The sequence below is a fragment of the Ruminococcus sp. OA3 genome (genome assembly GCF_022440845.1).
Classification (GTDB): Bacteria; Bacillota; Clostridia; order Lachnospirales; family Lachnospiraceae; genus Ruminococcus_G.
This window is the reverse complement of record NZ_JAKNTO010000001.1, coordinates 1,036,476-1,094,146: the sequence shown is the minus strand read 5'-3', so window position 1 is coordinate 1,094,146 and position 57,671 is coordinate 1,036,476. Positions and strand designations below refer to the sequence as shown.

Here is a 57,671-nt window from a genome sequence, read left to right as displayed (position 1 = left end):
TTTCTGCCCGCCGGCGCAGTCTGTTTTGTAATACTCACCATCCTATATTTTGGTTCCCGGCTTTCTATCGTGGAGTGGAACAAGTCGGATATTCAGACCTATGATACCGGCTGGTCCATGGAAAACGGCAGCAGGCTTACTCTTCCTGCCAAAGCCAGCTCGCATTCCGGCAGTGAAGTCACCATCGTAAATACGCTGCCGCAGGTCTCTGACGACACCTGGCTGGTTTTTGAAAATTCCTATCAGGCGGTGGAGGTTTTCATTGACGGAACACGTGTGTTTGAATACGGCATGGAACAGGCACCCCTTTTTGGCCATCTTCTTGGGAATTGTCCGTGCAGAGTCGCATTACATTCATCTGACACCGAAAAAACGATTAAAATACATTTCATCAACATTTACGGAAATTCCGGCATCAACATCAGTACAATGCGTCTGGGAACCGATGAAGCACTTATCGTCTCCACACTTCGTCAAAACCTGGGATTGATCATATGTCTGGGCATTCTTGTTGTCATGGCCGCTGTCCTGTTCTTAAGCAGCATGATCTCCCGCTTTAGAGAACGCAATCCTTACTATACGCTGTTTCTTTATCTGGGCCTGTTTACATCCTCCTGTGCGGTATGGCTCCTGACAGATTCATCACTGCCGGAACTCTTTGCCGGTAACGTGGTGTTTATCTGCCTGCTGTCATTCTACAGTTTCATGCTGATTCCTGTATTCATGCTGCTTTTTATCTCCGAGCTCTGCCATAACAGGGACTCAAGCGGAAAGATACTGTGCTGCCTTATGCTGCTCAATATGATCGTTCAGTCCGTCTTTTATGTCTGCGACATCGCTGATTTCCCTCAGATGCTGATCGTCACCCATCTGTTTTTGGGTATCTCCTGTATCTGGCTGCTGTGTTTCCTGATCCGGGATTTGAAAAATAATCACTCTTATTATGCGAAGATTATTCTCTGTGCCATCACTGTCCTGATCGCCGCAGCTCTGATCGAAGTGCTGAGTTTCTATTTTAATTATTTTAAGAACAGCCGCAGATTCTTCCGCGGGGGGCTGTTAATCTTTATTGGTACCCTGATCTTTCTCTCCTGGAAGAAATACATGGAGCTTCTGCAGGAAAACATGAAAGTACAGACTTATCAAAAGCTTGCCATGACCGATTCACTTACAAATATCGGAAGCCACGCTGCTTACCTTGATAAGCTGGAACTGCTGAAGCAGAGTCCCCAACATACGGGCAAGGTTTTACTGATCATGATGGATGTGAATTTCCTGAAGGAGACAAATGATCAGCACGGACACAATGCGGGGGACCTCCTGCTGAAAGGCGCCGCCAAATGCATCCGGCAGGCTTTCGCAGACAGCGGCAGCTGCTTCAGAGTGGGCGGCGATGAGTTTATCGTGATCCTGGAAGAGCCTGGCTGCAGTCCTGAAAACTACAGCAGAAAACTTGACATTGCGCTCGAAGAACACAATGCGGGCAATCCGTTTCCGGTATCTCTGGCACGGGGATATGCCTATATCGACAGGAGTCAGGGGGATATCACACAGAACATTCAGGATGCTGTCCGCAGAGCCGACCTGGATATGTACGAGAATAAACGAAAGTACCACAGAACCTGACGCCAGGGAATGTCGGCGTTTTTATGCAAAGCAGGAACACCGGTCCGAAATATTTTTGAAACCGGTGTTCCTGTTTTGATCTTAGATTATTTTATCTTCACAGATTTCTCTGCCGAGTATCCCCCGAATACCTGTTTGCCGTTTACTTTCCTGTACGCGCGCATCCGGTAGTATACGGTCTGGCCTTTCTTCAGCCCTTTGTCCGTGTAGGATGTCGTGCTGCCGTTTCCAATATGTGCAGCATACTGCCACGCACCGTTCTTGGATGTCTTATAGTACAGGCTGTAGCCGGTGGCTCCCGGTATCTTGTCCCAGGTCACCTTTGCCTGTCCGGTTCCGGCAGTCACTTTAGAGATCTTCACGATCCACGGTACCGGCCGCACACTCCTGACCTCAGAATCAGCGCCAAAGTATTTCGTGCCATTGACCGTCCTGTATGCCCGCACCACATAGTAGTAATCCCTTCCGGATGTCAGCCCCGACTGTACATAGGACGTGGTATTTCCATTTTTGATCTCTGTGACATATTTCCATGTCCCTTTTGCAGTTATCTTATAATACAGACGGTATCCTGTGGCTCCGCTTACCTTGTCCCAGGTGATCTTTGCCTTGTTGTACCCCCAGGACTGTGCATTTGTGATCTTTGCCCTCGCCGGCAGAACTTTCCCTGTCACGTTCGTGACATAATCACTGTAAACCGTACTTCCCCATTTTCCGCTGACCGCCTTTACCGCATAATAATATGTGTTTCCGGTCACCGCCGTCTTATCCGTATAGGTCAGTCCTTTCACCGTGGCTATCTTCTGGAATGTCTTTCCTGCCGCCTTGCGGTAAACCTCATAACTATCGGCATTTTCATATGAGTTCCAGCTGACTTTGAGGTTGTTGATTCCGAGGGACTGTGTCTTTACGGACGGCTTTCCAGATACAAATGCATTCTGCTCCGCTTTCAAAGACTGAACCGCCGCCTCCGCATCTGTCAGTACCCCGTAATTGTCTACCAGTTCCTTTGCCTGCGGAGATAACCGTTCGTAAGCATCGCGTGCTTTTAGCACCGCCGCCTCATCCTTTAACGTCACCGTGCCGAGGGATGCGATCATATCTTTTACTGCCTTTGCCTCTTGTTCCAGCTTCTCCTGCTGCTCTTTCTGAAGATCCGCCAGCGCTTTTTCCGCGTCTGCCAACGTCTGGCTATTTGTCACCAGCGCCTGCTCTTCTTCCGTGAGTGCATCATACGCCTCACGCGCCTCTTTGATTGCCGCCTCACTCTCAAGAGTCACGGTGCCGATCGCATCGATCTTTTGGATAACCTCAGCTGCCCTGTCATTCTCATCCGGGATGGCATCCATCAGTTCCCAGTAGTTCGTGATATAGTTGCGCAGTGTCGGATCCTCAAAGCCTGCCACCGCATCGTCATATGTCTGCTTTGCCGCCGCAAGGGCTTCGTAGTAGCCGTCCTCGCCTTCTTTTTCCAGTGCAGCATCGATGGTGTCTTTGACAGACTGAATCTGTGCTTTCTGCTCATCGGTAAATTCCGGACGCATGTCGTAGAGGCTGCGCATGCCGTTGAAGTAGCGCCATGCGGCTACCATACCATAGTTCCCCTGGTCAGTCGCCATGTAATTCCAGCCGCCCCCCAGCATGTGCTCGTATCCGCCGCCTGAAAGACTGAAGCTCTGGATACCATCGATGAGTGTGTTGCCATTTTTTATGAAGCGTTCGTCGGTCAGAGGATCGATGCCCAGCGACGTGATTGCCACCAGTACCTGTACCGTAGACTCTACATTGCGATCCCCGTAACAGATGTAATCGCCATACTCCGTCTGGAGCTCTCCCAGGGCATCCAACGCCTCATCCACAACCTGACGCACCGTCACAGTCCGGGACTCACCGGTTTTCACATTGTCATAGGTGTATTCGGTATCATCCCAGTAATAAGGGGACAGTGCCTGGATGATCATCCCCGTCATATCTGGGTCTGACGTCGTCGCCGTCGGTCTGACATCCCATCCCACGTATCTTCCATCCACGCGGAGCTGTTTGCTCAAAATGGAGGTAATCAGATATTCATCGGAATACTGTACACTGTCAGGAATCTCATAGTCCAGCGTATTTTTGGCGAGCAGCGCAAATGCCTCTCCATTGACTCCCTGTTTTCCGGGTTCGATCTTACAGTTGTATGTCCCGTCTGCTACCAGATCGATCGGTTCCCCGTTATAAGTGCCAAAATTTGTCGGATCGCCCCCGAGCGCCGCAATTGCAAGAATCGCCCGCTGCCATTCTGTTGCCTTATCCTTCGACAGGACGCCGTCATTTTCCGCGTACATCTTTTCCATATACGCTTTCATTGCCTCAAGGAAAGCCTCTCTTCCTTCCTCATCCTCATACAGCATCTGCACACTTCCGTCCGGCTGCACATAACCGTACCTTCCCATGCCGAATGCCACCCAGTCCGTGTTGGTAGAACTTACCTGGGAGAGATTTTTTCCAAGAATATTCCCGGACGAATCTTTGTTGGAAGCGATCCCCTGTGTAATCTGAGACGGCATCGCCTCCGTGATCGCGTCGCGAAGCTTGACAACCGTCACCTTGTAGCTTCTTGATACTTTGCCGTTTTTTGAAGTTACCGTATAGATCACAGGATCGGTAAAATCCTGCTCTCGCCCGCTGTCCGGAACTACGGCTGCTCCGTCGGATATTTTAATGTCGGGCGTTACTTTCGTCAGATCTGCTTCATCACCGAGACGCACCAGAATCTCGTTTTCCTCGATGCTGCCCTTTGCATCTCCCACAGAAAACTCATTGATCTGTGCCGTGTTCGTTTTAAACGGCTGTTTCTCGAAATTGCCGAAGAGTTTTACGTCTTCCCGGAATTCCCCATTTAAAAATTCCACATACCCGTATGCGTAGCCCTCTTCATTCGGAACGTCGCTGCCAGTGATATGGATCTTCACAGTGCCTGAAAAATAGTCTGTGCTTTCCAATACCGTGTCTTTTGTATAATTGATCCCATTGATGGTGATACCCGCGAATTTATAATAGAACTCCGGCTGGTTATAATATGTCATCCCCCAGGTAAGGTTTTCTACCGGTTCAACCGGCGCCCGGTTTTCATTCTTCAATTTCCGCAGCACCTGATTGTCCTGTGGCAGCAGGAAAAGCTCAGAACGCGCCCTCCATTTCTCATTAGTCTGATCAACTGTGAATTTGTAATAGCGTTTCCACTGAGCGGTAAAAACCACATCCTCCGGACCCATGGTATAGGTATCGCCCGGCTGGTAGGTATGTTCTCCGTCTGACCAGCCCGCAAAATCATAACCAAGTTCCCCGGAATGTTTGAATGTGTTCTCGGGCAATGCAAACGTATCGCCTTCCGGTCTGGCATCGATCCCCAGTGACTGGGGAGCTGTATCCTCCTCCGCCTTGAACCACACATCCCGCAATGCACTGCTTCTCCACTGTGCTGTGAACACCACACTCTTGTGAGGCATGGTATAGCTGTCCCCCGGCTGATAGATGTTGTCCCCATCTGACCAGCCTAAGAAATCATGGCCTTCAAATGTATAGGGGTTATCCGGAAGTGAGAAGGTATCTCCTTTCACCTGCTGCAGCGCAGGCGGATTCTCTCCGCTTCCCTCTTCCGTCTGAAATGTCACGGAAAACGAAGTATCCTGGATCTCTTCAAACTCCGGGACAACCTGAACAACCGGTTTCCTCCAGTTATGCTCCGAACGCAGTAACCGAGGCAGCACGAATCCATTTTCGGCTTCCGTCACCGCCTGATCCAGTTCACTCGCCAGATCCATATTCCACGACCTGCTTCCAATCGATTTCCACTGTACAAACCGATAGCCTTCGTCGGCAACCGCCCGGATAGACACATGCTCTCCTGTAATCGGGTATTCATTGTCAATCTCGATGCTGCCGCCCGTCACCTGACTCCCCAGCTGGATCTCCGAATCGAAATAGGCAACTACCTTGAATTCCACGTCATTTTCCGGCATCTCGAAAGTAAATCTGCCGCCGTGCAGCGCCACATCGAGCAGCTCAGCTTTTTGCTCTTCAGTCACATCTAACCCATCAGCACGGACTTCAATCACTCTGGCTCGGAGAAGATCTTCTACTCCTTCGTTCAACCGCAACGAATGCATTGCACCCGGCGTCCCCGCGTCTACCCCCTCCTCCATACAAGCCCAAGCGCCTATCGTGCTGGAGCCATAAGATAAGCTGTCGCCTATATCATCCGCCGTGTAACTTACATAAGGCTGACAGTCTATACGATAAGTCTGTAGTTCTTCCTCCGCTGTCATTACTTCCATCTCCGGAAGTTCCGCTGCCCATGCCGGCACCGCCGTTACCAGCATACAGGCCGCCAGCAGCAGGGCTGTGAATCGTTGCTTTCCTCTTCTTTTCTTCACATTAGCTCTCCTTTTAACGCCCAAAAGGGCTGCCGCACAGCCGGATATCCCGGCTGTGCGCAGCCTTTTATGACTATTTTTCTACAATGCTTAGCCCCAAACGGTACTGTAATCTACAATATATTTCCAGTCGATGATCGCATTGTCATTTAATACATAATTTCCTGCGCCGACCATCGGAAGTTCGCCATTTGCCCAGTACATCCAGCCGCTCATGGAACCACAGGTAAACTCGCCTAACGGATAGAGAATGCTGTCTTTTGTTACCTCCATACGGGAGATGTAATTATTTGCCGCCCCGATCGGATTGATCGCCGCATAATATGCTCCAAATGCATTGTCTGTGTCTTGTGTCACGAACTCCAGTGCATCCATGACTGTAGAGCCTGCAGGCATTGAAAATTCCAGATATCCAGTAGCGTCATTCTGCGGAACGCGGATATTCTGTGCAGCCAGTTTGATCGAAGCATCATTGTTTGCCGTTCCGTATGCTTCCGCCTGATCTGTGCGGACAGCAAATTTTACATTTACGTTGCCTGTGATAACGGCACACACACGGTATTCTCTGGTAACATTGCCAACCGTGACCGTCAGAGTCTTGCCCTGGTTCAGATCGACGCCTGTGAATATCCCTGAATCACCAGATTTCGTCTCGCCATTAAAGGTGATTGTGCCGGCGCTGTTTAATTCCACCTCCACATCCACACTGTCCAGATTGGAGGTCGTCGGCAGGATCGCATCGAAGTAATACTTCGTATCCTCCGGATAACCCGACCCTTCCTCCGGTGTCACCGTGTTGAACGAATAGCTCGCCGGTGTGTCAACGTCCACATAAACTGAACTCACCAGGCTGTCCGCCGCGTCCGTAGTGGATGCAAACGCCGTCACCGACGAAAGCATCATGGTCAGTCCCATGACCAGTGTGAGCATCACTGCCCAAAGTTTTTTGCTTTTTCTTTCTCTTTGCATAATTTTGTCCTCCTTTATGCATTGGTTTATTTAGCCTTAACCGCCTTTTCCGCGGAGTATGCTCCATATACTTTGGCGCCGTTCACCGTGCGGTATGCCCGCACCTTATAGTAATACGTCTTGCCGCTTGTCAGTCCTTTGTGTGTGTAGGAAGTCGCGGTGCCCTTACCGGTCTGTGCCACGTAATGCCACGGGCCGTTTTTCGAAAACTTGCGGTACACCTGATAGCCACTGGCACCGTTTACCTGGCTCCAGTTCAGCTTCACCTGCCTGCTTCCCCCTGTTCCATTCATGTTCTTCACCGGTGCCGGAACCGGTTTGGCGCTGATCACCTGCTTCGACATTCCGCCAAAGACGTTTTTCCCATTCACGGTGCGGTATGCACGCACTTTATAGTAGTATGTTGTACCAGACGTCAGCCGGGTGTCCATATAGGAGGTCGTGGATCCGTTTCCGATATGTGCGACATATTTGTAGGCGCCGTTTTGTGACGTGGCGCGGTAGATACAGTATCCGTTTACGTTGTACCCTTTCTCCCAGCTGACCTTCAAAGTCTGGGATCCCCACGGCGTCACCCTGCTCAGCACCGAATAATCCGGCATCGAGCCTTTAACCGTCACCTTACAGGTCGCCTTCTTCTTCCCATCCACAGAGGTGGCCGTTATGGTCGCCGTGCCGTCGTTGACCGCCATCACTTCGCCATCCGTCGCCACACGTGCAACCTTCGCATTGCTGGTGGTCCATATGACCTGCTGATTATCCGCATCCGCCGGCGTCAGGCTGGCAGTCAGGCGCTTCTTATCCCATTTCGTGCTGAAGCTCAGCGACGTTTTATCCAGAGAGATCCCTTCTACCTTCGTGACTTCTTTCGTCAGCGTCACTTCCTGCGGGCTGCCCGCATAGTCCGGCAGTACACCGTCCTGTTCCTGCTCCGAGAACACCAGCACCCTGTATCCGTTTTCTTCAAAGCCTTCCGGCAGCGCGATGGTTCCGCTTCCGGCTGCATGTTCTGACGTATCCGCCACCTTCTCATAGCTTATAATCTCTGCCCCTTCGCTGTCCGTGATAACGGCGGATACCTGCTGGCCTTCACCGACGGTAGCGCCCTCGAAGCTGATGGACGCCGTATTATTTTTGAACGAGGCAGAGAGGATCTCCACCTGCTGACTGTCATCTTTAAATGTCAGCTCCCATGCGCCCTCTTCCTGCGCCGGCTCCGAGAACAGAATCTTCTCTATCTCCAGCTGCACCGCCGGCATAGCACCCCCGTATATCCCGCTTCCCACTCCTATATTTCCATCTGCATAAAGCGACCAATAATGAGCCCTTGTTCCTCGCGAGGACCGCAGGGTTGCCTTTCCAAACCCATCTATAATACTTACCCCCAGATACGCCGCATAGTCTGTTGGCAGCACCCTTCTCGAATCCGAAGGTCTAGTCGATGTCTCAAAGCCGTACGGGGTATTCGCCAGATCGCTGCCGGAAGGCGCAAATACTTTCACCCCGCCGACATCCGGCACCAGCTCATATGTCAAGCCCGCCTGATATCCCGCGCCTGACGTGTCAGCCAGCATGCTCAACTCCCGTTCTGTGAACGCGGCGTCGGCAAAGGTGGTGTTCAGCCATTCCTTTAAGTAACTCTCCTCCCAGGTTGCGACCTGGGGCTTTTCCAGATAATAATCGCACATATCCAGGATCTGATCGGACAGCAGATACATGGCATCGCCCTTTTCCTCCGCGTCCAGATTGGCGGAGCTGCCGGTATCCAGCACCTTCCATTTAATCGGCTCCGTCAGGAACTCCCCCGTGTCTTCATCCAGCGTCTGCTGGTACTGCCCCAGGTAAACATAATCACCGTCCCAGGCGGCGGCACCCTCTTCCCCGGGCGTCGGGTTTGCAATCCCGTCCACACCGAACTGCAGGGCACACGCGGATTCCTGTTCATCCGCCAGCACCGGAATTGCCGGGGCTGCGGCTCCGCCCACCATAACGGCGGTCAAAACTCCCGTCATCGTCCGGTAGAAGGCCCTCGGGCTCCTCCGCCCGTATTGTTCTGTCGTCTGCTGTAAGTTCTTTTTCATGTCGTCCTCCTTCTCTTTCATCCTCCGTCTATCGAGAATGTTTTATATATCTATTATATCGGAGCAGTGCCCCGCTATAGCCGATATCCGTCAAAGCCCTGCCAACAAAAAAGGAGCCCGGCACAGGCTCCAGTTAAAAAGTGCAGTTTCAGACCCAAATATCAACTTATGTTTATGTAAACCATACGCCATTTATTGATCTTGACATTCTGCCGTGTATTGTTGATATGCGGGGAGGGAAACTTCCCCTTAAGAAACAACAAATCTCCCCTTCCGGGGAGATGGCCTGCACTTCTTTATACTCTATTCGCCATGCTTACGAATATCTTTTTCACAGATCGCGTTGTTGTATACTGACTCAGGTTCGTCCTACTAAGGCGCCTTCCCGGAGTTTTCACTCCAGTGGCAGATTTGCCCGTTCGTCCCCCACACAGTAGAGATAGGCTGTTCCGGATTCTCACCGGATTCCAGTTAAACAGGCGCAAGCACCTGACCGTGATCTTTATATATTTTTATGTTCTTAAAGCTAACATTTTTACGAGATGTCTGTTTCATTGATCTACCAGAACTATATCACACAGAAACTCTCATTGTACATAACATAATTCTCATTTATGTTTTTAGTTTTGGTAAATTTTTCCAATCTTTCGCTTGAACTAACCATACCACTATCCGTTACAAAATTCAATCAAAAACTTTGCATATAACAAACCGGAATACTTTATATTCCGGTCATTTCAAATTATTGTCGCAGTCTATACAAAAATTATCCTCCTACTTGATATCTGTGTTTAAATCCTGTATGATGGTTCAAAAAACAGGCAAGGATACAGGTGTATGGAAATAAATGATAAGGGTGTTATGGAGCCTTCCTATATGGACTTTACGATTCCATCCGATTTTGCGCGCAGTGCATTGTACTGTATTTCGCAATTCGGGCATTTTTACTGTACGCCGGAATATTCGGTGCAGCGGGAAAGCCTCGATCTGTATCTTCTGGTGTATGTGGTAAACGGCTCCATGAGCATTGAGACACGCGGCCGCAAATATGCTGCATTTCAGGATCAGATCGTGCTCCTGGACTGCCATGTTCCGCATAAGTACTGCTGCAGGAATTCCCTTGATTTTCTATGGTTCCATTTTCATGGAAACAGCAGCCGTCAATATACAGAGTACCTAAGCAGCCAGTACGGAATCATCTTTACAGGCGAACATATCCCTTATCTGAAACAAGAATTTGAAACCCTGTTATCCGGCGCTCAGTCTGCCATTGCCGACGAGCACCTGATCTCACTCCATGTCACCCGGATCTTAAGCAGGCTTGCGGTACCGGAGACTCCTGCAATGCGTGCAAATCATCCGCTCAGCCCCGCCCTTCAATATATCAGCAGCCATTTTCATGAGGAAGTGGACCTGAACCGCATGGCGGATCTGTGCAGCTTCAGCGCCTCTCACCTGATACGTATTTTTAAAAAATACACCGGCTCCACTCCCCACGAATATCTGCTCTCTTACCGCCTGCGCCAGTCCAAGCAGCTTTTGCTCACCTCTCCCCGGTCTGTGGAACAGATCGCCGAGGTATGCGGCTTTAACAGCGCTTCCCATTTTGCAAGGGCTTTTAAGAAGCAGGAGGGAATGACGCCTTCAGATTTTAGAAAGGTGCAGTTTTAAAAAACAGCAGCCCCGAAAGTCTTAATCGCCTTCCGGGGCCGCCATTCAGTACCCCAGCCCTCTGTCTATCACACTGCCATCGACCGCATTCAATGTAAGAAAGGACCGGGTGGCAGCCGGATGATCTTCGGTAATTCCAGTATCCTTACTCTCTCCATGATATCCGATAAAATCCCATACCGGCAGATAATAATACAGATTATCCGAGCCTGTATTGGCAACCCGCATCATGGAAAGCGTCACTTCACATATTGTAACTTCCCTGTGTTTCTCATCAACAGGAGCCTCTGCTTCTGCCTGCGGCGGTAAGATCATACGCGCAATCTCGATGATCTCCTCATAAGTTTTGACCGCCACGTCATCATTGACCGTCTCAAGCATCTCAGGCGGACATTCCCATTTAAAACCAACCACTCCTTTATCGTTGACCATCACCTGGATCTTTTCCTGTCTCCAGGGTTCTTGATCCTCCCCGCTGTCACCCCCAAATGCCTTCGTTCCCACAAAGTCGCCGACGGGAACGCACGGCACGCCGCCAATCAGCCGGCTCAGTGTAAATACATAGGTCTCCTGCCCATCTGCCGTTGTACTCCCGGCCGCCACAATTTCACATTCCGATATGCCGCAGTCTGAAGCAGTCTGAAGCGCCGCGCGTTCCGCCTCTTCCCTCGGCATGGCAATGTCCAGTTGTTCTGTATCCTGCAGCGGCCGGGTAAAGGAAAAGTCATGCCCCGCCACATCGTATTCCATTGCGGCACCAATAACATTCTCACGATTCTCACCATCATTGTAAGCATAGAATTCCATCGGAGGGGTCTGGCCATCTCTGATACTGACCGATTCACCGCCCGAGCCATTACCCTTCATCTCAATTTCCGTGATCACGGATTCGCCCTCTGACACGATCTCGTAATCTGCCTCCAGCTGCGCGATCATATCCTCGAGCCAGATGATTTCCTCCTCAGGATCTTCCACCGGTGCAGGCTGCGGGCCCTCCCCTCCGTTTTCCTGGGGATACCCGCCATTTTCTTTCAGATATTCAAGATTTTCTTTCTGTTTTGAAATTTCAGATTCCAGCCAGTCTTTGTCGCTCAATGAGTTGTCATAAAGTTTGGCATCCCCGTAAAACAGGCCGACCGCATGTTTCACCTCATCCGAAGTAAAATAATGCGGCACACACGACACCACCGATAATTGCTGCTGATCCGGCAGATTGATCTCGGCATCCACATGAATGCGGACCGCCCCGTCTTTTGTCTCCAATTCTTCCTGCCATCTCCTGTCGGCAGGCTTTGATTCCCCGGGAGTATTTACTTTCACAAGTTCCTTCTCCAACGCTTTGTTGCCTGTATTAGCGACTGTCTCCTTCACCGACACAGGCTGACACGCATAGAGAGACAGGACGGTGACAAGTGATAATACACCTGAAATGATTCGTTTCATAAAACCGGCTCCTTTCCAACTGTTTTATTTACCGTTAACCGTTATCAGTAACACCAGTCTTATTGTAATCTCTCCCTGGTTTTCATGTATTCAGCAGCATATGATCAAAATGTTATTTATGAAAAATGATTCTGACGGCAGTGCCCGCACCCTCGCAGCTTTCTATCATCAGGCGCGCCTCATGCTTCTCAAGTATCAGCTCACACAGCGCAAGCCCAAGACCACTTCCGCCAACCGATTGGCTGTATGATTGATCTACCATGTAAAAGGGCTGTGTAACTTTTTTGATTTCCGCTTTCGGAATCCCTTTCCCGTCGTCCTGAACCAGAATACCAGCCGAATCGGCTTTGATGGAAATATGTCCGGCACCCGCTTTGCAGGCGTTGTCAAACAGATTAATAAGCACACTTGCTATCATATCAAGATCCATAGGAAAGAATACCTTTTCTTCCTCCGCGAACGTCAGCATGATGTCCGCCTTTTGTGCCGCCGCCGTCAATGTTTCTCTTACGGCGTCGTAAAGTTTTGACACGGGCTGTCTTTCAATCGCAGGGGGTTCACCATCCTGCAGTGTGATGAGCCGCATCATCTTCTGCGACAGACGCTCGATGCGGCGGCACTCACGGTTGATATAGGCGACAGCATCCCTCATTTGTCCGGGGGATAGGCTTACCTTCATCAGGGTTTCAGAATAACCGATGACAGCGGTCATCGGTGTCTTCAACTCGTGCGTCAACGCCGCCAGCAGCAGTTTTCGCTGCTCTGCCGTGCCCTCCAGTGAATTAATATGAAGTGATATCGCATCCGCCATCTTATTGAAGCTGTTCCCAAGCTCAGCGATCTCATCTTTCCCCCGAATTTGAATTCGGTTATCATACTGACCGTCTGCGAGCGCGGTGGCATTCTTTTCAAGAGCGCCAAGCGGGCGCATGGTACATCGAACCAGGACAGCTATTGTCAGTCCGCATATGAGTATCGTGCCCGCCGCTATCAACACAAACCAGCCCCCCAGCCTGACGATCCCATCGTATACATCAGTAATATCTCTCACGAGATAAATCTCATGTTCGTAGCTGAGACTGTTTCCCAGTGTGCCGCTGTAATGCCCCACCGTGAGATACCGGCGTCCGTCAAATTTTGCAATTGCACTGGGCCAGAGATACGATGCATCCGGTGAGGCGGGGTTGTCATATCCTTCCTCAAAGCTCTTTTTTAAGTCAGGCAGAGAAGGTCTGGGATCGATCGGACAATCGTTGTACATAACCGCCTCCCCATTGCTCAGAATATAGTGTGCACCGCTGACCGAAACACTTGTGTATTTCCGGAACACATAGAGAGCCAGGCTGTTCTTTGCTGTTTCTGACATGTTGTCATCGCTGACTGCGACATCCATTTCCGCATAAAAGGAATTGGACAGCATCTTCAGTTCGGCAATCCCGCTGTTTACGGCGCCATTGATATGATTTCCCGCTGTTGTGATAAGCAGGATAATACAGCAGAGAACGATGCCGATGGCGGTTATAACGATCGAGAACAGAGTCAGTTTATTTGTAATTTTCATCGGCGTTCTTCCAACCGGTAGCCAACCTTCGGCACGCTCTGAATATTAAGCCCTGTTTTCCTGCGGAGCTGAGCAATATGTACATCCACGGTGCGCGTCTCCCCCATGAAATCCATCCCCCACACTTCTGCGAGTATCCTCTCACGGGACAGCGCCACATTTTTATTTTTTGCGAGCAGGACCAGAAAATCAAATTCGCGCGGTTTCAGATTAATCGTGCGGCCATTTTGTTTCACCATATGTTCATCGGTCAAAATCTCCAGATCATCCACAGTGATTGTTGTATCCACATTTCCGCAGCGTTTCAATACCTTTTCTATACGCACGAGGAGTTCCAGGACTTCAAACGGCTTGACGATGTAGTCTTCCGCACCGCCCTTCAATCCCCGGACCTTGGATTCAATATCATTTTTGGCAGTGAGGTATATGACAGGAATATTTCTGCTGTCCAGCGGTCGCATAAGTTCGAAACCGTCAATCCCAGGGAGCATGATATCAACGAGGGCAAGGTCGAAATGCTCTCCGCTCTCAATTATCTCAAGCGCAGCATTTCCCTCAAAGACTGGCTTTGTCTCATATCCCACCACGGAAAGGTTTATACATATCAGATTTGAAATGGATTCACTGTCTTCTATTACAAGTATCTTCGCCATATCTATATACCTCCGGTGCTTTGTCTGCAGTTATATTCCATTATACCGCATCTGATATTACCAATGCTACATTGATATGTAAGTAACATGTAAACACTCCGGTGACTTTCCCACTTATCAATGCTATCATGCAATAAATGATGATGATTCCGCGGAGATGCCGGGATGGTCAATCCATATTTCTGATATAGGTATTTAGTGGATTCAGTAAAAATGTGGCAGGGGGAAAGTGATCACTGGTAACGAACCCAAACGGTCCGTTCAGGGTATCCACGATCCGGCTGACGACAAGGGAGCATATCATCTCCTCGTTATGAATATCGGCGTTCGATACCCTGATGTCCGGGTCACCGTGTATCATCCAGTCATTCGTATCCTCCTCACCGGTCTCATAAACCTTTCCGATACTTTCTGTTTCCAGACGGATACCTTCTTCTGTCTCAGCGATCGCCTTTGCCGACATTCCCAGTGTCTCTCCTTTTTTGATTACTCTGCCCATCGTAGAGGAACAGACATCTTTCCCGGCAAGAATCGGCAGGTTGATCTGCCGGTGAGATCTGATCGTCAGCCCAAGTTTTGCACAGAGCCAGCAGTTTGCATTCCACATCGGAATCGCCGTAAACTCACCGCTGTTGATCAAACGCCGCTGCTCCTCATCGGTTACCTGATTGCGGAATCCAATCTCCTGATAAAACGCCTCTTCCGTCAACCCAACCCCGTGGTGCCTTGCCAGTGCGATTCCATAGTCGTCCACATTGTAGGATGCCTGACCGGTGATCGCGGTGATCCGGTGCGCTGCCCCACATGCAGCTGCGATCATACTGCAGTATGCCAGGTCCGGAAACCCTGAGCTCGAGACCGTGCAGGCATGTGCCTTCGCAGCCAGATCAATTTCCTTCGTGATTGCAGGTGATGAAGTCCATGGATACAGCGCCTCGTCACAGGTCGTCACAACGCTGACACCGTATTTCACACAGGTCAGTATGGTATCCTTCACATCCCTCATCAGACTCTTCGTAGCCACTATGGCGCAGTCAGGCCGAAGCTGCTTTATACGCTCCTCCAGCCGGCTGATCGTCTCGATTCTCAGTTCTTCATCACATTCCGGAATGAAATTTCCTGTTTTCAGCGGATCCGTGTCAAACACGCCGATCACATCCGCCCCGGACTCAATCATATAGGAAACAATCCGGCGGCCCATTTTTCCATAACCAATCTGTATGATTCTTACTTTTCGATTCATTGTATTCTCCTTATCCTGTATGCAGAGGTCAACGTGACAAAGGGCTGCTGCCTGATGCAACAACCCTATGTCTTATAAAAGAAGTGAATTCATTTGCGTGCTGTTTTATATTTCAAATGTCCCGTCCGGCCTTGAGCAAAGGAGCCGGCCAGGAGGAGGTGTTACCTTATTTAATAAATTCGGAGCAATTAAAGCTCTTCCAGAACCATCTTGCGGATGTTCCCGAGGAAATCTCCCATTCCGTCGCCGTGGTCAAACAGGCGCTTCTTCGGGGACACCCCGCAGAACCCGTACGTCTTCAGACGGCTGAATTCCTCACAGGAGTAACCGCCTCCCTCGTTTCCGATTCCCGTACTCTTCGTTCCCCCGAACGGCTGGTCATTGTGGCGCAGTGCGGATGAACCGTTTACCCATACCGCCGATGCCTCGATCGCTTCCGTGTAGTAGAAGCTTTTCTTCATATCATTTGTGATCACAGATGCACTCAGGCCGTATTTCGATGCGTTTGCGATCGCAACCGCCTCTTCATCCGTATCAAATGTGATGATCGGCACTACCGGCCCGAACACTTCCATATCCGTCGCAATGTCCATGTCCACCGTCACGTTGTCCAGGATCGTCACATCCATCGCCGCACCGTCACGCTTCCCTCCGTACACCAGTGTCGCCCCCTGGCCTACCGTATGCTGGACCTGTTCCACCACTCTCTGTGCTGCTTCCTCTGTCACCAGCCTTGTCAGCTGTGCCTCCGGGTCTGTCGCATGGCCCCTCTTCAGGGAACTCACGAATTTCACCAGTGCTTTTACGAATGCATCGTGTGCACGTCTATGTACCAGCGTCCGTTTCGGGGAGGCGCATACCTGGCCGTTGTTCTCGATGATCCGTCCCCATCCGAGGCATTCGATCGCTTTTGCCAGCATCTCCGGATCGTCTGCACATTCCTCCGTCACGATCAGCGGGTCGTTTCCGCCGAGCTCCAGCACAACATCTTTGATGTCCTCTGCCGCATCCTTCATGATCTCTGCACCTGCCGCCGTGCTTCCCGTCAGTGCCAGGCAGTTGACCTTCTTGTTCCTCAGCAGGTTCGTCCTGCAGTCCTCAAGGTCCCCGCAGCAGTAGAACAGGACGTCTTTTGGTACCCCCGCCTCATGTGCCAGGTCTACCAGCTTCTTCACGCACAGCTGTGCCTTGTCGGAAGCTTTCATGATGACCGCATTTCCCATCAGCAGCGCCGGCGCCACTTTCTGGAGGGTCAGCTCTGCAGGGTAGTTGAACGGCAGCATCACGACGACAACGCCGAGCGCCTCCCGGCGGACCATGACCACGTCGTTCTCATATCCCTCGGAGCTGTCCTGCAGGACTTCACCGTAGAGATGTTTCCCGTGTTCGATGTTGGCGCGTCCGATCTCTGCGGCATACGTGGTCTCCGCCCGGGACTGGAGGATCGGTTTTCCCATCTCCAGCGATGCCAGCCTCGCGATCTCATCCCGGTTCTCATCGATCAGGTCACAGTATCGGTAAAGGATCTGCCCTCTCTCAAAGAGCGGTGCACGCTCCCAGTCCGGCTGCGCGTCGAATGCGATGTCCACCATCTTCGCCAGCTCTTCCCCGTTGTACCACGGCGCCTGTCCGATCACCTCGTTCGTTGAAATGTCAATAATGTCTCTCATTTCCATGTTCATGTCCTCCATTTGTTTTATTGGCTGTTATCGTTTGTTTTTATGTCCTTAGCTATCCCATACACATTTTATAACACATATAATAACTATTGTCAATACTTTTTTCAAATCTTTTTATAACACTTAAATTAATAGTTCATTGCCCCAATGTCATAATCCCACGGAGCCGTTTCAGCTTCTCCAGCTCACGCTCCAACAGCTCAGAAACCGACACATCTGTCCTGGACATATCCTGTACAGCGCTGACAGGATACCTGGGCTCCGCCATGACATCGCGTATCCTCTGCGGCGTCAGCTTTCTGTGATTCTTTTTATCATAGAGGTTTTCCAGTACGATATAAATCTCTCTCGCATTCTCGAGACATATCTCGGATAAGTGGTACAGTGCACACGGGGTCGTATCCGCAAAATATGAGGGTATCTGGTATGGCAGCACCGGATTGACGGACGCAAGTTCTTCAACATATAGATTGCCGGGTGACGATGTGCGGATACTCTCGCCGCCGATAAACGGATACAGGTCCGATGCCATAACCCAGGCTCTCATATTGGGAATAAAATACGCCGAACTGATCTTCTCCCCGTTCTCCTCAGCCATATCCTGCCCGCGCCCGGATAAGATTCCCACAATAAAGTCGCTCACCTCGACCTGTTCTTCTTCCAGAATCGGATTTATCTTGTTCCTGCGATACCCCTTATGAAACAGATCATCTACCAGGATGACCGGCCTTCCAAAAGAACGCAGCGTCCGGACCTGCGTTCCCAGCGGCGCATAATGTGGGAATTCATGGATTTCAAAATCACTCAGATCCTCATTGTACCGTTTTTCTGTACAGAGTTCTTTTGTAACAGTATTCGGGATGACTTCACTCTTCAGGATCTTACCAAACGGAACGCACAGTTTGGGGCCGCAGACTTCCTCATTTTCTCTGATATCTGAAACGGAATTCGCCCTTTTAATCAGCTGCACAAGTCTGTAATTCAAAATATCCGAATCAAAATTCAAAATCAGGTCTCCCGGATATAATTCCCGTATAGCCTCCTGAAGCCGAAGTCTGCAGTCCCACAACGTTTTCCGGAGCACTTCATCATCCGAAAACGGTTCACGGATATACGCATAGTTATCATAGATCACCGCCAGCGGCCTGCGCATATCCACCATCTGTAAATTTGGATATTCCACTGTTTTGACAAACCCATTTGCTTTCAGCAGACCTGCATTTGGGATATTTTCCAGGCATATTGCATAAGAATAGCCTTCTGCCTGGCAGCTGGCCAACATTTCCGTCAGCGCTGTCATACTGCTGTTTTCTATAGAATTTTTTGTTCCAAAAATCCGGGTAATACAAATGATATTACCGGACAGACTCTCCCTGAGAAAAGATGCGAGATGAATATCCCCACATTCTCTGTACAATTTCATCGTATCAAGCACATGAAATACCACACCTCCGCAGATTTTGCCATCCTTCCTCCCGTCCATCAGCAGGACCGCCTGGTCAGCGTCCCTTTCAGGATAAAGTTTCACTGTGTCCCTGAGTTCCGGAACCAGTTTATGCTCAGGATTCAGCTTCGATAGAAAAAGCCTTTTTGTGTCAATTGGCTTTGTCCTCGCCGTTTTCTTGGAGACGGCTTCAATGCCGTAAAGATTTCCAGCATATTCCTTACGTACACAGGTATCCCCCATGCTGTCATAGTATGCCGGCAGTTTCATGTAGATAATTTCCCCGGTTAACAGTTTCTCAGTCTCCTCCCGGCTCTTCTGTGCTTTGGCACCGCTCTGTTCAAAAATGATATGTGGAAACGAATGTACCGACGCTGCAAAAGGCGTTCCAACATAGGCTTCCTGCTGCGCCAGGGCAACGCCTTTCACCATCAGATAAACATCCTGTCCCGAAAAAACTCTGCGCAGTTTTTTAAGATCATCCGAATTGCCTATATTTATTGGAATTTCTTCCGGAAACAGATATACATGCGGTAAATCTGCGACAGCCATCAGAATCATCTGACGCCGGATTTCGGATGGCCTGCTCTTTCTCTTCCATGAAAAAGCATGTGCATTCAGAAACACCTCAAACCCCATCTCCACAACCGCCTGAATCATTGCTCTATGGCCTTCTGTAAATGGATCAAAAGTTCCTGTAAAAAATGCGATTTTCTTATCTTCGCTGTAAGTCTCTCGATTGCCGGATGTATACTCTGTGATATATCTGGTCATCTTCCTCAGTGAAGACGCATGATATAAGTCATCATCACAGAATATATTTCTGTTGATAGATATCAGCATCCTGTGCCCCATCAGCCTCATATATTTATGTTTCTGTGCTGATTCGGGTCTCTTTCCTGAGAACAGATAATCTGCCATGAGTGAAAATGCCTCCTGTGCGATCTCCTGTTTACAGCAGGCCATACCGCTGCACAAAATGCCCGTCAGCTGCTGCACGGCGCACCCGCATTTCATGCCGTCTTCTTCCGCCCCAGCTGGATAACATTCCAGTATTGCCCCTGCACTTTCCAGAACCGTGTTCACGACATCCGTATGCGTACTCTCTGAGAGTCCTCTCAGACGATTCAGGATCTTTTTCTGCTCATCCGATGACAAAAACGGATAAACCTTTCCAAGCACGGGAGGGATATAATTAGATGCCGCATCTTCGCGCAGTTCAATCGCTTTTAAAAGTTCCTGCACAATATCACTTCTCTGCCATATCTCAAGTTCCGGTATGATATCCGTCAGGTCATTCCCCGCCTGTACGCGCACAACTGCATGATTGCTGGACCGAAGCATATTCAGCATATGGCAGGCATACAGGTAGCGCTTTGCCGATAACAGATCTGTTGTGTTCTGCATCTCTTCTTTCAGGATCATCAGATTGACCAGCTTACACAGCCAGGAGTTTTCCAGCCTTTGATTTTCCATGATGATATGCTGCCGGTCTGTTTTTTCATAACACGCCGCTGCGTCTTTTCCGGGACCGGTGTTCCCGTTTAAAAGGTTGCGGACTTTATACAGCAAGTAATTTTCACAATAATCCTGCTTATCTTTTGCCGGCAGTTTTCCAAGAAAGTATTCCATATCCTCCCGCGGTAACCACCCATCATTCAGCCAGTTCTGTACCAGCCACAGACAGGCAATCCTGATCTCTGATTCACCGGATAAAAGAAATTTTCTCAGGAAACCTTCGATCAGCCCGCGCTCGGGACGGCTCCACTCACCATATGAAATATCGATCACCCCATAAATCAGAGCCAGGCACGTCAGTGTTTCCCACCGAAGGGATTTAAAGTATCCTGCATAAACATTCAGCACGGTCCTTCTCTCCTGTTCTCCGGCATTTTCCATCAGGGATTCAAAGACACTTTTCATCGCAAAGCCAATCCATCGTCTCCGCGTCTCAGAGAATTCCCGTCCCGGAAACAGCATTTTATGAAGGAAATTTTTCCAACTATCCATCCCTGCAGGATTTTCCTTCGCCAATAAACGCCCGGCGCTCCCCGCAGCCATTCGACGGACGGCACCGTTTCTGTGTGCCAGCAGAGAAAACAGACAGCCAAGAACAGTCTTCTTCTCCTCCCCCGTCAGCAAATCCGCGTACTCGTCAAACATATGCAGATATGCACGTATATAGCGCCAGTCAGACTCTGTCTGCATATACTCCAGAATATTTGTCAGTCCGTTTTCCTTCTTCAGCTTATCCCGAACGATCTCTGTCTTTCGCTGTCCTATTTCCAGAAAGCTCTCCAGTACCTCTGCTTCTGTCATCAATACTGCCGGCTTATCCTGATTCCAATCCATCTTTCATCTCCGATCTTACTTACTGATTTGATTCTCATTCAGGGTGATCCTGAAGTATCCATGTACAAAACAGTCCTCTCGCACGACATATCGTGATACAGCGTACACTTACACTTTGACGTTCCTGGCAGATACAGACTGACAATGTCTTCGCAGCCGCCGATACCCGGTACAATTTTAAAAATGTGGTTTTTCAATGCAGCTAACCGTTCCGGATGAAACACCACTGTCCTCTTATCTTCAAATACCGCTGTATACAAGATCTCATTTTCCACCAGATCCTGAAAGATATGGCTTCCGTAAGAGAGCTCCGGCTGATATCCCGCTTTTGACTCCGCCAGTTCAAAAACAGCACAAAATCCGCTGATATCAGAAAACACGGTCGGCACCCCCAGTTCCGGCGATGAGGTCCCCACTCGTCCGGGCACCATCAGAAGCAGTTTTTCCTCTCTGTCACGGTAATGCCAGTTTACGTCTCCTATGATCCTTGCCACTTTTGTTTTCTCATGATAAGGCATCCTGTAATATTTTACAGGATCAACATATACAATGGCGTCTATCACCGTATGCTGTGAATTTCCCATTGACGTATGCCGGCAGTCCAGCAGGATCTCTTCTTCCCTGAAAACCCGCCTGGATCCTGCCGCTCCCTGGTCTCCAAAAGCCTGAAGCGGACGGCACTGGAGCAGATTTATGATATATTCTCCTTCTTCTGAAAGATTTATGGTGAACTCAATATCGACCGCCTGGCCATATCCCTGCTGCAGGAGCGAAAGAATCTCCTTCATATCCTTCATAAGTCCTGTATTCTGTACAATCCCTCTGCAGGAAATAAATGTGATATCGCGATTCATCCCTCTTTCACGCATCATGCGTTCTGCATCTGTATCATGCTCCAGCAGGATACGTTTCATATATTCAGGAAGTGCATCCTCAATCTGATTCTGCAAAACCCTTTCCACCGCCCTCGTATTCTTGTCAATCACTTCCACAATTCTCTGCGAATGACTGTGATGGTCAGAAAGATCTTTATATGCAGGCGCCGAAGGTTTATCCAGACTGACCAGTCTCGGGTAGGAGCCCTCTGTCCGATCTACGGCCGCAGTCCCCAGCCCCATTACAAGCCGAAGCATTCCGGCTTCTGGATTCAGTGTTTCCAGAAAACGGTATGCGCTGAAAGAATATCCGACCCCTGCCGCACACGGCATAAAATAATGACCGTAATGAGAGCCGGAGACCCGCTGTACCAGAAGTGCCATCTGCTCATCCTTTTGATCAAGGCCGCGGCGCAGCCGGTAATCCAGTGCAGACCGGCTCATGGTACTGGCATATACGACCCGGATGGCATCTTCAAATTCCTGCAGCCGCTCCTCCATACTTCCCACATTTGCACAGAAAACAGACTCATATTTACCTGCAAACGCATTGCCGAAGCCATCTTCCAGCAAACTGCTGGAACGCACAATGACGGGGGACTGCCCGTAGTATTCGAGCATTCTGCAGATTTCCTCTTCAAAATCCCTGGAAAAGCTGCCATGCTTCAGCCCTTCTGCAAGCCGATCCCCCAGTTCAAAATAATGTTCCGGATTCTTTTGACACATGTGCAGCTCCCACAGATGATTTTCCACAATATAAGAATAGAATATATCCGCTCCGATGAAGAAAGAATCATGAGGCTCCAGCTTTTCATAAATATCGGGCCGTTTATTCTCAATCAGCTTTCTGGCAGTGAGCATGCCGCATGCCTTTCCTCCGATCAGCCCTGTCCCGATCATATGCTCACTGACAAAAAAATAATCTTCCGGTTTATAATTTTTCCTGATCAGCTTCTGCATATGGGGATCACGGCTCATCATAATGCGGCACATGCGGCCGCACGCCTCCGTAATCTCCTGACCGCTCTCAAAATCACGCCGTGTATTTTCAAAGAAACGATCCCAGGAATCAATGTTTCGCGTATGGCCTCTACCGCTTCCCAAATTCAGCGCCCTCTGAAAATGACTTGCCAGTATTCCGTCTCTGACAGGAAAAAACCTTCTTTTTTCGGTGTCATATATATGGGGCATGAATATAGTTCCCGATGTGTATTTACCAGTTTTCTGCGGCCGCAGGTATAAGTACCGGAAATCTGAATACAGGTCCAGCATAACATCCGTCATTCTTCTGATTTCCGATATTGTACGTGACGAATGCCTGCCGCGGGTCAGCACATAAAAAGCCATTCCTTTCTTCTGCTGTACAGCTGATGAGATCACACAGAAAAAGTTTTTCATCATCAAATCTGTATTCCATGCAGCCTGGAGTTCAGAAAGCGGGTCCAGGATAAACAGCATCTTTTCTTTCTGATGCCGAATGGTACGGTATACATCTGCCGTAAAAGTCTCAAACTGGTGTGTCAGGGGAATATCTACTGTTGTCACCTGATCAGGGATTTCCGGCAGAACGGGTTTCTCTGAGAAACGGATATACAGGATTTTCTTTCCTTCTTCTGCCGCAGTAGCAAGCAGACCGGACAGTGCCTGCCAAAACTCCGTCTGCTCTGTAACCTGCCAGACAATATTAGTAAAACATTCATCGCAAAGCAGCAGTCCGTTAATATCTTCTGTTGCACTACTCATACGCCCTCTCCTCTATTTTCCCGCTCTCTACCGTACTGAAAAAAGCCTATCCAATTACAGTCCGCTGGATAAGCCCCGGTATTTTATATCCGCACCGGAAATATTCCGGTGCGGTCTTATAGCTGTTCTTATAACGTATCAGTCAAGCTCTTCCAGGACCATCTTGCGGATGTTCCCGAGGAAATCTCCCATTCCGTCGCCGTGGTCAAACAGGCGCTTCTTCGGGGACACCCCGCAGAACCCGTACGTCTTCAGACGGCTGAATTCCTCACAGGAGTAACCGCCTCCCTCGTTTCCGATTCCCGTACTCTTCGTTCCCCCGAACGGCTGGTCATTGTGGCGCAGTGCGGATGAACCGTTTACCCATACCGCCGATGCCTCGATCGCTTCCGTGTAGTAGAAGCTTTTCTTCATATCATTTGTGATCACAGATGCACTCAGGCCGTATTTCGATGCGTTTGCGATCGCAACCGCCTCTTCATCCGTATCAAATGTGATGATCGGCACTACCGGCCCGAACACTTCCATATCCGTCGCAATGTCCATGTCCACCGTCACGTTGTCCAGGATCGTCACATCCATCGCCGCACCGTCACGCTTCCCTCCGTACACCAGTGTCGCCCCCTGGCCTACCGTATGCTGGACCTGCTCCACCACTCTCTGTGCTGCTTCCTCTGTCACCAGCCTTGTCAGCTGTGCCTCCGGGTCTGTCGCATGGCCCCTCTTCAGGGAACTCACGAATTTCACCAGCGCTTTTACGAATGCATCGTGCGCACGTCTATGTACCAGCGTCCGTTTCGGGGAGGCGCATACCTGGCCGTTGTTCTCGATGATCCGTCCCCATCCGAGGCATTCGATCGCTTTTGCCAGCATCTCCGGATCGTCTGCACATTCCTCCGTCACGATCAGCGGGTCGTTTCCGCCAAGCTCCAGCACAACATCTTTGATGTCCTCTGCCGCATCCTTCATGATCTCTGCACCTGCCGCCGTGCTTCCCGTCAGTGCCAGGCAGTTGACCTTCTTGTTCCTCAGCAGGTTCGTCCTGCAGTCCTCAAGGTCCCCGCAGCAGTAGAACAGGACGTCTTTTGGTACCCCCGCCTCATGTGCCAGGTCTACCAGCTTCTTCACGCACAGCTGTGCCTTGTCGGAAGCTTTCATGATGACCGCATTTCCCATCAGCAGCGCCGGCGCCACTTTCTGGAGGGTCAGCTCTGCAGGGTAGTTGAACGGCAGCATCACGACGACAACGCCGAGCGCCTCCCGGCGGACCATGACCACGTCGTTCTCATATCCCTCGGAGCTGTCCTGCAGGACTTCACCGTAGAGATGTTTCCCGTGTTCGATGTTGGCGCGTCCGATCTCTGCGGCATACGTGGTCTCCGCCCGGGACTGTAGGATCGGTTTTCCCATCTCCAGCGATGCCAGCCTCGCGATCTCATCCCGGTTCTCGTCGATCAGGTCACAGTACCGGTAAAGGATCTGCCCTCTCTCAAAGAGCGGTGCACGCTCCCAGTCCGGCTGCGCGTCGAATGCGACGTCCACCATCTTCGCCAGCTCTTCCCCGTTGTACCACGGCGCCTGTCCGATCACTTCGTTCGTTGAAATGTCAATAATGTCTCTCATTTCCATATTTATTTCCTCCATCTGTTTTTATAACTGTTTATTCTGAATTTCTTATATTTATTGTACGCTCCCGGACCTGCACCCACGCCAGGCCCGGAAGTGACATGCTCTATGACTGTCCGCCGTCAGACATAGAGTCCGCGTCCGTTCTGTGCCTCTACAACTCTTTTCACTGCGATCAGATAAGCCCCTGTCCTCAGTGTCACATTATTGTCTTTTGCAATACTCCATACGCTCTCAAATGCATCATCCATCATCGACTTCAGCTGATAGATCACCTGATCCTCCGTCCAGCAGAATGCCTGTGTATTCTGTACCCATTCAAAGTAGGATACTACCACTCCGCCGGCATTTGCCAGGATATCCGGCACAACGATGATCCCCATTTTTTCAAGAATCTCATCTGCCTCTTTGGTTACCGGGCCGTTCGCTGCCTCCACGATAACCGGCGCTTTAATCCTGTCTGCATTGTCCTCATTGATCATATTCTCCATGGCCGCCGGTATCAGCACGTCAACCTCTGTCTCCAGCAGTTCTCCGTTGTCGATGATCTTTGCTCCTTCTTCTGTGTAATCCTTCAGCAGATTTTTTCTGTCTTTACTCAGGTACTCAAGGATTGCCGGGATGTTAAGCCCGTCTGCTTTGTAAAGCCCGCACGACACATCGCTGACTGCCACTACCTTCATTCCCTCAGCGGAGAGAAATCTGGCCGTCGCGCTTCCCACATTCCCCATCCCCTGGATTGCAACTTTTGCACCCTGGAGCGGTTTGTTCATCTTATGCAGGATATTTTTTACGGTGATCATAACTCCGCGTCCTGTGGCATCCCCTCTTCCGAGGATTCCCCCGAGACCAATCGGCTTTCCTGTCACGCAGTTTAGTACACTGTGTCCCTGGAGAGAGCTGTATGTATCCATGAACCATGCCATGATCTGCGGCGTTGTTCCCACATCCGGCGCCGGGATATCTTCTTCCGGTCCGATAATCGGAGCAATCGCTGTCGTATATTTCCTTGTCAGCTCATGCAGCTCATGCTCAGACAGTTCGTTCGGCTGAACTACGACTCCTCCCTTGCCGCCTCCATAAGGTACATTAACGACTGCACACTTGAATGACATCCATGCCGCGAGTGCTTTCACCTCATCCTGGTTTACATTCTGGTGGAAACGGATTCCTCCTTTCGCAGGACCTCTGGATGTGGAGTGCTGTACACGGTACGCGTCAAATACACGGACGTTTCCGTCATCCATCACCATGGGGATGGAAACCTTCAGCTCTCTTTCCGGATGCTTTAAAGCCGCGTACTCTTTCTCCTTATATCCAAGAATCGATGCTGCATTGTCAACTGCTGCCAGGACATTGTCAAACGGATTATATTTCTCTGCCACTTCTCTACTCTCCTTTTACTCGTTTTATTTTATTTGATACTTATATTATATATTATAATAAGTATTTGTCAAGATTTATTTTAAGTATTATAATAACTTTTTTTCGGAGCTTTAAATTTCCCTTTTCATATATTTTGCTGTAAATGAGTTTTCACAGTGCAGCAGATCTCTGACGGTTCCTTCAAATATAATTTCTCCGCCCCCTGTTCCGCCTGACGGTCCCATATCAATGATCCAGTCAGCCTGACAGATTACATCATATCTGTGCTCTACCACAATGACCGTGTTCCCATTATCAACCAGACGGTTCAGCAGCCGCATCAGCAGTCTGATATCTATGCCGTGCAGGCCTGAGGCGGGCTCATCCATGACATAAATGCCATTTTTATTCTTCAGATGTGCCGCCAGCTTGATTCTCTGGCATTCCCCTCCGGACAAAGTCGATGTCGGCTGCCCCAGGGTCAGATAATCAAGCCCTACTTCGCTCAGTGTGCGCAGCTTGGCGGTGATCTTGGGCGTCCTGAAGAATTCCATCGCATCTGCAACCGTCATATCCAGCACCTCGGCAATTGTCTTACCGCAATATCTATGGGATAGCGCTTCATCATTATATCTTTTACCCCCGCATGCCTCGCAGGCAACAGTGACCGGATCCATGAACGCCATCTCCGTCATTACGATTCCCTTTCCCCTGCAGACCGGGCAGGCTCCCCTGGAATTAAAGCTGAACCATCCGGCGCCTTTGCCGCTGGCCCTGGCAAACTCCCTCCGTATATCATCCATGATGCCGATGTAGCTTGCCGGGTTAGACCGGCTGTTGGCTCCGATCGGGGACTGGCTGATATGTATCACATCCTGATACTGCCTGATCAGCTCGCCGCACACCAGCGAACTTTTCCCCGATCCGGCAATGCCCGTGACCGCCGTCAGCGCATGGACAGGTATATTTACATCAATATTCTTCAGATTATTCATATTGCAGTTTCTAAGTTCCAGGAAATTCCGGCTTTTTCTCGGATTTTGGTTTATGGCTGCGGGGTCACGAAACCAGTGTCCGGTCGGAGTATCCGCCTTCATCAGATCAGCCAGATTTCCCTGAAAAATAATGCTGCCGCCACCGCGTCCGGCTTTGGGTCCCACTTCAATAACTTCATCAGCAATGTCAATGACCGCCCTGTTGTGTTCCACAACGAGCACCGTATTTCCGCGGTCCCGCAACTGCTTCATCAACGTATTCAGTCTGACGATGTCTCTCGGATGCAGACCTGCACTTGGCTCATCAAAAATATAAGTAATGCCTACAAGGCCGCTGCCCAGATGCCTGACGATCTTCAGTCTCTGTGCCTCCCCGCCCGACAGCGTATTGGCAGCTCGGTTCAGATTCAGATAGCCCAGCCCGATATTATCGATATCTTTCAGCCGGGCGACAATCTTCTCCGCCACTCTTTCAATCCCGGGATCTTCGATATTCTGAAGAACGGATATCAATTCGGTAACTTCCATCTGTCCCATATCCCAGATGCTGTATCCGGCAATCTTGCTATCCAGCGCTTCCGGCTTCAGTCTTGTTCCATGACAGTACGGACACTCACTCTCATCCGTAAAATCATGGACCAGGTTTATCGCGGCTTTGCCGGCTGTTTTTTTTGCCTTATTGAGATACAGACGGTCAATGCGGTCCAGGAGCCCCTCGTAAGTCAGATTGTAAGAGCTGTCCCACACTTTTCCGGTGGTATTTTTAATCTCGACGATGAGATCCGATCCGTGGAGAAAAAAGTCCAGTTCCTCTTCGGTATAGTCCTTTAATGGTTTATCAATGTCAAACCTTCCGCTGTTCGCATACATCTGCCACTGATAAGTACCGATCTGGAACCCCGGCAGACGAATCGCCCCCTCGTTCAGCGATTTTTTCATGTCCAGCACTCTGTCCATGTTGAACCGGACGGTTCTGCCAAGCCCTGAACATACGGGGCACATGCCAGACGGATCATTAAAGGAATACGCGCTGGATGCCCCCGCGGAATGGTCGGCACATCGTGAAAAGAGGATCCGCAGCATCGGACTGATATCAGTCATCGTGCCTGCCGTTGACCGTACGTCGCCGCCGTATGTCTTCTGATCTATCACGATTGCCGTTGTCAGATTGCATATCTCATCCGCCTCTGGCGCCTGGTAGTACGGCATTCTGTTTCTTACGTACGGCGGAAATGTCTCATAGAGCTGCCGCATGGATTCCGATGCAACAGTGTCAAAAACGATTGATGTTTTCCCTGAACCAGACACACCGACGAAGGCGACAATCTTTCCCTTTGGAATGTCCAGACTGATATTCTTTAAATTATTCTCTCTTGCTCCGCGAATTTTAATAAATTCAGGCATATGTACCTCCATAATCTCAGGCTTATTATACGGCATTTATTATAAGTATTATATTAATTGTGCAAAAATAATGCAGCTTTTTTTAAACTGCATTGTTTTTGATTTAGATATTCTGTGATTAAAGCGGCTCGGAAATTGGAAAAGAGATTCTGTTGATGGACGCTCTGACCAGCCCCTTAATATAATTATTTGCATAGTCACTGGTCGCAATGATCTTTGGAATATGACTGTCGGATACGATCTTACTGCAGAACTCTGAGATTACCGGTACTTCATCCTGGTGGATGCCATTGCCTATCAGCACGATCTCCTCCGGGTCCAGTGTGGCGATGATGATCAGGACGATCTGCGCTGCGTAGACCAGAAAGATGTCCCGGTCCCCCCAGTACTTGGCCTGCTGCTTTCTGGAAATGCCGAATCCCTCCAGAATATAAGAAACTTCTCCGGAAAACTTAGTGTAACCTCTCAGGACTTTTCCGTTTACCACAAACCCGCAGCCTACCGTACCTTCACTCTCAGACGGAAAAAATACAGCCGCCATATTGGCAGATCCATTGTAAATCGTATGATAGGCTCCATACGCAATAAAATCCATGTCATTGCGCACTTCCACATCGATATGAAACTTTCTGCGCAGCTGCCCCTCCAGATCCACTCCGACAATCGTAGAAATATCACACCGTTCCACGACTCCGCTGCTTGTGATTCCGGGTATTCCAATAGACAGACTCCTGATCAGGGGATCAGCAGTCAGCATTTCATCTACAATCTTCTCGATCACCTCATACGTGATAACTTCGGTCTCGAGAGATTCATGTATGTTCTCATTTCCAAGCGCGTCCGCGACAGCATATTCAATCAGATTACATCTGTGCTCTCCGCTTAAGTACATTCCCATCACATGGAAATAATCTTTATTGTAACAGAATCTGTCCGCAGGGCGCCCCATGATCAGTTCTTCCTGATCGACCTTAATGATCTCATTGTCTCTCAGCATTTCGTTGATCGCCGTGTTGCACGTCCCGATGCTCAGTGAGGTCAGCTGTGCAATCTGTGATTTCCTGCATGTTTCGTTATTCTGAATTTCTTTCCGAATCAGCTCTTTATTGTAAAGTTTAAGATCCGGTGTGCTCCAAGATACCATTTTCTTTTCCTTCACCTACATTTCATCAATTAATAATAACACTATTTATATGTGTTATTATAACTTACTTTTTTCTGATTATCAATCTTAAACTTCAGAAACCGGAAACAGAAGCCTGTTCAGCGCTGATTTGATCAGTCCACTGCTGTAGGTTTCTTTATATTTATCATCTATGCTGATATTGACCATATGCTTCTCCGGTATGATACCGGCACAATAGTTTTTGATCCATGACAGCTCCCCGTCCTGCACATTACTTCCCATGATAATGATTTCCTCCGGATTAATGCTGGCGACAACCGTCAGTATCATAGCCGCTGCATATTTCAGGAAATCATCTCTGCACTTCCACGCATTTGCCTGCTGCTGTCTGGAAATCCCAAATGCCTCCGGAATCGCATACAGTTCTCCCGCAAAATTAGAAAAGCCTTTCAAAACCCTGCCGTCAATGACAAATCCGCAGCCAACGATCCCCTTACTGTCGTGCGGAAAATAAAGTGCTGCCAGGTTGCCCCTCTTTTCAGATTTCGTATGGTATGCGCCGTATGCCATGTAATCCATATCGTTCTTCACCTGCACCGTGACATGCAATTCCTCTTCAATCATGCGTCCCAGTTTGAGCCCTGCCAAAGACTGGATATCACACTTTTCGAGCATGTCCCCATTTATGACCCCCGGGACACCGATTTCAATCCCTTTAATAAGCGGATCCATCTGCAGCTCTTCTGATAAAAGCTGCAGCAGGTCCTCATAATTAAATTCCTCATAATCACAGCATCTATGATTCAGGGTGTCCCCAAGTGCATCAGTGATCACGATCTTTGCGGTGTATTTATGATTTTCGGTAAAAACCGATGCACCCATAACATGCAGATAATCCCTGTTGTAGGTAAACCGTGCGACCGGACGTCCCATCTGCAGCTCTTCCCGGTCTACCTGTATGACTTCTCCGTTCTCAATCATATCATTGATCGTATTGCCGCAGGTTGCCATACTGAGTGATGTATCTCGGAAGATCATTGATTTTGTAAATATCTTCTTTCCCTGTATTGCTTCACGAATTCGTTCTGTATTAAAATTCTTTAGTTCTGATATGCTTTTCAATCTCATGTTTCGAACTCCTTTTTAATTCATGGGACCAATTCGCCTGGTTTTTTATTATGACACTTATACTTTATATTTTTATTATATATATTAATACCTGTTTGTCAATATTTTTCATGTGCATTTTATAGCGGGATACCGGGACAGAGAGCGAAGGTGCTGCCCGGTAGCTCAGCTAACAGGCAGCACCCCCTTTTAGAAGTATATAAGGAGTATATGGATCAGGAGATTGTTATTACATCAACATTTTACATCTGTCTTTGGCGTAATCTGTTGCTTTGCAATATGTAATAAGTTCTCCATTGTTGTCGAACTCAAGTCTCGACTCCTCAAAGAATCCAATTCCTACAAAAGACTGAAAGTATTCCTCAATCAGTTTTTTGTTGAAAAGACGCTCGCCTTTGTACTCATTTTCAATACCCTTCATGATATCATCTACAGTAAAATCTTCTTCCTTCAGAAGCGCATACTGAAGAATCCTTGTCTTTAATGGCAGCTGCATAATCGTTCCTCCTTTTCTGTTTCTACTCTACATTTCTCAGATTGACCAGTTCCGATGGCTTGCCGATCACAAGGAACAATCCTACCACTACGATCACCGCGCCTGCAACGGCAAGGGCTGTTACAGAGTAGTCCTGTACTCCGAGGATCGCAAACAGGTACCCAAAAATAATACTCCATACGGGTCTTGAGCTGTCGATCGCCAGTGTTCTGGACGGACCTGTTCTGTTGAAGGCGAGATAAGCGGAATTGTAGTTAATCGCCCCAAGGAGTCCCATCATCGCTACGAAGAGGAGTGTCATCGGGCTTGTGAATACGATTTTAAAAATCAGACCGTACGCCGCGATATTCCCTGTAGCTGCAGCCAATACTGCCATACAGATCAGTCCGATGACACCAGAGCCGAAGCAGCGGAAGAATCCGCAGCCCACATTCGGATCAATGATGTCTCCCACAAATGTGGAGAACTGTCCCTCAGCGGCGAATCCAATGGGTGCCATGAATGCCAGGATGATACCGAGTATGAAATTACTCCCTGCGCCCGTTGCCCCTGAATATCCCGCAACGATCGCGCCTGCAATTACGATGATAATGCCAAGGTAAATACGTGCATTCAGCTTTTCGTGAAGGAAAAACCGTCCAAAAATTGCCGTCAGGATCGGACCCAGGCTGGTCACGATTGCTACCGTCGTCAGTCCGCAGAACGGCGTCGCCGCCATCCAGCAGCCTGTGGCAAGGGGGCCTGCAAATGCCGCTGCCAGAAGCATCATCCATGAAACCTTCATAGACGCGGTTCTCTTATATTCTTTCAGTCCTTTGCCCTTCACCATATTATAAATAAAGGTAAATATACCTGCGAAGATATCTCCGATTCCCAGCAGTACAATGGATATCATAATGCTGATAATGACCTTATCAGAGAGTCGCCCCGATACGGTATCCGTAACAGATGAGTTGAAAATGTTCTGGATGATCGCTGATATTGGCAGCAGAAGTGCTATTTTCATTCCGCTGAGTGCCATTTTAATTTTTCTGGCGTTGTACGCCTCCTGCGGCGTCTGGCTTTTTACATTATATGATGCCATTTTATTCTCTCCCTTGCTTTTTCTTATTTTTCTGCAATGTAGTTAATCTGTTTTTCAAAATCATTGGTTGCAAAAACTCCGATTTCATTGATCAGATCAGCTACGTCAACCGGCTCTGTGTAACCGGGAAGCATGGCATTCAACACGCCACCCATCACGACGTTGTATTTTTTATTCCGCTTTTTGGATATCTCAGCGACAAGTTTCGCATAATCGAGGCTCTGTCCGCAGTGTACACTTACAATGACGACATCCGCATCCTCCTCATCCGCAAGGTCCAGTACAAAGGATGCCTCCATGTTGGTTCCTGCATTGACAACATCCGCATTCATCTCACGCCATACGGTATCGATCAGCTGCAGTCCATAGCTATGTCCGTCCGCGGATGCGCAGATGATCTTCTTGCCTTTGACCGCGTTTTCATAGCCCTTTTCCTTCAGCTCTGCAACGATTTCTTTTTCTTTCTCTACCGTTTCACGCCCCAGCACCGTCGGAACATACGGCACAAAGTAACCATACCGCTCCATGCTGGGATGAAAAACCTGTTCAAATTTTGCCGGGTCAAAATGCCTCAGAACCATGACCATCTCCAGTGGATCCTCCACATTGACACCTGACTCCCGGAACCCTTCCATTACATTATGATAGAAAATGGACCCCTGTTCAATCAGAAGATCTCTTAATTCTTCAAATTTCGAGAAATCGATAATCGACAGCCACTCCTTCGCCTTGCGCTCTGCACCGATTCCGCATTTTACAATGTTGAACAGCTCTTCCAGAGTCGGAACGCGCTGCGCCTCAGTGACAGAGACCGGATTGATGACAACCGGCATATTGTATTTCAGGTTGATCACCGACTGAATCAGCATCTCCGAGGCACCAAGTCCGTAGTTTGCTTCCAGATCATGATCCCACTGTTCATTTGTAGAACCGTTATAGTACGTCACGAACGGGTGATCCGGCGTTCCATACAGTTTCTCCATCGCGAGTGCAAATGACATTCTTGGAAGAATCTCTGAGAGTAATCCCCCGTAGGAGAAGGACATTCTTGCACCGCACAGGTCCTCTATGATATAATGCTCCACCATCTCATAGCCAACGTAAGATACAATGTCCATAAAGTAGCCCGGCAAACCATCCTCGGGATAGGTAATGCAGTCCATTCCCTCATCTTTCTTTGCCGCAAGGATGCCCATTGTGCGCATCATATCAGAAAACCTCTGTTTCTCATCGTGATAGCCCGGATAGTCCCAGGTAAAGGTCGAAAAACAGCCCAGCCTGGATGTGCCCGCCTTTAATGCGTATCTGGTCTCATTCAGATTATTGGGGCTTGCCAGGTGCCAGTCCTGCCAGCAGATATCAACCGGTGCCGCATCTGTATGGGCGATCCAGTCTTCCTCTTTCTCCATCATGTAACTGGTTGGTTTTGGCGCTCCCTCCCAGTATTCAGGTGCAAGGCCCACCAGTGAACTGGGGATGGACTGCATGGAGCGCACTTCAAACCCGGTCCTTTTGGCAAACTCATCAATTTTCTTAATTCCCTCAAGTTCTTCCTCCAGCGTCGAAAGCCCCATCAACAGCTGGTATGTCTGTTTTCCGTCTGCCAGATTTCTTTTTCTGTACTCCAGATGGCTCTCATAGCCGTATTCTTTCAAAAATCTGGATTTGTTCCACGGAATGTCCTTCGCCATCTCCATTCCTTCTTTTACAAGCGCATTTCCATCCGGAAATCCTTCCGGCTTCAGACTGGCAATATACTCTTTTAACGCCTGATCCATATGCATACCTCCTTTTTCGTCAAGTGGTTTCTCCTTTACGCGCCTCCAGGTCTCTCATGATCCCCGGCATTTCCACATCCAGTTTATAAAACAGCATGAATACTGCAATTACGCCAAAACACAGAATCGGAGTGAGCAGATAAATATTGGTTATCATGCCCTCCGCCATCGGACCTTGCACAGCCAGTGTGCCGTCGTACCCTGCCCCGTTCAGAAGGCCGCCGACAATGGCGCTGGCAACCCCCTGGCCAAATTTCTGTCCAACGGTCGCGGCACAGAAGATGATTCCTTCTGTTCTAAGTGAGGTCTTCCACTGTCCATACTCCACGCAATCCGCGATCATTGCAAAAAGAACGGCAAAGCAGAGTGCGATACCTGAACCTCTTAACACCGCAGCTGCAACTGCCAGCGTCAGGTTCAGCGGAGCAATAAATGCCAGTGCATGTCCTGCCGCCACCACACAGGAACCGATCAGCATCATATTTCGCTTGCCTGTCCGCCTCAGCAGGAGGGGAACTGCCACCGCTGTCAGTATAATGGTCGCAAGTTTTTCTGCCGTTGTCAGAATACTCATATATTCCACATTTCCCATGAGATACTGGCAATAATATGAGAGATTTGTGCCCGAGATCGTCAGGTAAAAGGTGCACATAATCCAAACGATCAGGCAGATGAACCAGTATTTATTCTTAAGTACCGCCTGAAAAGCTTTTCCCACCGGAACAGCTTCTCCGGAAACTCCCCGTTCCTCCGGTGCGGTTTCCTTCGACCAGAGGAAACACAACAGATAACACAGCGTGGCAATTACAGAAAAGCAGGTGATAACGATGATCCACGCCTTCTGGTCCCCGCCCAGATAATTGGCTGCCGGGATTGTAACCGCCGAGATTGCCAGCTCCATGACCGGTGCGCCAAACTGGCGAAACGCATTTAACTGTCCGCGTTCATTGCTGTCACGGGTCATCAGGGAATTCAGGGAACTGAGCGCCAGTCCTGCCATCGTATTTACCACAGTGTTGGCAAAGTTGTACGCGACAAATATGTATACCAGCTGAAACAGTTCCGAAGAAGGAGGAACGGTAAACATGGCGATAAGACCGATCAGATGAGGGAGCGCCATGCGCAGCAGCCACGGACGTGCCTTCCCGTATTTGGACCGGGTTCTGTCAATGATGGCACCTGCGACAACATCGCTGGCGCCGTCAAAGAACCGGCTGATCAACATAATAAGGGCTACTTTTGCAATATTGAGTCCCATGACATTCGTATAGAAATAGGTCAGCACTACATTGATCAGCGTGACGATCGTGGTCTGTGCCGCGCCTCCGAACATATACCCGGCTTTGGATTTCAGGGAGAGCTTTGCTTTTATTGTTTCCATCGTCTCCTCCTATGTTCTGTCTTTTTTCGGCACCGTCGTAAACTTTTTGTGTCCCAGCAGGACCTCGATATCGATATCTGCGCTCGGATATCCTGCAATCAGGACAGCCTGTGCATGAATCCCTGCATCACCCGTCTGAATCACCGCTTTACATCGGTTCCTCAAATCATAGTAATCCGGCGCATAATTGATTTCCCTTACCTTTTCTTTTCCAAAGAGTTCGACCAGCACTCCATAATCCGCCGGGTTCTGATCCGGCATATCCTCGGCAATGATCGCCCCCTCAAAGTCTCCCGCCTCCGCAAGAGTCCTCACAATATCCTCAAAGCGGGGGGAACCGGTAACCACTTCCACATCCAGATATTCGACATCCGGAGCAAGCGGATACAGTGCCTTTTGACAGGTCCCGCTTCCTGAATCGGCGATAAACAACATTTCTCCGTGACGGATACTCGCTACAATTGCTGCTAATCTCTCATTTAAAATTCTTCTTTTCATCATTTCCTCCTTTGACGGCTGATTATGGACAGTTGCTAAAAAATGTATGTACTGCATCGGCTGTACGCCTGGGTGCCTCCGTCGGAATATCATGGGACACCCCCTCAAAGGTCTCAAACTCTGCTTCCGGCAGATAACAAAGCATCTCATCCTGATATTCTTTCGTAAAAATATCGTCTTTGCTTCCCCAGCAGATCAGAACCGGTGCTTTGATGAACTGCAGGAAATTCCGGTTGTCCGCAAGGGACATTCCAAACCATGCCGCAGTCAGCCCCCTCCCCCTGATCCCCCGCAGTGTCGACAGATATCCCGGCAAAAAAGATACATCCGCCAGCTTGCCGGGATCCGGCACAAATATTTTCTGAAGTTCATCGTCTGACGCATGCTGGATATCCAGGCTGTCGTATAATTCCCTGACTTCCCTCACCTGCTCAGGTGTCTCGTGCATATGGGAAAACGTTGACAGAAGCACGAGGCAGCGTATCCGTTCGGGGCAAAACGCAGCTACTGTCTGCGCCACAATGGAACCCATGGAATGCCCCATCAGCAGCACCGGACCAAGTCCCATCTGTTCCATCCAGGCTGCAATGTCAGAAGCATGCTCCGTTATGGTATAGACCATCTGTTCGGGTTTGTCGCTTAATCCGAACCCCCGCAGGTCCACGGCATAAAAGTGGTAATCGTTTCCCATCTCCTGCATCACAGAGCGCCAGATCCTGCTGGAATCCGAGAATCCATGAATCATGACGAGCGGTTCTCCCTGCAAATTTCCGCATTCCATATAGGCCATTCGGATACCCGTTGGCAGCAGAACCATTTTGGTTGACTCATGCCAGTTTTCGTGTGTTGGAATTAAAATATTGTTCGCCATTTGTCGCCTCCCTCTTAGTTATGATATATGAAATAAATCTGTTCCTTAAATTTATCCGCAGTTGTGAAAATTAGCCCTGACCGTTACAACTCTCTCTACAAACGTCCTGCTGCCATTGGTTACATCCTCAATTTCTGTATCCTCTTCCTGAACACTGACATCATAGTTTCTGCTCTCTGCCAGTCTCTCGATACATTCATTTCCACTTCTCCTGGCATACCTGGCCGCATCAGCCAGTGTTTTGAAACATCGCCTGTTAACCGGTGAATAAACGATATAATCGCCGCTTACACTGTCCTGGCGAATCAGGATTTCAATTTTTTCTATTGATTTTCCGACCGCTGCCCCCACAGCATTTGCCACTTCCGCATGCTCCGGGATGATAACCTCAGTATCCATCTTCCCGGAAAGGTCCTTCGTCCATGCAGCTGCGGAAGCTCCGATCGCAACAACAGGTTTTTCCAGCTGGTAAGAAGCTGTGAGTACGGCAGATTTATGCTCGAAATACAGGTAATTGATAAAATAGTCTGCCGCAGGATCATTCTGTATATCAAATCCCTGATGATCAAAGTACATCGCTGCCTGAATTGCATCGCAGTTGAGCATCTGCGTTATTGTTTTGTGAACGACACGGATATACTTGTCCAGTGTCATTCCCATCTGATCTGCTGCTATCGCTGTCGCCAGTTCAGATATTCTTGAAGGCCATTTTCGATACGCACCGGAACAGTGCAGCACATCCGTCGGTGTAAGAGAGATACGTCCGATCACACCTTCCCGCAGTAACTCGGAGATCAGCCCTCTGAGATTTTTTACCTGTATGTTATGTTCCAGATAGTAGAGCGTGTGCGGTGAAGACCTCAGAATTTCAATAATAATCTCTTCATCCTTCGTGTAGGCAAGCTTCCGGTATTTCCGGATCAGTACATATGCCTCTTCGTCGTGATGCCGGAAATAGCGGTAGGCATCGCTGACGTAGATTTCTCCCAGTTCACACAGCAATTCCGGATATTTTTCCGATGCCATGCAGTAGGGAATCGACTTTTCCGGTCCGATCTGAATCCGCTTATTTCCGTCAGCAAAGATCCGGCTGTCTCCTCCCAGACCTGCCGTAAATACTTCCGCCGCCCTGACATGTGTATACCATCTGCCGACTTTTGCCCCTTCATTGCGAATTGCCAGCTGTCCCTGCACTACATTGGCAATATCTGTAGTCGTACCTCCGATATCCATCACAAACGCATCCTGTACCCCGGAGAGATATACGCCTCCCATGACACTGGCAGCCGGCCCGGAAAGAATGGTCTCGATCGGCTTGCTTCTGGCACATGCATCCGTCATCAGACTCCCATCCCCCTTGACGATCATAAGCGGTGCATCGATCATGAGACGTTCCATGACATGTTTTACAGAATCTATCAGAGTACATACCAGCGGAATCAGCCGCGCGTTCAGATCGGCTGTGACGGTACGCTCATAATAGCCAAGTGTAGAGGTCAGCTCGTGTGCACAGACAACCGGAATATCCAGCCGTTCCCTTACCATCTCTGCAATATAGATTTCATGTGCAGGATTCCGGATACTTGCATATCCTGATATCGCAATGGCATCGACCTTATCACGGAACTTCTCAATGGTTCGTATGATCTCCTCTTGATTGAGCGGGCGCCTCATTCTCCCCATGATATCGTAAAGGCCCTCAACAATCGCATAGCGGTCTGTGGGCATCATGCCCTTCGGTCTCTTTCCAACCAGGATCAGTCCTTCTTTACATCCATGATTTTCAACAATCGCGTTGGTCGCAAGCGTCGTAGACAGGCAGACCATTGAGATATCCTGTAAGAACTCCGAGGGGATCTGCTCAAAACATGTCTCAATACATTGCCTGAGATTATGCTTTGTAGTGAGCGTCTTTGACTTATAGCGTAAATTTTTTGTCCCGGCCTCAAGTACTACAGAATCTGTATATGTACCGCCTGTATCAATACCCAGAATTTTTTTCATAGCTTACAGTGTCCTGAATATATGATCCATTCTGTCCAGTGTATCGTCCATATCCTGCATGGAATGTGCGGACATCAGCGCACGGTGTGCAGGCGTGATTTTTGTAGATGTGTCATGGAACCACAGACCATTTTTGACCGCTTCTGTGACGAATCTCCGGTCCGCATCACGGTCAAATTCTGCTGCGACCTTACGGAAATCATAGTCATCATCCGGATTCTCAATGCCAAAGTAAATGGCAAACCGGGCACCGACACCGCGTACATGGCCTTTCAGTCCGTGTTTCCTGAACAGCTCATCAATTCCATTGAACAGTCTGTCGCCCAGCGCCTCGATGTGATCATAGAATCCCGGCTCCATAGCCGTTTTAATGCAGGCAACAGATGCCATAACGGACATGAGTGCCCCTGTATACGTTCCGGACATCACTACCGGTCCCTTCGGACTGAAATGATCCATGATCTCAGCTTTTCCTCCTACAATTGCAATCGGAATACCACCGCCGATTGCTTTTGCCGTCGTAGTCAGATCCGGGAGCACATTGTAACGCTTCTGGGCCGAGCCCGGTCTCATTCTCAGTCCGCAGATGACTTCGTCAAAGATAAGCAGGATATCCTCCCGTGTACAGATATCCCGTACGCTCCTGAGGAATCCCGGGCGTGCCTCAAGGCAGCCACAGTTGAAACTGATCGGCTCCATGATCAGACATGCAATCTGATCTTTGTACTTTATAACAGCTGCCTCAAGCGCATCCAGATCATTGAATTTCACAACCACAACACTGTCTTTTGCATTCAGCTGAAATCCCTGGGAGTCCGGAACAGTCTCCACAATCCCATCCCCCAGCTCAGCTCTCACGTCGTTGTGGTTGAACCAGATGTTCTCGTGCATTCCGTGGAAATGGCCTTCGAATTTCAGCACAAGGTTTCTGCCTGTGTAGCCTCTCGCCAGACGAATCGCACCCTGTGTAGCCTCAGAACCAGTGTTGGCAAGTCGGATCTTTTCACAGCCCGGGAAGACTTCACGGACCAGTTTTGCCAGCTCAACCGTCTCCTCCGTGTCGTAATTCATGAAAAATCCTCTCTCAACAGATTTTTCAACCGCCTCTTTGATCCTCGGATGATTATGTCCGAACAGCGCAGCACCCGAACCGCCATGGTAATCTATGTATTGATTCCCATCCACGTCGTAGAGGTAGGCTCCGTCTGCATGATCCATGTAGAGCGGCATTTTAAGCACACCATTGTATCTCTGGCCTGCAGATGCCCCGTTTACAAGATATTGTTCAGCCTCTTTAAAGATTTCCTCGTTTCTGCTCATAGTCTTCTCCTTCTCAATTTAATCGCACCTATTATCCAAGTATTATTATATGTGTTATATTATGTTTTGTTGTAATGATAATAACACTTTACCTCTATTTGTGTCAACACTTATTATAACTATTTCAATATGTGTTTTTTTGTGCATATTTACCAAAAACAAAAAACATCTCACGCCTTACCTCAATGAATCACCAACTTTTTAGGGATTTTCCCAATCAAAAAAGACGGATTTTGAATCAAATTCAAATCCGTCCTTTACCATGTATCCCATATTCTGTTTTGATGTCGTCCCACCTTATGCTCCAATAGACAGTCCCAGCTTTTCCGCCTGAGCAAGCACATCATTTCCGTTGATATCCCCCTTCATGTTGACACCCGGAACCGCGATAATATCACGCACCTTCATCCCATTGAAGTCAGAGAGCATATTAAAAAATGTCTTGATCATCATAAAGTCCTCGGCATTATCTGTCTCCCCACACGTCAGAAGAATCGCTTCCTTGATATGTAAATGCCTGCCGCCATGGACAGGATCATACTCATAAAGCCGGTCAATCGGCGCTTTCACCTGCGCTGGAAGCATAGACCAGTAGATCGGTGTCGCGATCACAAGTACATCTGCGCTTTCCAGAAGGGGTTCCAGTTCCTTCATGTCATCGTCTACAACGCAGTTTCCTCTGCTGACCCAACAGCCGTTACATGCCCTGCATCCGCTGATCTTCTTTTCTGCAAGATTAACCTTTGTTACCCTGTTTTTGTTCTTTTCGGCTCCTCTGATAAAAGCATCAGCCAGTGTATCGCTGTTGCCGCCCCTCCTGGGACTGCCCGTTAGTACAAGAATGTTTTCGCTCATTTTTTACTCCTCCTTATGGATTCTTTATTTATATACTATTTATTTTAACTATTATATTAAGTATTGTCAAGACCTGTGTGAAAATAGATTTTTCGCCGTTCTTTTTATGCGCTGCATGCCTTCATTCATGATTTGATATTTTAAATTTTAATGAATTGAAATATTTGGCCGAACGGCCATAGATACCGGCATCCAATGCCGATCATAACTTGTGTATATACATCTTATCACATCACCGGAAAGTACACAAAAATATACTGCCTGAGATTTATATCCCTGAATTATAAGATGGAGATGCAGACCGGTTTCCTCTCCCGTTATACCATGGCATTACAGAAAATGACCGTGAACTTCTGAACCTGAATGGTCCGGCTGTTCACGGTCAAATGCCGCAGACCGGAATCGAACCGGTACGAAGTTTAACCCTCGCAGGATTTTAAGTCCTGTGCGTCTGCCAGTTCCGCCACTGCGGCTTGAATAAACGAAAGCATAGGATGTTCGCTCAACTAAATTCGCGCTCTGCGCTCATTAAGGTTCGCGAACCGCCTCGCACTAAGTTCACGCTTCGCCTGAGGCTCGCGTTCACTAAGTTGCTTTTTACAAGGTATGTTCGCTCAGCTAAATTCGCGCTCTGCGCTCATTAAGGTTCGCGAACCGCCTCGCACTAAGTTCGCGCTTCGCCTGAGGCTCGCGTTCACTAAGTTGCTTTTTACAAGGTATGTTCGCTCAACTAAATTCGCGCTCTGCGCTCATTAAGGTTCGCGAACCGCCTCGCACTAAGTTCACGCTTCGCCTGGGGCTCGCGTTCACTAAGTTGCTTTCGGCGTGGATGGAGAAGGATTCGAACCTTCGAAGGCGTTGCCAACAGATTTACAGTCTGCCCCCTTTGGCCACTCGGGAATCCATCCATTTTTTCTGTCAGAGCGCACCATACGCTCTGACAAGATATTTTATACCACATTTCGGCATGAAATGCAAGGTCTTCTTTCTGACCATTGTCATTCTTTTCGGTAAAGTACGACAGCTCCGCGAGGGGGCATCGTGATACTCAGAATACCGGCAACCACCGGATAAGATTTCTTTTCATTACGGTATCCCCCGGCGTCTGAATAAAAGACCTGTTCCATCACCTTATCATGGATGCAGTCCATCCCCAGTTCCCATACCGGCACTTCCACATCCGTCTCTTCGTCACGGTTATTTATGATGACTGCAATCTGCTCATCCGGCGAGAAACGGCCATATGCCATAATATTATATCCATACATCAGCTGACGCAGAGAACCTTTTCTGAGGACTGGATACTGCTTATGCATTGCAATTGCCTGCCTGTAGAACTCCAACAGTTCCGTATCCTCAGCTCCCCATGGATATGTTCTGCGGTTATCCGGATCTGTAAAGCCACAGACACCTGCCTCATCCCCATAATACAGTGTCGGAGCTCCCGGCCATGTCATCTGTATGACAACAGCCTCCCTCAGCACCGCTTTGTTAACACCTTCTTCAGCCGCAGCTGAACCAAGGTGTGCAACTCTTCCGACTTTTTGATTCGTTCTGGTCAGGAAACGCGAATGATCATGGTTATCCAGCTCATTCATTGCCACATGCAGTGACGGTCCATAAAAACGCGACATGTGGTATTTCATCGCCAGAGTAAAAGATTCCCCGTTTCCTAGCAGGTCAGGCCTGAACTGATCGCTGTGTTTTTCCATCCCTGTCAGAAACCAGGATACCGGTTCCATAAACGCATCGTAGTTCATGACAGTATCCCATTCGTCGCCCTCCAGCCATTCTTTTGCGTCACCGTAATGTTCAGCCAGGATCAGGGCTTCCGGATTGGCTTCCTTGACAGCCCTGCGGAACTTCTTCCAGAACTGATGGTTATATTCCGCACTGTGTCCCAGATCAGCCGCCACATCAAGTCTCCAGCCATCCGCATTATAAGGCGGTGATACCCATTTTTTAGCGATATACATGATATACGCCTCGAGCATGGGAGATCTCTCATAATTCAGCTTCGGCAGCGTATCGTGTCCCCACCAGCCGTCATAGAACTCATTGTACGGCCATGCGTGTTCATTATTAAATTTAAAAAATGTTTGATATGGACTGTTATAGTCAACATAAGCGCCTTTCTGATAATGCTCATCATTTTCATAAATGCGTTCGCGGTCCAGCCATTTATTAAATGAACCACAGTGATTGAACACACCGTCAAGAATCAGCTTCATCCCGCGCTTATGTAACTCTTCAACCAGTTTGATAAACAGCTTATTGCTGGCTTCCAGATTGTCAAGCCCTGTCACGCGGTTGATATACCTCGTCGCATGAGTGTTCTCAAGATCTCCCGGTCCCAGCAAATCACCGTTATCCGATACGATTTTTCCATAATGAGGATCAACATAATCATAGTCCTGAATATCGTACTTGTGATTTGACGGCGACACAAAAATAGGATTCAGGTACAACACCTCGATTCCCAGATCCTGAAGATAATCCAGCTTGTCGATCACCCCCTGCAGGTCCCCTCCGTAAAATGTTCTGACATCCATTGCCTGAGGCGGCTTTCCCCACTCTGTCTCCTGGAATACCTGTTCGCCGATGTAGGAGTATTCTCCGCTCAAAACATCATTGGACTTATCTCCATTATAAAAACGGTCCACAAAGATCTGATACATCACTGCACCTTTTGCCCATTCCGGTGTCTTAAATCCAGGAACAATTCCAAACGAATACAGTTCGTTCAAATCTTTTGTCACACCCAGTTCATTATAATAACAGGTCAGTTTTCCCGCTTGGATTTCAAAATAGTAATGCATGGTTTCCTCGCCCAGCACTACCTGTGTTTCGTAATAGTCGAATCCGTCTTTTGTCATTGCAACAAACATTTCTTTGCGAAGTGAACCACTGATCAGATACACCGCATCCGCATTGCTCTTTTTGGTGCGAAGGCGTATGGTGACTCTGTCGCCGGCAGAGGCACCGCTTGGGAACTGATAATACTCAGACTCATCACTGTGCAGCGCCTCCTTGCTCAATAGCGGTTTCATCTTATGAATATAATTCAGGCGGTTCTCCAGCTCACGATAAAATTGTAAATCCATAAAATAACTACCCTTCTATTTTTAGTCTTATTCTTATTTTATCCTATCCCAGACTGTAATTCAACAAACTTGTGCTTTTTGTTCAAATTTGTTCAGTTTTTCGACACCATATAACCATATCTCCCATTTTTCTCCTAAAGCAAAAAAGACAGCTTTCCGATCGCTGTCTTTTAAGAGAAGGTATTTCTTCTTTTGGGGTGTAGCAAAAACTATATAATGTATTGGGGGGTTGTTACATTTTGTATTATAGCGCATGTCTGCAAAAAAGTGTGCACAAACCTCACAAATTTTTCAATTATTTTTTATGCAAATTATACAGTTTCCGCCTTTTCAAATAAGGACTCAAACTCCTCACGTCCTATTTTTTCTTTTTCAAGCAATAATTTTGTACAGCTGTGAAGCACCTCTTCATGTTCCAGTATGATCTGTTTTGCCTTCTCATAACAGGTATCAATCAGCCGTTTTACCTCTTTATCAATCGTGGAAGCTACACTCTCGCTGAAACCGCGGGCATGTGCCAGATCACGTCCGATAAAGACCTCATCCTGGTCATCTCCGTATGCAACCAGACCGACCTCAGATGACATTCCGTATTTCGTCACCATCGCTTTAGCAATGGAGGTCGCCTGTTTAATATCCTGAGATGCCCCTGTTGTGATATCGTCGAATATAATTTCTTCCGCAATACGCCCTCCCAGGCATACCTGAATATTCTCCATCATCTCACCACGGGTATTAAAAAGCTCATCTTTCTCCGGAAGCCGCATGGTGTATCCGGCCGCCCCCATTCCCGTCGGTATAATGGAAATAGTATAGACAGGATCAATATCCGGCAGCACATAACATAGAATCGCATGGCCCGCCTCATGATAGGCCGTAATCCGTTTTTCCTTATCTGAGATGACTTTACTTTTCTTTTCTGTCCCGATTCCCACCTTGATAAATGCGTCCTTGATATCTTTCTGCATCAGGTAAGACCGGTCTTCTTTCGCTGCCAGGATCGCCGCTTCATTCAGCAGATTCTCAAGTTCTGCTCCTGTAAATCCGGCTGTTGTCTGTGCGATCTGCCTGAAATCCACATCTTCACCGAGTGGTTTTCCATTTGCATGTACTTTCAGGATTTCTTCACGCCCTTTGACATCCGGAGCGCCAACTACAACACGGCGGTCAAATCGTCCGGGGCGCAGGATCGCCGGGTCCAGAATATCCACACGGTTTGTTGCCGCCATCACAATGATACCTTCATTGACACCAAATCCGTCCATCTCCACCAGCAGCTGATTCAGCGTCTGCTCACGCTCATCGTGGCCTCCGCCCATTCCGGTTCCTCTTCTTCTTGCAACGGCATCGATCTCGTCAATAAAAATAATGCACGGACTGTGCTTCTTTCCCTCTTCAAACAGGTCACGAACACGTGATGCACCGACTCCGACGAACATCTCAACAAAATCCGAACCGGAAATGCTGAAAAAAGGAACCCCCGCTTCCCCCGCAACGGCCTTAGCCATCAGTGTTTTACCGGTTCCGGGCGGTCCAACAAGCAGCACACCTTTGGGAATCCTTGCACCTACCTTCACGTATTTCTGAGGCTCCTTCAGGAAATCCACAATTTCTACCAGATCCTCCTTTTCTTCCTCCAGGCCCGCTACTTCTTTAAAAGTTATCTTTTTATCACTCTCAGTGGACATCCTGGCACGGCTCTTTCCAAAATTCATCATCTTGGCATTGCTTCCCCCGCCACCGTTCATAGAGCGTGTCATAAACATCATCAGTACCAGCACCAGTCCGACCGATACCAGAATCGGAAGGATCGTCGTCAGGAACGTATTGTCCTTCGGCACATCGTATACGTGATATTCTACATTCTTTTCCTTCAGCTGTTCCTGAATCTCATTGACATCACTTACATTCAGCTGTCTCCTGCTCCCGTCTTTCAGCACCACGTCCAGCTGTCCTGTCGGGATCTGTTTGTTCTGGACAATGCCCACAGAAGAGATCTGACCGCCATCAAGCGCTGCCTCGTACTCTTTATTAGTATATTCCTCGGATTGCTGCATTCTTCCCGACAGATACATAAAACTGCCGACCAGTATGACTGCCACTATAAAATACAGCAGTAATCCTCTTGATTGTCTGTTCACTGCTAGAATCTCCTTTCAGCCTTTAATCCCGCGAGCAACGAGCCAAAGTCAAGCTTGCTTTACCTTGGCGACTGTCGCGAGGGTCAGATACCCCGCAGCTCGCTGTGCTACAAATTTGATGCCCCGTATCTTGCTGCGGGGTATCTGACTTTTCAGGTTCCAGAACACCGATATAGGGAAGATTCCTGTACATCTGTGCAGAATCAAGCCCAAATCCTACTACGAATTCATCCGGAATTTCAAAGCATACATAATCCACTGTCACATCCGTCACCCGCCGCTCGGGTTTATCAAGAAGCGTACACAGACGCAGACTTTTGGGATTTCGTGTTTCCAGCTCTGCCGCGAGAAGACTCAGGGTCCTTCCGGAATCAACAATGTCCTCTATGATCAATACATCTCTGCCTTCAATCGATTCATCCAGATCTTTCTTAATGTTTACCACACCGCTTGACACCGTAGCATCCCCATAACTGGACACGGTCATGAAATCCATCGTCACTGGTATCGTAAGATGTTTCGCAAGTTCACAGGTAAAAAACACACTGCCTTTCAAAACGCAGATTAAATGAATGCTTCTTCCGGCATAATCACGATTAATCTGTTCCGCCGCTTTTAGAATTCCTGTCAGCACCTGCTCCTCACTCAGGAGCACGCTGATCTTATCACTCATGAATACTTCCTCCTTTTATCTGAATCCGTAAAATGCATTCCGTCGAATCACGGACCATGCATGCCTGGCTGATCCGGTGACCCACCACCCATAAGACCTCTGACCCTGCTGCCAGCAGAAGGATTTTATCCCGCTCCTCCCGCGGAATCTTGAGGTCGATAAAATAATCTTTGATCTTCTTTCTGCCGCCTTCCTCATTGATCCTGATATAATCTCCCGGAAGCCTGGTCCGAATCACCAAAGTATCTTTTATTCTATCATAATCCAACCATTTCGTATATGTTTTTTGTGGAATTCTTTGCATGGAATTTCTCAATAATTCACATTGTACCGTCCATTTTTCAATCTGTGTATCTCCGGGAATCTTCAGCTGCTCGCAGAAAAATGCCGGAAGCGTCCCATACTGTTCACGGATATCAGCTCTTCGAAATGCCAGTCCCCGGTATGTCCTTGTAACGACAAGGCTGTACGGAAGATGCAGGCATTTTCCGGTTTCCCTGGCGAACAATGCACAGATTTCTTCCAGATGTACTCTGGTAAAATCTTTTTTTGTCCCTGCGGACTGCTCCAGGCATTTTTGCAGCACACACTTCTGAAGAAGAAGCGGTTCACGGGCCAGCTGATTATCTGCAAGAAGACTGTCACCTGACTCCTGTACATATTTCTCCATCAGAATCTCCGTCATTTCATCAAGATAATCCTGAACTTCTTCCAGACTCTGTGCAGTTGCAGCCATGTGCTCCACTGCACGTGGATTGATCTCTTCTGTCAGATACGGCATCATCCGATGCCGGATTTTATTTCTCGTATATTCCTCATCCATATTCGTACTGTCTGTACGGTATTCTATCTTCTCTTCCTTTAAATACTGCTCAATTTCCGAGCGGTTCATACACAAAAGAGGACGAATCACAGAATTTCGGACCGGACGCAGGCTGCAGAGCCCCCGAAGTCCCGTTCCACGTGCCAGATGATACAGCATGGTCTCCGCACAGTCATTCTGGTGATGAGCCAGTGCCGTTTTATCTGCCCCCCACTCACGTGAAAATCTTTCAAATGCCTGGTAGCGTACACGGCGGCCGGCCTCTTCGAGTGAAAGCTTTTCCCGCTCAGCGATCCCGGCAACGTTTTCCCTGAAGATCCTGCATGTGATGTCATGCCTCCGGCACAGTTCGTGTACAAATCTTTCATCTGCTTTCGCTTCTTCGCCTCTGAGCATGTGGTTGACATGCACCACAGCAAACGTAAACGGTATCTGTTCCTGCAGTCTGCGCAGTATAGAAAACAGGCAGACGGAATCTGCGCCGCCGGATACCCCTGCCACAATCCTGTCCCCGTCGCTGATCATATGATGCTGCCGTATGAAATCCAGAACCCTCTTTTGCATACTCTTTCTCCTATTTTCTCCAGACACCTGCCACAAGCACTGTCATATCGTCTCCCGCGCGGTAACCGCAGTATCCCATGACTTTTTCCATGATATTGCGCCCAACTTCCCTGGGCTGCGTGCTATGTACCTGCAGAATGATCTCTTTCATCGTCTCCTCTTCCCTCTCTTTCGGAAGTGCATCCAGCACCCCGTCTGTTACCATGATCAGATAATCCCCGTCATACATTTTTTTGGTCGTCGTCTCAAAATCCATCTGCTGAAGCAGACCCGCCGCAAGTGTCGTCGACGAGATCGCCTCCACCCACTGGTCACGTTTGATAAAGGTGGTGGCGGCCCCCGCTTTTAAAAATTCGCATACTCCGGTGTAGAGATTCAATGCACAGATATCAACGGTCGAGTACATACCATCCCTGCGCTGCAGTACAAGCGCTGAATTCAGCATACGTGCCGCCGTCTCCCGCGAGAACCCGGTTGTGAGAAACTGTTCCAGAATCTCTACCACTGCCTCACTCTCCTGACACGCCTCCAGACCTGAACCCATTCCATCCGACAGACACATGACAAACTGCTCCTCTCCCTGTGTGCAGACATAATTATCACCGGATACGGTTTCATTTTCTTTCGTGACTTTTGCAACACCATAGAGCACTTTATAATTTGTGTCCTCCACAAACAATACCGTACGCACATCGCTGTTCACGATAGCCCGGCTGTCCCTTGCAGGAACGAGTCTGCGGTCGTACATTTCGGACAGTATGGAAGCCACTTCACTGACTGCAATGCACTGTCCGCCTCTGACCCGCATCGTCAGAAAAAGTTTCATCTTCTCATCCGGCTTTTCCATCATCCATATCTGTTTCACGAGAACGTGGCGCTTCTGCATGATCTTTTTGACCCGCTGCTCCATATCTCCGGAAACCGCTGCAATATCATACAAATCTGCCGCAACCTTCTGAATCGTATGTGCGACTTCATTTAACTGCTCCGCAACTGCAACTCTGTTTTCTATCTGTCGATTGTTCCAGATCAGATTTTGCCTTGCATTCTGGAATTCATCCTGCAGGTATTCCACGAATTTACCTGCGTTCAGGCAGTCTGCATACCAGTCTCCCTGTGCCCTTAAAATTTTTTCCGCATTGCCCTCCTCAATCAGGCAGAGCATGTCACACACCTTCTGACACGTCATAATGCTTTGCTGCCTCCAGCAGATTTCCTTTTTCGGACATCTGCTGCAGAGTTTATCCTGCATCTTCGCGAAGATCCCTTCTATCTCGCTGTTGCTCAGGCGCTCCCTCCGGCACGGCATCTGATAAAACGTGTCTGCCAGTTTCTGCAATGACTGTGCATACTGTTCCATCCGTTCCTTCTGCGGATGACAGTCGTAGACGGGATCTTCCTTTTTTCTCCCCCAAAAGACAATTTTTGCCATGTCCCGAAGTATCAGTATCGCACTGATCGCGAGCATGGCAATGATTAAATCCTGCATCTGGCATAAACCCCCTTATCTTATATATACTCTCAGAGATTTATTATAGATGCTTTATTATAAGAAACTTGTCAAATACACACTGGCAGTCCAAAGAAATTTTAGACAAAAAACCCCTAATCCGCCTCTTTGAAAATAATCTCGTTTTCTTTCACCAGGCCAATTTTTTCCTTGGCTATCTTTTCGATATACTCATCACTCTGCATGTATTCCTGCATGTTCTCAATATCTTCTGTACGTTTGTTCTCGTCTTCTATCTGTTGAGCAAGTTCATCCTGTTTCTGATTATTTGCCGAGATCCGCTCCCTGACGGACTGCCCCTGGACGAATAACACAACTAACAGCATGCATACCACGATGCTGATGCCAACCATAGCCATTTTATTATATCTCTGGTTGCGTTTTGCTCTCATTTTTGCTGAATTTTTTTTTGAACTCATATGACCTCACGACTTTCGCAATAATCTACATAATAACCTAGATAAGGAAATTTTACATCGTAATACCAAAAATTTCAACCTTTTTATCAAAAATATTATCTTCTTTGTCAGCATTCGAAAAAATTCTTTTATTTTATTCAAAAAGAGCGCTGTAAAACGCACCAGACAGCTGCTGAGCGTATAATGATATAACACCATGCCGAGCAGGATCCCTACAAAGAAATATCCACGCAGAACTCCATTATTTTCCTGATATATCCTGGAAAATAAAAAGAATCCGCTGCCAATCCAATAGCAGAGATCCTCTGTAATGACCCAAACCGGCCGGTGATGTATGACGCGACGTATAATACGAAAGAAATCATACCCTAACAGCATAACAGCTCCGTACCAGAGGGATTTTGCAAACAGCAGCAGCTCGCTGCTCATATATGCGCTCATGCTTTATTTAAACAGTCTTTTGACCAGACTGCCCTTCTGCCTGCGCCCATAATTCCCGTCATCCGAATAAACCATGCTCTGGAAAAGACCCTCTACGTCTACTTCTCCCTTTTCCAGATACAGGCGGCTCACATGCAGCTCCTGACCTTTGATCGTCAGCATCCCCTGAGATGTCTCCAGCAGGATCATCTCCGGATCAAAAGATACCACATCCACGACACCGGTAATCTTACCGGCTCTCCGGCCATCCAGCGTAAGCCCGTGTTCCTTGCGTGTTGCCTCCTCCATATCATTCTCCCCATACACGTCTCTTTTTCATTATATGGGGGTTTCCTTCCCGATATGCCTCCGGCTGAAAACATCGCCGGTTTACACGGGTGTCCTACAGATAACGGTAAAGACTTTCCGCCTCTTCTTTTTTAACAGTTTCCTTTACATCCAGCACCTCCACCTTTACGGTTTTGGTACCAAACTGTATTTCCAGGATATCTCCCGCTTTTACCTTAACCGATGCTTTTGCCGGATTCCCATTCACGAGAACCCTGCCCGCATCACATGCCTCATTTGCAACTGTACGCCGTTTGATCAGACGTGACACTTTCAGAAACTTATCCAGTCTCATAAACCTTACCTCCGTATTTCTCATTGCGAAAAAAAGGAGAGACAATTGCTTGTCCCTCCGATGGTTACTAAAATTATTTCTCATTCACCATATCTTTTAAAGCTTTTCCTGCTTTAAATTTCGGTGCCTTCGAAGCTTCAATCTTCATTGTTTTACCTGTCTGAGGATTTCTGCCTTCTCTTGCAGCTCTTTCAGCCACTTCAAAAGTGCCGAAACCAACCAGCTGAACTTTTTCACCCTTCTTTAACTCTGCTGCGATCACATCTACGAATGCTTTAAGCGCAGCTTCTGCATCTTTTTTGGATAATTCTGCCTGGTCAGCCATAGCTGCAATTAATTCTGTCTTGTTCATGAGTATTCCTCCTCTGAAATCTTCTATTTTCATTTCTTACGGTTTTATGATCCTTTTGTATCAATCAAACAAAATCGGATAAACCCTACTCAATATTTATATAACGTTTACATGGGTTTGTCAAGGAATTCTGCTTTTTTAATCGTCTCTTCCAGATAATCTCCAAGCGCCTCCTCCGCGTGGACTCTGCGCTTTCTGGAGAGATTACAGATATGGGCGAGCAGCGCACCGATCACTTCGGAATCCTCCTCGCTGCTGCCATCCTCCAGTTTTTCCAGACATTCACGTGCACTGCGTATACTGTCACTTTCACTGGAAAATTCGCCGGTTAAGTTTTCGATCTTTTTCAGGACCTTTGATGTGCGGATCAGGGCAGGAAGACTGTGCGGAACAGCTTCCAGTTCTGATACCCCGGGCTGATCCTTTTTTTCCTGCTTTTTAATCTGCTCCCAGTTTACCAGAACCTGTCCGGAATCATCCGCCTTCTGGTCCCCAAACACATGAGGGTGCCTGCGGATCATCTTTTCACTGATTCCCTGGATCACATCATCAAGCCCAAACAGCCCTTCCTCCTCGGCAATCCGGCTGTGCATCAGCACCTGCAGAAGTACATCCCCCAGCTCCTCACACAGGTTGTCCCACGCCCCGGTCTCAGAGAGGATGCGTATCCCGTCAACTGCCTCATAGGCCTCCTCGACCATACAGGCTCTGAGACTCTCGTGCGTCTGCTCGCGGTCCCAGGGGCATCCGTCCGGGCTTCTCAGTTTCGCGATGATCTCTTTCAGTTCTTCAAATGAGTATGTCTTTTCCATGGGGTCCTCCAAATTCATCCGGTATTACATCATACGGTCGATCATGGCAAGCACTTCTTTACCCAGGGCTTCCGATTTCGAGTCAGCATCTTTAAGAGATGTACCTTTGATACCGTAATAGAATTTAACCTTAGGCTCTGTTCCTGACGGACGTACACATACCCATGCATCATCTGTCAGGTCATAGTACAGAACATTGGATTTTGGCAGTCCAGTCGGCTTCACATCGCCGGTTGCCGTCTCAGTGATCGTGTCTTTCTGATAATCCCTCACGGACAGAACATCGTAGGCTCCGATCTTCGCAGGCGGATTCTCCCGCAGTCCGCTTAAGATTTCCTGAATCTTTTCCAGACCTTCGATCCCTTTCAGAGTGATGGCCTTAATGTCATCCTTATAATAACCATAGCGTTCATACATATCGATCATTGCATCCCAAAGCGTTTTGTCCTGGGTCCTGTAGTAGGCTGCTGCTTCACAGAGTGCCATTGTCGCCACGATGGCATCTTTATCTCTCGCATGAGTTCCGATCAGGCATCCGTAGCTCTCCTCAAATCCGAAGAGATAGGTTCCCTTCTTATTCTGTTCAAAGCCCAGAATCTGCTGTCCGATAAATTTAAATCCTGTCAGCACCTCGATTAATTTCACACCATAGTATTTGGCGATCGCGTCCGCCATATTCGTCGTTACGATAGTTTTAATCAGTGCTCCGTCATCCGGCAGGCCTTTCAGGGCTTTTTTCTGTCCGATCTCATAATCTGCAAGAAGGCAGCCCGACATATTTCCGGTCAACGTATGATATTTACCTTCACGGTCTTTCACGTACACGCCAAGCCGGTCAGCATCCGGATCCGTTGCAAGCACCAGATCTGCATCCACTTCCTTCGCCAGCTTTAAACCAAGTGTAAAAGCCTCTTCAGCCTCAGGATTCGGATAGCTGACAGTAGGGAATTCCCCGTCCGGAAGTTCCTGCTCTTTTACAACGTACACATTTTCAAATCCCAGCTCCTGAAGCACGCGGCGCGCGGGAATATTTCCGGTTCCATGCAGCGGGCTGTAGACGATCTTCAGATCTTTTGCGGTCTCCCTGATAGCATCCATATGGAGCACCTGGCTTTTCAGTTCTTCCATATATGCATCGTCAACTTCCCGGCCGATAACAACGTACATTCCTGCATTTTGGGCGGCATCTTTGTCCATTGTTTTCACGTCATTGTAATCTGTAACCTTCTGAACTTCATCCATGATTCCGGAATCATGAGGCGGTGTGATCTGGGCACCGTCCTCCCAGTATACTTTATATCCATTATATTCCGGCGGATTATGGCTGGCTGTGATATTGATGCCGGCGATACATCCAAGCTTACGAACTGCATAGGAGAGTTCCGGTGTCGGACGCAGTGATTCAAAAATATAAGCTTTAATCCCGTTCGCTGCCAGACACAGCGCTGCTTCATTCGCAAATTCCGGAGACATCCTTCTGGAGTCAAATGCAATGGCCACGCCCTGATCTTTTGCATTCAGCCCGGCAATATAGTTTGCAAGACCCTGTGTGGTCTTTCTCACTACGTAAATATTCATACGATTGGTCCCTGCACCGATCACACCGCGGAGACCGGCAGTACCAAATTCAAGGTCCTTATAAAAACGTTCTTTGATTTCCTGTTCATCATTTGCAATACTTTTAAGCTCTGCCTTGGTTTCTTCGTCAAAGTAAGGTGAATTCACCCACAATTCATATGTTTCCTTATAGTTCATAAAGGTACCTCCTACCAGCTTCTTTTCTCTTATTATAGCGTATCTGACGGAAAAAGGAAATCAGAAAAACAGGTTTTTAGAAATTCCGACCACGCCTTCTGCTGCCTCATGACCAGCTGAAGTTTTTCCGAGTTGCGCCCCGAAATCCAGGCTTTGTGATTGTTTGCATAATAGTTGACCAGTTTCCAGAATTTCCAGGGATAAGAAAGCCTGATCTTCAGATTGAGTACTTCCTCCTCAGAAAGTGGTTTAACGCTGTGATATCCTGTGAGCATGCTTTTTCCAAGTCCGATATCCCAGTTATGTTTTTCCAGTATCTTTCTCATAAACTGATACAGGTCAGCTACCTGAACATCATAGTTCCATTTTTCATAATTGATCAGTGTCGGGCGACCGCCCGTCCATATTATATTGTGCTGATTACACTCACCATGGCAGACACTGCCCGTTTCCATCGCCGTTTGGTACAGCTCCTGATAACCGGAACGTTCAAGCTGTTCCACAGCCGTCTCGCCCTGTTTCAGAAAGCTGTCCATACAGCGAAGAAGCTGCATTTCAAAATCTGTTCTGGAATTTTTCTTTCGGATGAAATTTCCTATTTTCCTGATTTCCCGGTTATGCCGTGTACATTCATCCAGGAGAGACTCCTTCCGGTAATTCTCCTCCAGCGGCATTTGCATGACATTATGTAACCGGGCAAGCGCTTTCACCCCTTCAAGAACATCACTTGCGGACTTTGTATCGCATTCTCTCCCCGTAAACCATTCTCTTACCACATACGGAATACCATCTCTGTCATTGGAGACCAGCTTTCCTTCTTCATTTTCCAGCACACAGTCCACTCTGGTCTCTCCGCTCTCCAGAATATGAAGCTGCAGTTTCCTCTGAAGCTCCAGTTTCTTCTCCGATCCCCGGTACTCTTTTACTATCTTAAGTCCGCGCTGAGTTTCACAGATCAGCGCTCCGCGTCCCCGGTACGATGACTTTACTGTCAGTCCATACTGTTCCATTACACTTAACCCATAATCGTACATAACAAACCCCCTCACCATAAGCTCTTTCTATCTTATGTTGAAGGGGTAAAAAATATACAATTTATGGACGGAGCAGTCTGATGCATTCTCACACTGTCTGTTTCCCTGCCGTTTTTTTCCCGGCAAATGCCAGCAGGTACTCCCTGGTATTCCGTGCCGGATCATCGAGAACCTCTTCCAGTGCTTCCTGCAGCACGATTCCGATCTTAGGTCCCGGCTTCATCCCCAGCGCCATGAGGTCACCGCCCGACAGTTTCAGGGTCTTCAGGGATACACATTGTTTCTCTGAAACAATCTTATCGAACAGCACACTGACACCCTCCAGGCGTCTGAGCTTCTCCTGCCTGTACCAGCCGCTCTGTGCCATCGTATCCGCATACTGCAGCTTCAAAAGACGCGGAAACAGGTCCTCTCCGATACGGTGCACCGCACGTCTGACGAGACGCTCTTCCGCCTGCGTCTTCGTATCATGCCAGTATACCAGATTCTTAACCTGTTCAATGGTATCGTTGTCGAATTTCAGACGTTTTAAGATACTTCTGGCGCGATCAGCCCCTGCTTTATGATGCCCGTTAAAGTGATCGACACCATTTTCATCCGTCGTCCTCACCGCCGGCTTTCCGACATCATGCAGCAGTGCAGCGATTCTCAGCACCTTGTCTTTCTCAATGTGGCGCAGCACTTCCAGTGTATGTTCCCCCACTGAGTACACGTGATCCGGGTTATTCTGCGGCGTGCACATCATCTCGTCGAATTCCGGCAGCACTGCGGCCGTGATGCCCGTCTCATATGCCTCGCGGATCATCGTGGGCCGCGGTGACATCAACAACTTCACGAGCTCCGTCTGAATTCTCTCTGCACTGATTTTGGACAGGGTGGGAGCCAGTTTCCGAATTGCTTTTCTCGTATTCTCCTCGATTGTAAAGCCCAGCTGGGCAGAGAATCGGACAGCCCGCAGAATGCGCAGGGCATCTTCTGAAAAACGCTGTGCGGGTTCCCCCACACAGCGAATTCTGTGTCTCTGCAGATCCTGCATGCCGCCGAATATATCGATCAGCCCGGCAGCCGGACTGTATGCCATCGCATTGATCGTAAAATCCCGCCGTTTTAAATCCTCTGACAAATTCGGTGTAAATGTCACATCTTTGGGATGTCGTCCGTCCTCATACTTTCCGTCAATACGGTACGTAGTCACCTCAAATCCTTCCCCGGAGACGAGGACGGTTACCGTACCGTGCGCCAGCCCGGTATCCACAGTATGACGAAACAATTCTTTCACCTGTCCGGGGGTCGCAGACGTAGTGATATCCCAGTCATCCGGTGAGCGGTCCAGTACACTGTCCCTCACACACCCCCCGACAGCATATGCCTCATATCCACTCTGTGTAAGCTTGTCAATGATCATCCAAACCGCCGGCGGCAGTCTCAGTCTCATACGCACTCTCCTTAAGATTAATATGCTTTACCCCAGTACACCATCTTCACTGCCGGTTTTCCACAGCAGACACAGGTATCAGCGATCTGTTCCTGCTCAAACGGTATGCATCTGGACGTTGCCTGTGTCTCCTCTTTGATCTTTTCCTCACATTCCTGGCAGCCGCACCACATAGCCTTAACAAACCCCGGTTTCTCTTCAATTGTTTTCCGGAAGCTTTCATAATCCTGTGCCACGTAGGTATGGGAATCACGGTGTTCCCTCGCTCTGTCCAGCATATCCTTCTGAATCGTCACG

At 48.5% G+C, this 57,671-nt stretch carries 39 protein-coding genes, 2 tRNA genes, 1 pseudogene and 1 riboswitch (2 of these 43 cut by a window edge); of the genes and pseudogenes, 2 read left to right on the top strand and 40 right to left on the bottom strand.

The genetic code is table 11. The features are described 5' to 3' along the window. Window positions 1-1,626 carry the 3' portion of a GGDEF domain-containing protein gene (locus MCG98_RS05040; protein ID WP_240300708.1) on the top strand. The gene continues 54 nt to the left of window position 1, outside the view, so 1,626 of the gene's 1,680 nt are visible here — the last part of the coding sequence; its start codon lies beyond the left edge, outside the window; the stop codon is at window positions 1,624-1,626. Between the two features lie 86 nt (window positions 1,627-1,712). Here MCG98_RS05040 and MCG98_RS05035 read toward each other — a convergent pair whose 3' ends face one another. From MCG98_RS05035 to MCG98_RS05025, 3 genes are all read right to left on the bottom strand, one after another. Next, window positions 1,713-6,044, bottom strand: coding sequence for a hypothetical protein (locus tag MCG98_RS05035; RefSeq protein ID WP_240300707.1), 4,332 nt, complete (start codon window positions 6,042-6,044; stop codon window positions 1,713-1,715). A gap of 90 nt (window positions 6,045-6,134) precedes the next feature. After that, entirely contained in the window at window positions 6,135-7,013 is an 879-nt protein-coding gene (locus tag MCG98_RS05030) for a DUF4430 domain-containing protein (protein WP_240300706.1), read from the bottom strand. A gap of 26 nt (window positions 7,014-7,039) precedes the next feature. Further along, complete coding sequence (locus MCG98_RS05025; protein ID WP_240300705.1) at window positions 7,040-9,094, bottom strand: Ig-like domain-containing protein; 2,055 nt, start codon at window positions 9,092-9,094, stop codon at window positions 7,040-7,042. 323 nt (window positions 9,095-9,417) lie between these two features. Further along, a riboswitch (cobalamin riboswitch) is annotated at window positions 9,418-9,608 on the bottom strand. A 323-nt stretch (window positions 9,609-9,931) separates the two neighbouring features. Here MCG98_RS05025 and MCG98_RS05020 point away from each other — a divergent pair. Continuing rightward, a complete protein-coding gene (locus MCG98_RS05020) occupies window positions 9,932-10,765 on the top strand; it encodes an AraC family transcriptional regulator (protein WP_240300704.1) in 834 nt (277 codons plus the stop codon). 45 nt (window positions 10,766-10,810) lie between these two features. Here MCG98_RS05020 and MCG98_RS05015 read toward each other — a convergent pair whose 3' ends face one another. The 37 genes and pseudogenes from MCG98_RS05015 to proS form a co-directional block, all read right to left on the bottom strand. Beyond that, window positions 10,811-12,208 carry a DUF6034 family protein gene (locus tag MCG98_RS05015; protein WP_240300703.1) on the bottom strand — a complete coding sequence of 466 codons (1,398 nt, stop codon included), beginning with the start codon at window positions 12,206-12,208 and terminating at the stop codon, window positions 10,811-10,813. Window positions 12,209-12,320: 112 nt separating this feature from the next. Continuing rightward, the gene (locus MCG98_RS05010) at window positions 12,321-13,769 is read right to left on the bottom strand and encodes a HAMP domain-containing sensor histidine kinase (protein ID WP_240300702.1); all 1,449 of its coding nucleotides are present in this window, start codon (window positions 13,767-13,769) and stop codon (window positions 12,321-12,323) included. Then, window positions 13,766-14,422, bottom strand: coding sequence for a response regulator transcription factor (locus tag MCG98_RS05005; RefSeq protein WP_240300701.1), 657 nt, complete (start codon window positions 14,420-14,422; stop codon window positions 13,766-13,768). Before MCG98_RS05005 ends, MCG98_RS05010 begins: the two co-directional genes overlap by 4 nt. Before the next feature lie 169 nt (window positions 14,423-14,591). After that, window positions 14,592-15,665 carry a Gfo/Idh/MocA family oxidoreductase gene (locus tag MCG98_RS05000; RefSeq protein ID WP_240300700.1) on the bottom strand — a complete coding sequence of 358 codons (1,074 nt, stop codon included), beginning with the start codon at window positions 15,663-15,665 and terminating at the stop codon, window positions 14,592-14,594. A gap of 188 nt (window positions 15,666-15,853) precedes the next feature. Next, the gene (locus tag MCG98_RS04995; protein WP_240300699.1) at window positions 15,854-17,341 is read right to left on the bottom strand and encodes an aldehyde dehydrogenase family protein; all 1,488 of its coding nucleotides are present in this window, start codon (window positions 17,339-17,341) and stop codon (window positions 15,854-15,856) included. 139 nt (window positions 17,342-17,480) lie between these two features. Next, a complete protein-coding gene (locus MCG98_RS04990; protein ID WP_240300698.1) occupies window positions 17,481-21,140 on the bottom strand; it encodes a hypothetical protein in 3,660 nt (1,219 codons plus the stop codon). A gap of 38 nt (window positions 21,141-21,178) precedes the next feature. Then, window positions 21,179-23,758, bottom strand: a complete 2,580-nt coding sequence (locus MCG98_RS04985) for a PEP/pyruvate-binding domain-containing protein (RefSeq protein ID WP_240300697.1) — start codon at window positions 23,756-23,758, stop codon at window positions 21,179-21,181. 138 nt (window positions 23,759-23,896) lie between these two features. Beyond that, window positions 23,897-25,387 carry an aldehyde dehydrogenase family protein gene (locus MCG98_RS04980; RefSeq protein WP_240300696.1) on the bottom strand — a complete coding sequence of 497 codons (1,491 nt, stop codon included), beginning with the start codon at window positions 25,385-25,387 and terminating at the stop codon, window positions 23,897-23,899. A 119-nt stretch (window positions 25,388-25,506) separates the two neighbouring features. Beyond that, window positions 25,507-26,769 carry a Glu/Leu/Phe/Val dehydrogenase gene (locus MCG98_RS04975; protein WP_240300695.1) on the bottom strand — a complete coding sequence of 421 codons (1,263 nt, stop codon included), beginning with the start codon at window positions 26,767-26,769 and terminating at the stop codon, window positions 25,507-25,509. A 111-nt stretch (window positions 26,770-26,880) separates the two neighbouring features. Beyond that, window positions 26,881-29,148, bottom strand: coding sequence for an excinuclease ABC subunit UvrA (locus tag MCG98_RS04970; RefSeq protein ID WP_240300694.1), 2,268 nt, complete (start codon window positions 29,146-29,148; stop codon window positions 26,881-26,883). Window positions 29,149-29,266: 118 nt separating this feature from the next. Next, a complete protein-coding gene (locus tag MCG98_RS04965; protein WP_240300693.1) occupies window positions 29,267-30,292 on the bottom strand; it encodes an ROK family protein in 1,026 nt (341 codons plus the stop codon). Between the two features lie 87 nt (window positions 30,293-30,379). Further along, the gene (locus MCG98_RS04960; RefSeq protein WP_240300692.1) at window positions 30,380-31,402 is read right to left on the bottom strand and encodes an ROK family protein; all 1,023 of its coding nucleotides are present in this window, start codon (window positions 31,400-31,402) and stop codon (window positions 30,380-30,382) included. Between the two features lie 229 nt (window positions 31,403-31,631). Beyond that, window positions 31,632-31,898 carry a hypothetical protein gene (locus MCG98_RS04955; protein ID WP_240300691.1) on the bottom strand — a complete coding sequence of 89 codons (267 nt, stop codon included), beginning with the start codon at window positions 31,896-31,898 and terminating at the stop codon, window positions 31,632-31,634. A gap of 22 nt (window positions 31,899-31,920) precedes the next feature. After that, window positions 31,921-32,982 (bottom strand): DMT family transporter, encoded by a 1,062-nt coding sequence (locus tag MCG98_RS04950; protein WP_240300690.1) that lies wholly within the window; start codon window positions 32,980-32,982, stop codon window positions 31,921-31,923. Window positions 32,983-33,005: 23 nt separating this feature from the next. Further along, entirely contained in the window at window positions 33,006-34,760 is a 1,755-nt protein-coding gene (locus MCG98_RS04945) for a cobalamin-dependent protein (RefSeq protein ID WP_240300689.1), read from the bottom strand. A gap of 19 nt (window positions 34,761-34,779) precedes the next feature. Next, window positions 34,780-36,141: an MFS transporter gene (locus MCG98_RS04940; protein ID WP_240300688.1), complete on the bottom strand. Its 1,362-nt coding sequence runs from the start codon at window positions 36,139-36,141 to the stop codon at window positions 34,780-34,782. 9 nt (window positions 36,142-36,150) lie between these two features. After that, the gene (locus tag MCG98_RS04935) at window positions 36,151-36,639 is read right to left on the bottom strand and encodes an RbsD/FucU domain-containing protein (protein ID WP_240300687.1); all 489 of its coding nucleotides are present in this window, start codon (window positions 36,637-36,639) and stop codon (window positions 36,151-36,153) included. Between the two features lie 22 nt (window positions 36,640-36,661). Next, window positions 36,662-37,510 (bottom strand): alpha/beta hydrolase, encoded by an 849-nt coding sequence (locus tag MCG98_RS04930; protein ID WP_240300686.1) that lies wholly within the window; start codon window positions 37,508-37,510, stop codon window positions 36,662-36,664. 51 nt (window positions 37,511-37,561) lie between these two features. Next, complete coding sequence (locus tag MCG98_RS04925; protein WP_240300685.1) at window positions 37,562-39,514, bottom strand: hydantoinase/oxoprolinase family protein; 1,953 nt, start codon at window positions 39,512-39,514, stop codon at window positions 37,562-37,564. 3 nt (window positions 39,515-39,517) lie between these two features. Further along, window positions 39,518-40,834 (bottom strand): aspartate aminotransferase family protein, encoded by a 1,317-nt coding sequence (locus tag MCG98_RS04920; RefSeq protein WP_240300684.1) that lies wholly within the window; start codon window positions 40,832-40,834, stop codon window positions 39,518-39,520. 297 nt (window positions 40,835-41,131) lie between these two features. Then, complete coding sequence (locus tag MCG98_RS04915) at window positions 41,132-41,689, bottom strand: flavodoxin family protein (protein WP_240300683.1); 558 nt, start codon at window positions 41,687-41,689, stop codon at window positions 41,132-41,134. A gap of 387 nt (window positions 41,690-42,076) precedes the next feature. Further along, a tRNA-Leu gene (locus MCG98_RS04910) sits at window positions 42,077-42,162 on the bottom strand. 353 nt (window positions 42,163-42,515) lie between these two features. Then, window positions 42,516-42,597, bottom strand: a tRNA-Tyr gene (locus tag MCG98_RS04905). A 90-nt stretch (window positions 42,598-42,687) separates the two neighbouring features. Next, window positions 42,688-44,793 (bottom strand): alpha-glycosidase, encoded by a 2,106-nt coding sequence (locus tag MCG98_RS04900; protein ID WP_240300682.1) that lies wholly within the window; start codon window positions 44,791-44,793, stop codon window positions 42,688-42,690. A 311-nt stretch (window positions 44,794-45,104) separates the two neighbouring features. Beyond that, window positions 45,105-46,934 (bottom strand): ATP-dependent zinc metalloprotease FtsH, encoded by a 1,830-nt coding sequence (gene ftsH / locus MCG98_RS04895; RefSeq protein ID WP_345891623.1) that lies wholly within the window; start codon window positions 46,932-46,934, stop codon window positions 45,105-45,107. Window positions 46,935-47,085: 151 nt separating this feature from the next. Further along, window positions 47,086-47,607: pseudogene (hpt, locus tag MCG98_RS04890) on the bottom strand (hypoxanthine phosphoribosyltransferase); the annotation flags it as partial. Next, on the bottom strand, window positions 47,600-48,994 hold the full coding sequence (gene tilS, locus MCG98_RS04885) for a tRNA lysidine(34) synthetase TilS (RefSeq protein WP_240300681.1): 1,395 nt from the start codon (window positions 48,992-48,994) through the stop codon (window positions 47,600-47,602). The gene tilS and the pseudogene hpt, both read right to left, overlap by 8 nt. A 10-nt stretch (window positions 48,995-49,004) precedes the next feature. Continuing rightward, on the bottom strand, window positions 49,005-50,483 hold the full coding sequence (locus MCG98_RS04880; RefSeq protein WP_028528503.1) for a SpoIIE family protein phosphatase: 1,479 nt from the start codon (window positions 50,481-50,483) through the stop codon (window positions 49,005-49,007). Between the two features lie 116 nt (window positions 50,484-50,599). Then, window positions 50,600-50,923, bottom strand: a complete 324-nt coding sequence (locus MCG98_RS04875) for a septum formation initiator family protein (protein ID WP_240300680.1) — start codon at window positions 50,921-50,923, stop codon at window positions 50,600-50,602. A 444-nt stretch (window positions 50,924-51,367) separates the two neighbouring features. Continuing rightward, window positions 51,368-51,652: a sporulation protein YabP gene (gene yabP / locus MCG98_RS04870; RefSeq protein WP_028528505.1), complete on the bottom strand. Its 285-nt coding sequence runs from the start codon at window positions 51,650-51,652 to the stop codon at window positions 51,368-51,370. A gap of 94 nt (window positions 51,653-51,746) precedes the next feature. Continuing rightward, window positions 51,747-51,986, bottom strand: coding sequence for an RNA-binding S4 domain-containing protein (locus tag MCG98_RS04865; RefSeq protein ID WP_240300679.1), 240 nt, complete (start codon window positions 51,984-51,986; stop codon window positions 51,747-51,749). A 73-nt stretch (window positions 51,987-52,059) separates the two neighbouring features. Beyond that, complete coding sequence (locus MCG98_RS04860; RefSeq protein WP_028528507.1) at window positions 52,060-52,338, bottom strand: HU family DNA-binding protein; 279 nt, start codon at window positions 52,336-52,338, stop codon at window positions 52,060-52,062. A gap of 107 nt (window positions 52,339-52,445) precedes the next feature. Then, a complete protein-coding gene (locus MCG98_RS04855; protein ID WP_240300678.1) occupies window positions 52,446-53,150 on the bottom strand; it encodes a MazG family protein in 705 nt (234 codons plus the stop codon). 24 nt (window positions 53,151-53,174) lie between these two features. Then, the gene (locus tag MCG98_RS04850; protein ID WP_240286186.1) at window positions 53,175-54,905 is read right to left on the bottom strand and encodes a phospho-sugar mutase; all 1,731 of its coding nucleotides are present in this window, start codon (window positions 54,903-54,905) and stop codon (window positions 53,175-53,177) included. 32 nt (window positions 54,906-54,937) lie between these two features. Then, window positions 54,938-55,939 (bottom strand): CotS family spore coat protein, encoded by a 1,002-nt coding sequence (locus tag MCG98_RS04845; protein WP_240286184.1) that lies wholly within the window; start codon window positions 55,937-55,939, stop codon window positions 54,938-54,940. Between the two features lie 88 nt (window positions 55,940-56,027). Then, window positions 56,028-57,374, bottom strand: coding sequence for a CCA tRNA nucleotidyltransferase (locus MCG98_RS04840; protein ID WP_240286183.1), 1,347 nt, complete (start codon window positions 57,372-57,374; stop codon window positions 56,028-56,030). Between the two features lie 17 nt (window positions 57,375-57,391). Beyond that, on the bottom strand, window positions 57,392-57,671 hold the 3' portion of the coding sequence (gene proS / locus MCG98_RS04835) for a proline--tRNA ligase (protein ID WP_240286181.1). 1,160 nt of this gene lie beyond the right edge of the window; the window shows 280 of its 1,440 coding nt (coding positions 1,161-1,440); its start codon lies beyond the right edge, outside the window; the stop codon is at window positions 57,392-57,394.

Excerpts from the sequence above, each read along its gene's own strand:
- MCG98_RS04880 (WP_028528503.1), bottom strand. The coding sequence starts at position 50,483 with ATGCAGGATTTAATCATTGCCATGCTCGCGATCAGTGCGATACTGATA.
- MCG98_RS04845 (WP_240286184.1), bottom strand. The coding sequence starts at position 55,939 with ATGTACGATTATGGGTTAAGTGTAATGGAACAGTATGGACTGACAGTA.
- MCG98_RS04965 (WP_240300693.1), bottom strand. The coding sequence starts at position 30,292 with ATGGTATCTTGGAGCACACCGGATCTTAAACTTTACAATAAAGAGCTG.
- tilS (WP_240300681.1), bottom strand. The coding sequence starts at position 48,994 with ATGCAAAAGAGGGTTCTGGATTTCATACGGCAGCATCATATGATCAGC.
- MCG98_RS04950 (WP_240300690.1), bottom strand. The coding sequence starts at position 32,982 with ATGGCATCATATAATGTAAAAAGCCAGACGCCGCAGGAGGCGTACAAC.
- MCG98_RS04935 (WP_240300687.1), bottom strand. The coding sequence starts at position 36,639 with ATGAAAAGAAGAATTTTAAATGAGAGATTAGCAGCAATTGTAGCGAGT.
- MCG98_RS04945 (WP_240300689.1), bottom strand. The coding sequence starts at position 34,760 with ATGGATCAGGCGTTAAAAGAGTATATTGCCAGTCTGAAGCCGGAAGGA.
- MCG98_RS05025 (WP_240300705.1), bottom strand. The coding sequence starts at position 9,094 with ATGAAAAAGAACTTACAGCAGACGACAGAACAATACGGGCGGAGGAGC.
- MCG98_RS04955 (WP_240300691.1), bottom strand. The coding sequence starts at position 31,898 with ATGCAGCTGCCATTAAAGACAAGGATTCTTCAGTATGCGCTTCTGAAG.
- MCG98_RS05015 (WP_240300703.1), bottom strand. The coding sequence starts at position 12,208 with ATGAAACGAATCATTTCAGGTGTATTATCACTTGTCACCGTCCTGTCT.
- MCG98_RS04990 (WP_240300698.1), bottom strand. The coding sequence starts at position 21,140 with ATGGATTGGAATCAGGATAAGCCGGCAGTATTGATGACAGAAGCAGAG.
- MCG98_RS04920 (WP_240300684.1), bottom strand. The coding sequence starts at position 40,834 with ATGAGCAGAAACGAGGAAATCTTTAAAGAGGCTGAACAATATCTTGTA.
- MCG98_RS04930 (WP_240300686.1), bottom strand. The coding sequence starts at position 37,510 with ATGGCGAACAATATTTTAATTCCAACACACGAAAACTGGCATGAGTCA.
- MCG98_RS04900 (WP_240300682.1), bottom strand. The coding sequence starts at position 44,793 with ATGGATTTACAATTTTATCGTGAGCTGGAGAACCGCCTGAATTATATT.
- MCG98_RS05020 (WP_240300704.1), top strand. The coding sequence starts at position 9,932 with ATGGAAATAAATGATAAGGGTGTTATGGAGCCTTCCTATATGGACTTT.
- MCG98_RS04985 (WP_240300697.1), bottom strand. The coding sequence starts at position 23,758 with ATGAGTAGTGCAACAGAAGATATTAACGGACTGCTGCTTTGCGATGAA.
- MCG98_RS04855 (WP_240300678.1), bottom strand. The coding sequence starts at position 53,150 with ATGGAAAAGACATACTCATTTGAAGAACTGAAAGAGATCATCGCGAAA.
- MCG98_RS04995 (WP_240300699.1), bottom strand. The coding sequence starts at position 17,341 with ATGGAAATGAGAGACATTATTGACATTTCAACGAACGAGGTGATCGGA.
- MCG98_RS04940 (WP_240300688.1), bottom strand. The coding sequence starts at position 36,141 with ATGGAAACAATAAAAGCAAAGCTCTCCCTGAAATCCAAAGCCGGGTAT.
- MCG98_RS05010 (WP_240300702.1), bottom strand. The coding sequence starts at position 13,769 with ATGAAAATTACAAATAAACTGACTCTGTTCTCGATCGTTATAACCGCC.
- MCG98_RS04875 (WP_240300680.1), bottom strand. The coding sequence starts at position 50,923 with ATGAGTTCAAAAAAAAATTCAGCAAAAATGAGAGCAAAACGCAACCAG.
- MCG98_RS05000 (WP_240300700.1), bottom strand. The coding sequence starts at position 15,665 with ATGAATCGAAAAGTAAGAATCATACAGATTGGTTATGGAAAAATGGGC.
- MCG98_RS04915 (WP_240300683.1), bottom strand. The coding sequence starts at position 41,689 with ATGAGCGAAAACATTCTTGTACTAACGGGCAGTCCCAGGAGGGGCGGC.
- MCG98_RS04970 (WP_240300694.1), bottom strand. The coding sequence starts at position 29,148 with ATGCCTGAATTTATTAAAATTCGCGGAGCAAGAGAGAATAATTTAAAG.
- MCG98_RS04850 (WP_240286186.1), bottom strand. The coding sequence starts at position 54,905 with ATGAACTATAAGGAAACATATGAATTGTGGGTGAATTCACCTTACTTT.
- MCG98_RS04865 (WP_240300679.1), bottom strand. The coding sequence starts at position 51,986 with ATGAGACTGGATAAGTTTCTGAAAGTGTCACGTCTGATCAAACGGCGT.
- MCG98_RS04860 (WP_028528507.1), bottom strand. The coding sequence starts at position 52,338 with ATGAACAAGACAGAATTAATTGCAGCTATGGCTGACCAGGCAGAATTA.
- yabP (WP_028528505.1), bottom strand. The coding sequence starts at position 51,652 with ATGGAGGAGGCAACACGCAAGGAACACGGGCTTACGCTGGATGGCCGG.
- MCG98_RS04840 (WP_240286183.1), bottom strand. The coding sequence starts at position 57,374 with ATGAGACTGAGACTGCCGCCGGCGGTTTGGATGATCATTGACAAGCTT.
- MCG98_RS04960 (WP_240300692.1), bottom strand. The coding sequence starts at position 31,402 with ATGAGATTGAAAAGCATATCAGAACTAAAGAATTTTAATACAGAACGA.
- MCG98_RS05030 (WP_240300706.1), bottom strand. The coding sequence starts at position 7,013 with ATGCAAAGAGAAAGAAAAAGCAAAAAACTTTGGGCAGTGATGCTCACA.
- MCG98_RS04980 (WP_240300696.1), bottom strand. The coding sequence starts at position 25,387 with ATGGAAATGAGAGACATTATTGACATTTCAACGAACGAAGTGATCGGA.
- MCG98_RS05005 (WP_240300701.1), bottom strand. The coding sequence starts at position 14,422 with ATGGCGAAGATACTTGTAATAGAAGACAGTGAATCCATTTCAAATCTG.
- MCG98_RS04925 (WP_240300685.1), bottom strand. The coding sequence starts at position 39,514 with ATGAAAAAAATTCTGGGTATTGATACAGGCGGTACATATACAGATTCT.